The organism is Mesorhizobium sp. P2_B11, from assembly GCF_056404855.1.
In genome coordinates this window covers 909,776-966,590 of the sequence record NZ_JBFUDF010000001.1, presented here as the reverse complement: position 1 = coordinate 966,590, position 56,815 = coordinate 909,776, and the positions used below count along the sequence as shown (strand labels likewise).

Annotated in this window: 53 protein-coding genes (1 of these 53 only partly in view); 19 read left to right on the top strand and 34 right to left on the bottom strand. The window is 63.5% G+C overall.

Translation table 11 applies throughout. From position 1 onward, the window contains the following. The 6 genes from AC1DYJ_RS04395 to AC1DYJ_RS04370 form a co-directional block, all read left to right on the top strand. A partial coding sequence (locus tag AC1DYJ_RS04395) for a beta strand repeat-containing protein (RefSeq protein ID WP_477425961.1) occupies window positions 1–2,150 on the top strand: 2,150 nt, incomplete at its 5' end. A gap of 72 nt (window positions 2,151–2,222) precedes the next feature. Continuing rightward, on the top strand, window positions 2,223–2,591 hold the full coding sequence (locus tag AC1DYJ_RS04390) for a hypothetical protein (RefSeq protein ID WP_477280181.1): 369 nt from the start codon (window positions 2,223–2,225) through the stop codon (window positions 2,589–2,591). Window positions 2,592–2,643: 52 nt separating this feature from the next. After that, complete coding sequence (locus tag AC1DYJ_RS04385; RefSeq protein WP_477280180.1) at window positions 2,644–3,381, top strand: lytic transglycosylase domain-containing protein; 738 nt, start codon at window positions 2,644–2,646, stop codon at window positions 3,379–3,381. A gap of 98 nt (window positions 3,382–3,479) precedes the next feature. Then, window positions 3,480–4,667, top strand: a complete 1,188-nt coding sequence (locus AC1DYJ_RS04380; RefSeq protein ID WP_477280179.1) for an ABC transporter substrate-binding protein — start codon at window positions 3,480–3,482, stop codon at window positions 4,665–4,667. 183 nt (window positions 4,668–4,850) lie between these two features. Then, entirely contained in the window at window positions 4,851–5,528 is a 678-nt protein-coding gene (locus AC1DYJ_RS04375) for a thermonuclease family protein (protein WP_477280214.1), read from the top strand. 269 nt (window positions 5,529–5,797) lie between these two features. After that, a complete protein-coding gene (locus tag AC1DYJ_RS04370) occupies window positions 5,798–6,550 on the top strand; it encodes a GGDEF domain-containing protein (protein ID WP_477280178.1) in 753 nt (250 codons plus the stop codon). A gap of 252 nt (window positions 6,551–6,802) precedes the next feature. Here the strand turns inward: AC1DYJ_RS04370 and AC1DYJ_RS04365 are convergent, their stop codons facing one another. The 3 genes from AC1DYJ_RS04365 to AC1DYJ_RS04355 form a co-directional block, all read right to left on the bottom strand. After that, a complete protein-coding gene (locus tag AC1DYJ_RS04365; RefSeq protein WP_477280177.1) occupies window positions 6,803–6,946 on the bottom strand; it encodes a hypothetical protein in 144 nt (47 codons plus the stop codon). 110 nt (window positions 6,947–7,056) lie between these two features. Then, the gene (locus AC1DYJ_RS04360) at window positions 7,057–8,379 is read right to left on the bottom strand and encodes an epoxide hydrolase family protein (protein WP_477280176.1); all 1,323 of its coding nucleotides are present in this window, start codon (window positions 8,377–8,379) and stop codon (window positions 7,057–7,059) included. Window positions 8,380–8,539: 160 nt separating this feature from the next. Then, window positions 8,540–9,865, bottom strand: coding sequence for an acetamidase/formamidase family protein (locus AC1DYJ_RS04355; protein ID WP_477280175.1), 1,326 nt, complete (start codon window positions 9,863–9,865; stop codon window positions 8,540–8,542). Between the two features lie 402 nt (window positions 9,866–10,267). Here AC1DYJ_RS04355 and AC1DYJ_RS04350 point away from each other — a divergent pair, with 402 nt between their 5' ends. Continuing rightward, a complete protein-coding gene (locus tag AC1DYJ_RS04350; RefSeq protein ID WP_477280174.1) occupies window positions 10,268–11,854 on the top strand; it encodes an FAD-binding protein in 1,587 nt (528 codons plus the stop codon). A 146-nt stretch (window positions 11,855–12,000) separates the two neighbouring features. Here the strand turns inward: AC1DYJ_RS04350 and AC1DYJ_RS04345 are convergent, their stop codons facing one another. From AC1DYJ_RS04345 to AC1DYJ_RS04310, 8 genes are all read right to left on the bottom strand, one after another. Further along, on the bottom strand, window positions 12,001–12,729 hold the full coding sequence (locus tag AC1DYJ_RS04345) for an ABC transporter permease (RefSeq protein ID WP_477280173.1): 729 nt from the start codon (window positions 12,727–12,729) through the stop codon (window positions 12,001–12,003). 4 nt (window positions 12,730–12,733) lie between these two features. After that, the gene (locus AC1DYJ_RS04340; protein WP_477280172.1) at window positions 12,734–13,441 is read right to left on the bottom strand and encodes an ABC transporter permease; all 708 of its coding nucleotides are present in this window, start codon (window positions 13,439–13,441) and stop codon (window positions 12,734–12,736) included. A gap of 82 nt (window positions 13,442–13,523) precedes the next feature. After that, a complete protein-coding gene (locus tag AC1DYJ_RS04335; protein ID WP_477280171.1) occupies window positions 13,524–14,321 on the bottom strand; it encodes a transporter substrate-binding domain-containing protein in 798 nt (265 codons plus the stop codon). A 69-nt stretch (window positions 14,322–14,390) separates the two neighbouring features. Then, complete coding sequence (locus AC1DYJ_RS04330) at window positions 14,391–16,307, bottom strand: DUF2817 domain-containing protein (protein ID WP_477280213.1); 1,917 nt, start codon at window positions 16,305–16,307, stop codon at window positions 14,391–14,393. Between the two features lie 115 nt (window positions 16,308–16,422). Further along, window positions 16,423–17,919, bottom strand: coding sequence for an FAD-binding oxidoreductase (locus AC1DYJ_RS04325; RefSeq protein ID WP_477280170.1), 1,497 nt, complete (start codon window positions 17,917–17,919; stop codon window positions 16,423–16,425). Beyond that, on the bottom strand, window positions 17,916–19,124 hold the full coding sequence (hisC, locus tag AC1DYJ_RS04320) for a histidinol-phosphate transaminase (protein ID WP_477425960.1): 1,209 nt from the start codon (window positions 19,122–19,124) through the stop codon (window positions 17,916–17,918). The genes AC1DYJ_RS04325 and hisC overlap by 4 nt, the downstream gene beginning before the upstream one ends. Next, window positions 19,082–20,203 carry a 2Fe-2S iron-sulfur cluster-binding protein gene (locus AC1DYJ_RS04315; RefSeq protein ID WP_477280168.1) on the bottom strand — a complete coding sequence of 374 codons (1,122 nt, stop codon included), beginning with the start codon at window positions 20,201–20,203 and terminating at the stop codon, window positions 19,082–19,084. The genes hisC and AC1DYJ_RS04315 overlap by 43 nt, the downstream gene beginning before the upstream one ends. Continuing rightward, window positions 20,200–21,240 (bottom strand): aromatic ring-hydroxylating dioxygenase subunit alpha, encoded by a 1,041-nt coding sequence (locus AC1DYJ_RS04310; protein WP_477280167.1) that lies wholly within the window; start codon window positions 21,238–21,240, stop codon window positions 20,200–20,202. The genes AC1DYJ_RS04315 and AC1DYJ_RS04310 overlap by 4 nt, the downstream gene beginning before the upstream one ends. A 121-nt stretch (window positions 21,241–21,361) precedes the next feature. Here AC1DYJ_RS04310 and AC1DYJ_RS04305 point away from each other — a divergent pair, with 121 nt between their 5' ends. After that, window positions 21,362–22,270: a LysR substrate-binding domain-containing protein gene (locus AC1DYJ_RS04305; protein WP_477280166.1), complete on the top strand. Its 909-nt coding sequence runs from the start codon at window positions 21,362–21,364 to the stop codon at window positions 22,268–22,270. Between the two features lie 169 nt (window positions 22,271–22,439). On the opposite strand, the gene AC1DYJ_RS04300 is transcribed toward AC1DYJ_RS04305, so the two are convergent. From AC1DYJ_RS04300 to AC1DYJ_RS04275, 6 genes are read right to left on the bottom strand one after another with little or no spacing between them, the layout of a single operon-like run. Continuing rightward, the gene (locus AC1DYJ_RS04300) at window positions 22,440–23,699 is read right to left on the bottom strand and encodes an ABC transporter substrate-binding protein (RefSeq protein ID WP_477280165.1); all 1,260 of its coding nucleotides are present in this window, start codon (window positions 23,697–23,699) and stop codon (window positions 22,440–22,442) included. Between the two features lie 42 nt (window positions 23,700–23,741). Next, window positions 23,742–24,170 carry a hypothetical protein gene (locus tag AC1DYJ_RS04295; RefSeq protein WP_477280164.1) on the bottom strand — a complete coding sequence of 143 codons (429 nt, stop codon included), beginning with the start codon at window positions 24,168–24,170 and terminating at the stop codon, window positions 23,742–23,744. Then, on the bottom strand, window positions 24,167–25,222 hold the full coding sequence (locus AC1DYJ_RS04290; RefSeq protein ID WP_477280163.1) for an aldo/keto reductase: 1,056 nt from the start codon (window positions 25,220–25,222) through the stop codon (window positions 24,167–24,169). Before AC1DYJ_RS04290 ends, AC1DYJ_RS04295 begins: the two co-directional genes overlap by 4 nt. Beyond that, entirely contained in the window at window positions 25,219–25,572 is a 354-nt protein-coding gene (locus AC1DYJ_RS04285; protein ID WP_477280162.1) for a TIGR04076 family protein, read from the bottom strand. The genes AC1DYJ_RS04290 and AC1DYJ_RS04285 overlap by 4 nt, the downstream gene beginning before the upstream one ends. A 1-nt stretch (window position 25,573) precedes the next feature. Beyond that, window positions 25,574–26,062 carry a DUF3830 family protein gene (locus tag AC1DYJ_RS04280; RefSeq protein ID WP_477280161.1) on the bottom strand — a complete coding sequence of 163 codons (489 nt, stop codon included), beginning with the start codon at window positions 26,060–26,062 and terminating at the stop codon, window positions 25,574–25,576. 1 nt (window position 26,063) lies between these two features. Next, window positions 26,064–26,786, bottom strand: coding sequence for a GntR family transcriptional regulator (locus AC1DYJ_RS04275; protein WP_477280160.1), 723 nt, complete (start codon window positions 26,784–26,786; stop codon window positions 26,064–26,066). A 139-nt stretch (window positions 26,787–26,925) separates the two neighbouring features. On the opposite strand from AC1DYJ_RS04275, the gene AC1DYJ_RS04270 reads away from it, so the two are divergent. The 6 genes from AC1DYJ_RS04270 to AC1DYJ_RS04245 all read left to right on the top strand — a co-directional run bounded on the left by AC1DYJ_RS04270 (window position 26,926) and on the right by AC1DYJ_RS04245 (window position 34,002). Next, window positions 26,926–27,723, top strand: a complete 798-nt coding sequence (locus AC1DYJ_RS04270) for an ABC transporter ATP-binding protein (protein WP_477280159.1) — start codon at window positions 26,926–26,928, stop codon at window positions 27,721–27,723. Beyond that, complete coding sequence (locus AC1DYJ_RS04265) at window positions 27,720–28,469, top strand: ABC transporter ATP-binding protein (RefSeq protein ID WP_477280158.1); 750 nt, start codon at window positions 27,720–27,722, stop codon at window positions 28,467–28,469. The genes AC1DYJ_RS04270 and AC1DYJ_RS04265 overlap by 4 nt, the downstream gene beginning before the upstream one ends. Continuing rightward, a complete protein-coding gene (locus AC1DYJ_RS04260) occupies window positions 28,466–29,374 on the top strand; it encodes a branched-chain amino acid ABC transporter permease (protein ID WP_477280157.1) in 909 nt (302 codons plus the stop codon). The genes AC1DYJ_RS04265 and AC1DYJ_RS04260 overlap by 4 nt, the downstream gene beginning before the upstream one ends. After that, window positions 29,371–30,354 carry a branched-chain amino acid ABC transporter permease gene (locus AC1DYJ_RS04255; protein ID WP_477280212.1) on the top strand — a complete coding sequence of 328 codons (984 nt, stop codon included), beginning with the start codon at window positions 29,371–29,373 and terminating at the stop codon, window positions 30,352–30,354. The genes AC1DYJ_RS04260 and AC1DYJ_RS04255 overlap by 4 nt, the downstream gene beginning before the upstream one ends. Next, window positions 30,351–31,655 (top strand): NAD(P)/FAD-dependent oxidoreductase, encoded by a 1,305-nt coding sequence (locus AC1DYJ_RS04250; protein ID WP_477280156.1) that lies wholly within the window; start codon window positions 30,351–30,353, stop codon window positions 31,653–31,655. Before AC1DYJ_RS04255 ends, AC1DYJ_RS04250 begins: the two co-directional genes overlap by 4 nt. A gap of 385 nt (window positions 31,656–32,040) precedes the next feature. Further along, on the top strand, window positions 32,041–34,002 hold the full coding sequence (locus AC1DYJ_RS04245) for a 3-hydroxyacyl-CoA dehydrogenase NAD-binding domain-containing protein (protein WP_477280155.1): 1,962 nt from the start codon (window positions 32,041–32,043) through the stop codon (window positions 34,000–34,002). A gap of 66 nt (window positions 34,003–34,068) precedes the next feature. On the opposite strand, the gene AC1DYJ_RS04240 is transcribed toward AC1DYJ_RS04245, so the two are convergent. The 5 genes from AC1DYJ_RS04240 to AC1DYJ_RS04220 form a co-directional block, all read right to left on the bottom strand. Next, window positions 34,069–35,343 carry a cysteine desulfurase-like protein gene (locus AC1DYJ_RS04240; RefSeq protein ID WP_477280154.1) on the bottom strand — a complete coding sequence of 425 codons (1,275 nt, stop codon included), beginning with the start codon at window positions 35,341–35,343 and terminating at the stop codon, window positions 34,069–34,071. Between the two features lie 42 nt (window positions 35,344–35,385). Further along, complete coding sequence (locus tag AC1DYJ_RS04235) at window positions 35,386–36,060, bottom strand: amino acid ABC transporter permease (RefSeq protein WP_477280153.1); 675 nt, start codon at window positions 36,058–36,060, stop codon at window positions 35,386–35,388. A gap of 162 nt (window positions 36,061–36,222) precedes the next feature. Next, window positions 36,223–37,020 carry an ABC transporter substrate-binding protein gene (locus AC1DYJ_RS04230; protein ID WP_477280152.1) on the bottom strand — a complete coding sequence of 266 codons (798 nt, stop codon included), beginning with the start codon at window positions 37,018–37,020 and terminating at the stop codon, window positions 36,223–36,225. 91 nt (window positions 37,021–37,111) lie between these two features. Next, entirely contained in the window at window positions 37,112–38,311 is a 1,200-nt protein-coding gene (locus AC1DYJ_RS04225) for a pyridoxal phosphate-dependent aminotransferase (protein ID WP_477280151.1), read from the bottom strand. Between the two features lie 183 nt (window positions 38,312–38,494). Beyond that, window positions 38,495–39,256, bottom strand: a complete 762-nt coding sequence (locus tag AC1DYJ_RS04220; RefSeq protein ID WP_477280150.1) for an HpcH/HpaI aldolase family protein — start codon at window positions 39,254–39,256, stop codon at window positions 38,495–38,497. Window positions 39,257–39,379: 123 nt separating this feature from the next. Here AC1DYJ_RS04220 and AC1DYJ_RS04215 point away from each other — a divergent pair, with 123 nt between their 5' ends. Continuing rightward, window positions 39,380–40,471: an LLM class flavin-dependent oxidoreductase gene (locus tag AC1DYJ_RS04215; protein WP_477425958.1), complete on the top strand. Its 1,092-nt coding sequence runs from the start codon at window positions 39,380–39,382 to the stop codon at window positions 40,469–40,471. An 8-nt stretch (window positions 40,472–40,479) separates the two neighbouring features. Here the strand turns inward: AC1DYJ_RS04215 and AC1DYJ_RS04210 are convergent, their stop codons facing one another. The 12 genes from AC1DYJ_RS04210 to AC1DYJ_RS04155 form a co-directional block, all read right to left on the bottom strand. Next, on the bottom strand, window positions 40,480–40,875 hold the full coding sequence (locus AC1DYJ_RS04210; RefSeq protein ID WP_477280148.1) for a RidA family protein: 396 nt from the start codon (window positions 40,873–40,875) through the stop codon (window positions 40,480–40,482). Window positions 40,876–40,932: 57 nt separating this feature from the next. After that, entirely contained in the window at window positions 40,933–42,081 is a 1,149-nt protein-coding gene (locus tag AC1DYJ_RS04205) for an acyl-CoA dehydrogenase family protein (protein WP_477280147.1), read from the bottom strand. Beyond that, entirely contained in the window at window positions 42,081–42,893 is an 813-nt protein-coding gene (locus AC1DYJ_RS04200) for an enoyl-CoA hydratase family protein (RefSeq protein WP_477280146.1), read from the bottom strand. The genes AC1DYJ_RS04205 and AC1DYJ_RS04200 overlap by 1 nt, the downstream gene beginning before the upstream one ends. Next, on the bottom strand, window positions 42,890–43,360 hold the full coding sequence (locus AC1DYJ_RS04195) for a MarR family winged helix-turn-helix transcriptional regulator (protein WP_477280145.1): 471 nt from the start codon (window positions 43,358–43,360) through the stop codon (window positions 42,890–42,892). The genes AC1DYJ_RS04200 and AC1DYJ_RS04195 overlap by 4 nt, the downstream gene beginning before the upstream one ends. Then, entirely contained in the window at window positions 43,354–44,127 is a 774-nt protein-coding gene (locus tag AC1DYJ_RS04190) for an SDR family NAD(P)-dependent oxidoreductase (protein WP_477280144.1), read from the bottom strand. The genes AC1DYJ_RS04195 and AC1DYJ_RS04190 overlap by 7 nt, the downstream gene beginning before the upstream one ends. Further along, complete coding sequence (locus tag AC1DYJ_RS04185; RefSeq protein WP_477280143.1) at window positions 44,124–46,418, bottom strand: bifunctional salicylyl-CoA 5-hydroxylase/oxidoreductase; 2,295 nt, start codon at window positions 46,416–46,418, stop codon at window positions 44,124–44,126. Before AC1DYJ_RS04185 ends, AC1DYJ_RS04190 begins: the two co-directional genes overlap by 4 nt. Before the next feature lie 135 nt (window positions 46,419–46,553). After that, window positions 46,554–47,384 carry an ATP-binding cassette domain-containing protein gene (locus AC1DYJ_RS04180; RefSeq protein WP_477425956.1) on the bottom strand — a complete coding sequence of 277 codons (831 nt, stop codon included), beginning with the start codon at window positions 47,382–47,384 and terminating at the stop codon, window positions 46,554–46,556. Beyond that, window positions 47,377–48,255: an ABC transporter ATP-binding protein gene (locus AC1DYJ_RS04175; RefSeq protein ID WP_477280141.1), complete on the bottom strand. Its 879-nt coding sequence runs from the start codon at window positions 48,253–48,255 to the stop codon at window positions 47,377–47,379. Before AC1DYJ_RS04175 ends, AC1DYJ_RS04180 begins: the two co-directional genes overlap by 8 nt. Beyond that, the gene (locus tag AC1DYJ_RS04170) at window positions 48,252–49,100 is read right to left on the bottom strand and encodes an ABC transporter permease (RefSeq protein ID WP_477280140.1); all 849 of its coding nucleotides are present in this window, start codon (window positions 49,098–49,100) and stop codon (window positions 48,252–48,254) included. The genes AC1DYJ_RS04175 and AC1DYJ_RS04170 overlap by 4 nt, the downstream gene beginning before the upstream one ends. Next, entirely contained in the window at window positions 49,093–50,100 is a 1,008-nt protein-coding gene (locus AC1DYJ_RS04165) for an ABC transporter permease (protein ID WP_477280139.1), read from the bottom strand. Before AC1DYJ_RS04165 ends, AC1DYJ_RS04170 begins: the two co-directional genes overlap by 8 nt. Before the next feature lie 71 nt (window positions 50,101–50,171). After that, a complete protein-coding gene (locus AC1DYJ_RS04160) occupies window positions 50,172–51,701 on the bottom strand; it encodes an ABC transporter substrate-binding protein (protein ID WP_477280138.1) in 1,530 nt (509 codons plus the stop codon). A gap of 110 nt (window positions 51,702–51,811) precedes the next feature. Then, the gene (locus AC1DYJ_RS04155; protein WP_477280137.1) at window positions 51,812–53,386 is read right to left on the bottom strand and encodes a phytoene desaturase family protein; all 1,575 of its coding nucleotides are present in this window, start codon (window positions 53,384–53,386) and stop codon (window positions 51,812–51,814) included. 118 nt (window positions 53,387–53,504) lie between these two features. Between AC1DYJ_RS04155 and AC1DYJ_RS04150 the strand changes: the two genes are divergently transcribed. The 4 genes in view from AC1DYJ_RS04150 to AC1DYJ_RS04135 are tightly spaced (at most 44 nt apart) and all read left to right on the top strand, a layout consistent with a single transcriptional unit that may run on beyond the window. Then, window positions 53,505–54,296, top strand: coding sequence for a cyclase family protein (locus tag AC1DYJ_RS04150; RefSeq protein ID WP_477280136.1), 792 nt, complete (start codon window positions 53,505–53,507; stop codon window positions 54,294–54,296). A gap of 16 nt (window positions 54,297–54,312) precedes the next feature. Continuing rightward, on the top strand, window positions 54,313–55,884 hold the full coding sequence (locus AC1DYJ_RS04145; protein WP_477280135.1) for a phytoene desaturase family protein: 1,572 nt from the start codon (window positions 54,313–54,315) through the stop codon (window positions 55,882–55,884). Then, on the top strand, window positions 55,884–56,366 hold the full coding sequence (locus AC1DYJ_RS04140; RefSeq protein ID WP_477280134.1) for a MarR family winged helix-turn-helix transcriptional regulator: 483 nt from the start codon (window positions 55,884–55,886) through the stop codon (window positions 56,364–56,366). Before AC1DYJ_RS04145 ends, AC1DYJ_RS04140 begins: the two co-directional genes overlap by 1 nt. A 44-nt stretch (window positions 56,367–56,410) precedes the next feature. Continuing rightward, window positions 56,411–56,815: the start of a thiamine pyrophosphate-dependent enzyme gene (locus tag AC1DYJ_RS04135; RefSeq protein WP_477280133.1), read on the top strand. The gene runs 1,749 nt beyond the window's last position; 405 of the gene's 2,154 nt are visible here — the first part of the coding sequence; its start codon is at window positions 56,411–56,413; its stop codon lies beyond the right edge, outside the window.

Genomic DNA, 56,815 nt, shown 5'->3' with positions numbered 1-56,815 from the left:
CCTCGAAGGAAAGCACCACCCAGGGCGGCACCTTCACCATCTCCTCGCCCGACGGCATCGCCTCGCTGACCATCGACGGCCACGCCTTCATCACCAACGGCGTGTTCGCCGCCAGCGCCTTCACCACCGCGCTCGGCAACACACTCAACGTGACGGCCTATGATGCCGCGACCGGCATCGTCAGCTACACTTACACGCTGCTCGACAACGAGACGCACGCAACGGGCCTCGGCACCAACAGCCTGTTCGAGAACCTTGCCGTCTCGCTCACCGACCAGGACGGCCAGAACGCCACAGGCACCCTGTCCGTCAACATCGTCGATGACGTGCCGACATTGGGAACCGTGCAAAGCCAGCAGGCAAGCACCGATACGTCGCAGACGCCGGCAGTTGGAACACTGCACTTTGTCGCCGGCGCCGACGGCGTCGGGTCCATGACGATCACGGCCAACACAACAGGCATCACCTCGGCCGGCCACAACCTCATCACGGAACAGTCGGGCAATGTGTTGACCGCCTACGCCGACAACAACAACAACGGAAGCCGCGATGCGGGTGACACGGGGGTCTTCACCATCACCGTAAATCCGAGCGCCGGCACATCGGGGCAGTACACGTTCGACCTTTTGGCGCCACTGGACGGCACTGTCACCAATGTTTCCATTGCCTCGAGCGGCGCCTACGGTTCCGGCCCCAGCAATTCCATCGTGGTGACGGCAGGTGGCCAGAATGTCGTGATGGTGACCGGATGGGCGCCGACGGGCAGCTTCAATGAAGCAGCTTGGCTTGCCGGCGGCAATCCGGCGCTGACGCAGACGTCCAATGTCAACGGCTCGAGCGCCGGTTGGGGGCTTGGCAACAACAACTTTGACGCGGGCGAGTTCATGCGTTTCGATTTCGGAACGCCTAACGACTACGATGGCGCCGGACCCTACACGCCGCCGGCCATCACCATAGCCAGCGTTAGCTACGCCAAGTTTTCGTTCGATGCGGTTACCGCCGGCGACAAGATAGAGTTCGTCGCCCACTATACCAACGGAACCACGGCTTCCTTCACTCCAGCGGTCGGTTCGACACTGCTGACGATCACATCGCCTGCAGGAACACAGATCGCATGGGTCGACGCCTATGAATCGACGGGCAAGACCAAGCTAAACCTCACCGATCTCGGGGTTAGCAGCACCACCGTCGACCATACAATTCCAGTGACACTGCAACTCACGGATGGCGATGGCGACACAACAGGGACGGCGAATTTCACTGTCCACGTGGCCGCCGGTCTGACACCCTTTGCCGTTGCCGCGCCGGTCGTGCTTGACCTCAACCACGATGGAATCCACACCACCGATCTGACGCACTCTACCGTTTCGTTCGACTATAATGGCGATGGCGTCGCTTCGAAGACCGCCTGGGTCGACACGCATGACGGTATCCTGGCGATCGATCTCAATGGCGACGGCAAGGTGAACAACGGTTCCGAGATCGTCTTCACCCAGCATGCCGCCGGCGCCGCGACCGACCTTGCAGCGCTCGAGCAGCTCTATGACACGAACCATGACGGCAAGCTGACTGCCGCCGATCACGACTTTGCCCAGTTTGGCGTCTGGCAGGATGCCAACGGCAACGGCGTGTCGGATGCAGGCGAGTTCAAGTCGCTGGCCGCCCTGGGCATCGTCGAGATCGGCCTCGATAGCAACGACCAGCACTCGGTTTCGGCGGACGGCTCGGTCTTGACCTATGGCGAAGCCACCTTCACGACCGCCGACGGTCAGACAGGCGCTGTCGGCGACATCGGCTTCGGCAATTACGATAGCGCTGGCTCCGGAAGCACGGCCACTATGGCCGGCACTTCAGGAGCCGACACGTTCAAGATCGACAATCTGGACATCAAGGATCTGATCGCCGACTACCATGGCGGTGAAGGGGACAAGATCGACTTGAGCGCGCTGTTCGACAAGGCGCCGGCCGGCGACATCGCCGACTATGTGCATTACGACAGCGCGACCAGCACCGTGAGCGTCGACACCAGCGGCTCGGGCAACGCTGCCAACTTCGTGGATGTCGCCGTTCTGCAGAATGCGCCTGCCGCCGGCACGATCAACATCCTCTACGACGACACGCAACATCAACAGCACACGGCCACGATTTAGCACTTATGCGTGGCCGTGCTCTCATGCTATATATTAGCGAAACATAAAACCAGGGTTTGGAGAGGGACTTACATGAAGCGTTGTGCAAGATTGCTGGCTTCGGCTACGGCGCTGCTGCTGGCTGGATCGACGGGCTTCGCCGCCGACATCATCGAAGGGCCGGTGGCCGATTATTGCCGCACGGTCGGCACCTCGAACCTGGTGCTGAACGACAACATCGTCGATCTCAAGGCCGAGGTGGTAAAGCTGATGGACGAGTCGGTGGCCGTCGCCAACAGCTCGGAATGGATCAATTCTTCGCGCCCTGCCTTCGTCTGGGCATCGGAAGCCAAGGTCGCGTGCGGCATGGCCTATGGCTATCTCAAGACGAACTACAAAGACGAAGACACCCTCAACAAATGCGAATGCTTCCACGATCGCATGGTCGAGTACATGAACTGACCGGCAGGAACCGAGCCGCGCCGTTTGGCTGACCGCGATGGTCGGCGGACGATTGACCAAGGCGATCGCTGCGGCGATCGCATTCAGCGGTTTTGGCCAGCTTGTCACGCAAGCCCACGCCAACTGGCTGGAACGACCTAGCCTGGAGAGAGCAGCCCCGTTCGGCTTACCGCGGCCGGCCCGCTGCGACGCTGCCCCGGAATGGACGCGCGAGACATTCAAGGCGTTCGCGACATGCCAGGCATCGCTCTACGGCCTGGAGCCGGTGCTGGCGCACGCGGTGATGGAGATCGAAAGCGGTTTCGATCCCGATGTGCACGGCGCCGATGGTGAAGTCGGCTTGATGCAGGTGATGCCGGGAACGGCGCGAATGCTCGGCTTTCGCGGTTCGCTCGACGAGCTTGGCGCGCCGGCGACCAACATCGCGCTCGGCGTCAGATATCTGGCGCAGGCGAACAGCCTTGCCGCAGGCGACCTCTGCACCACCGTCATGAAGTATCGCGCCGGGCATGGTGAAACCCGGTTCTCCGAACTTTCGGTCCGCTACTGCCGGCGTGCGCGTGCGATCCTGGCGCGAGAAGGTTTTGCGGTGACCGGGCCGCTACCGCTGGCGACGTTCGGCTTTTCCGCATTCCCATCCGCAGACGACAGCGCCCCTGCCCAGGGCAAGCGGATTTGCGTGCGCCGGCTGTTCGTGCCGGGGCCGCGATACATGAAATGCGCCGACTATCGAAGCGTCGGGCAAGCCAAGGTGATCAAGGCGCTCCGGGCAAGACTCTTCGACGGCTAGACCACGATCCAGCAATTACAAAGACGGCGAGGCAAGTCTGCCGTAAGATGAATGGGATGAGACCGGGACGAACACTCGGCGGGATATGGGGAGGCATCATGAAATCTGGCCGGCAGGGCCACTATTCGTGGACGTGGGCGATCGCGTTTGCAGTTATGGTGTCAGGCTGCCAGTCGAAAGGCAGCGTCTCGGACGCGCTCGATCCGGCTGCGATCGCCGCACCTGGAGCGCCGGCCACCGCTGCCGTTGCCAGCCCGGCCACGCAATCGCTCGGCACCGGGCCGACGAAGGTCGCGATGCTGCTGCCTTTGTCGGCCCCTGGTGCCGCCGGCGAAAACGGCAGGAAGATGCTCGACGCAGCCAAGCTGGCGATGAGCGATCTTGGCAATGCCTTGCTCACTGTCACAGTCGAGGACACCAAGGGTGACAGCGCACACGCCAGCGAATTGGCGGTGAAGGCGATCACGAGCGGAACCAAGATCGTCATCGGCCCGGTCGAGCTTCCGGCCGCTCAGCACATAGCCAAGCTGTCGGGATCGCAGCGGCCGCCGGTGCTGGCGCTGGCCGACAATTTCGCCGGTGGCCCGGGCGTCTATGCGGTACGCCTTAACGAGGCCGACAGCGCGGCCGCGGGCGCAGCCGGCCTGGCATCCAAAGGCAGCAAGAAGTTCGTGCTGCTCGTCGCGGCCGGCGCGAATGCCGGCGCGATTGAAAAGCGGGTCGCCAACAGCCTCAGCATCTATGGCGCGACACTCGCCGTCACCATTCCGTATTCGGCCGGTGACGGCGGCACAAAAGCAGTCAACGACATGGGCTCACTGGTCGATGCTCCCGATGCCATCGTCATCGCCAGCGGCGACGATAGTCCGTCTCAGATCCTTGCGGCGCTCAAATCGAAAGGCATTCCGGGAAAAGCCGTTGCCGTCGTTGGAACCAACCGCTGGCTGGAACGTCCGATCGAACCGCTGTTCGAAGGATCCTACATCGCCACCCTCGACCCAAACGAAACCGGGCCGATCGCCGACCGCTTCAAGACGACCTACAATTATCCGGCCGACGCCAATGTCGCCTACGCCTATGATATGGTCGCCCTGACAGCGGGGATTGCCAGTGCGGTCGGGCCTGACGGTTTCAACAAGCAGGTGCTCGAAAATCGCAGCGGATTTCGCGGATCGACCGGCTTGTTCCGGTTTCGGGCGGATGGCTCCAGCGAGCGATCCATGCCCTTTTATCAGGTTCAAAAAGGTGCGCTCAAACTGGTCGCCAAATCGACGTCGGGGTACTAGAGCGTTTCACCGTTTCACAGAAACGGCGAACCGCTCTATCTCTTTGTTTTTGCGCAATTCCCAAGGGAAAGCGGTACCCGCTTTTCCCGGGAAAATCGATCACACTTTTCCTGGAATTGCTCTAAGGGCAAGACGCCCTGGGGTCTGCTTGAGCTGATGGGCTGGCTGAGGCGCAATCGCTTGGTGGTGTTGCTCGGAAGCCTGCTGCTTCTGACCGGGATCTTGTCGATCATCCGGGCCGCCGATTTTCTTGCCATCGATCGACCGGTACCCGCGCCACGTCAATCGGTCGACGATAGCCAGCCATCGCGACCGCCAGCGACCGTCGCCGATACGCCATGGCGAGGGCGGGCACGCAAGATTGCTCAGGACCTTATCGCGCCGCCGCAGCTTGATCCTGCGCAAATCGAACGGGCAGAGCCGCGCCCGCCGCTCAGCGACCTTGGCCTGGCAGCACCCGCAGGGATGCGGATGCCAAAGGATTGGTCAGCGGTGCTGCTGTACCAACCGGTTGCCACCTCGTCGGCGACCTTCGAATCCATGGGACGCACGGTAGCCATCAGCGGGGTCCAGGGCATCGACCCGGACACGACCTGTTTGTTTCGCGGCGTCGCCTGGCCTTGCGGCCAGCGTGCACGCGCAACGTTCAATTCGTGGCTGCGCGGTCGGGCGCTCAAATGCTTCGTGCCGCCGTATGTCGATCGTTTTGCCATTGCCGCACCGTGCAATTTGGGCAAACAGGACGTCGGTGCCTGGCTTGTTTCCAACGGCTGGGCGACGGCCCTGGCGAGTGGCATCTACGGCAAGGCGGAGGCGGTGGCCAAGGATGCTGAGATGGGCATATTCGGCCCGCCACAATAGATCATGACGATATCTGGTTGAAATCTCATCATGATCTAACTCTTTGTTGGAGCACGATCTTTTCCAAAAACCGGTACCCACTTTTTTGGATCATGCTCTAGCCGACAATTCGGTGTCGCTACCGTTGCCCGCATAGCCTTGCTTTGAAGGCCAGGTTCAGGCCGATGGTAGGCGATTGCGCCATTACTCAAATTGTATGATTCCTCGAAACTGAATGTGCAACACCTTGGCCTTATGACCAATCGATTCGATCCGCGGGAGTTTGGCTAATGACGACCCCAATGGCGAACAGCTCGCCCCAGCAATGGAAAGACGTCGCATGGCTGACCGCCCTGGGAACTGCGGGTATCTTGCTGCTCTCAGTTGGCCTCAACTACCTGCTTCTGTTTTCGGAAGCATTGACGCCGTTCGCCCGCAGCATGGTCACAGCGGTCCTGTTGCCAGTCATCATAGGTGGCCCGCTTCTCCTGTTCATTGGCCTGCAGCGGATGGAGCTCGGCCATTATCGAAGAGAGCTCAACAAGTCGGCGACCTTTGACAGCCTGACTGGCTGTCTCAACCGGACAGTCTTCACGTCGATGGTCGACAGGAGAACACCCAGGCAGGAGTCGTCCGGTCCACGATCCGGCGCCTTCCTGGTCATTCATCCCGAACATATCAGGTCCATCAATCTGCGCTTCGGGCTGGGCTGGGGTGACGAGGCCTTGCGGCTCATAGCCTCGACCATCCAGTCATCGGTGCGCAAGGAGGATCTGGTGGGCCGCATCGGAACCTCCATGTTCGGGGTCTTTCTGCCCGGTGCGACGGAGGACGACGCCAAGGAGATCGGCGAGCGTATCCGGGCGCGCGTGGCGCAAGCCTATTTCGCGCCGAAAGGAACAGAGGATGTCCTGACCATCAGCGTCGGCGGCGTGGTGTTTGAAAACGAGCTGGCGTTTGAAGACATGTTCCGGTCGGCGGAATCGCTGTTGTCCGGCGTCGAATACAAGCCTGGATTTCAATTGTCGCACCTGCCCAACTAACTCTGAAAGCGGGCCACGCCGCAGCGCGGCTCTGTGGCGCGACCCGTCGAGCCGAGCTGCCAGCTGGCAAGTCGACGGCTTCAGTTGATGATGCCTGACGGCAAAGCGCGATGGGCGTGCCGAAAGCCTGCCGGCACGCGGCTGGCGTCAGGTTCTCAAGGTCCTGGCGCGTGAGGCGGGTGCGTGACGCTTGACGGGTTCGATCCCAGAAGATTGAGCTTGCCAAGCCGATGCCTGCAGCCGGTGCCGAATTTATTCCGAGAGCAACGGAGCTACCGAGGCGGAGGCCGCTGCGACAAGGCCGACCAAGGGCGATGGCTCCTGCGATTTCGGGTCGTAAACACAGGGCGCCGCCAGGATTGCCAGTCCAAGGATGTAGATCGTCAGGAATTTCATGAGCTGCTCCGGGGACGAGGACATGCCTCGTGATATGATGATTGAGAATTCGAGATCGCATCCACCGGCAGCGGCCAGTGGATGCGATTGGCGTCAGTCGCAACAGACGATCAGCGCAGCGACCGGAATGCGAGACGAAGATCCTTGGTCAGGGCTTCGGGCTGCTCCCAGGCGGCGAAGTGTCCGCCCTTTTCCAGCCGGTTGTAGTAGAGCAGATTCGGGAAGGCTTTCTCGACCCAGCTTTTTGGAGCCTGATAGAGTTCATCCGGGAACGCGCTGACCGCAACCGGGATGGTGATCCCCTTTGGCGCGAAAAAGGCGAGCTTGTTTTCCCAGTAAAGACGGGCCGACGACACCGCCGTATTGGTCAGCCAGTAGAGCGTGATGTTGTCCAGCACATCATCGCGCGTCAGTCCTTCGGCCTTGCCATCGAACACACGAGTGATCAGCTCGTAGCTGCGCGCGTCGTGATCGAGCATCCAGGCGGCAAGACCGACCGGCGAATCCTCGATGCCGTACAGGGTTTGCGGACGAGCCGACATCTCCTGGGCATAGGCGAGGCCGTGCGTGTAGAAGAAGTCGAGTTGGCCATAGGCACGCTGCTCGTCGGCCGACAGGCCCGCGGGAGCAGGCTTGTGCACTTCAAGCGCCTTCTCGATCTCGTCAGGAACGGCGCCCGGCATGTTGGTGTGGATGCCGGCGAGTTCCGGCGGTGCCTGAACGGCCATCTGCTCGGTCACGGCGTCACCCCAATCGCCGCCCTGGGCGACAAACCTGGTGTAGCCGAGCCGCTTCATGAGAACGGTCCAGGCACGTGCGATGCGCGCGGGGTCCCAGCCAAGTTCGGTCGGCTTTCCGGAAAAGCCGTAGCCGGGAAGCGAGGGGATCACGACATCGAAGGCGTCCGCCTCGGTGCCGCCATGCGCGGTCGGGTTGGTCAGCGGATCGATGAGCTTCAGCTGCTCGATGACGGAGCCCGGCCAACCGTGGGTGATGATGATCGGCATGGCGTTCTTATGCTTGGAGCGGACATGGATGAAATGAATGTCTACGCCGTCGATGGTCGTCACAAATTGCGGCAAGGCATTCAGCTTGGTTTCGAACTTACGCCAGTCATAGTCGGTCGCCCAATATTGAGCGAGCTTCTGCATGGTTGCCAGTTGCACCCCTTGCGTGATGTCGTTCACCAGCTCCCGGCTCGGCCATTTGGTCGCCGAAATGCGGCTTTTGAGGTCGGCCAGCTCGCTATCGGTCGCGTGAAACTGGAACGGGCGAATTGAGGTGTCGGCAGGACGCGCCGCCTCGCTCGTCGCGGCAGCATCCGCTTGCGCGACAATGGCCGTCGGGGTCGAAGGGTTAGCGTAGGCGGAGATCGGCAGGCCAGCCGCCACGATCAGCGTGGAGGAGGCAAGCAAACGTTTTGTACGGGTCATATCCAGTCGTCCTTTTCTAGATGAAGCCGCTCTCGAACGGATTCGAAGTCGCAGCCGGGCCTCCCCGATGCGCGCGGCGACATCGGGAACAGTTTGGGTTCAACAGTTTGGGTACAGGGGCACGGCCGCCTGACGGCCGCGCAGGGAACACTGAGCGTTGCTAGAGGCCGTAAAGGCCGCGGGCAAAGTCACCCAGGCCCTTGGCATCCAGCGCCGCCAGCGGCGCACGCAGCGTGACGCGCACGACGCCGGGAGCCCGACCGATCTCGATCGCACCGGCGACGGTGGCGCGGTTCATGACCTCGGCGAGGCTGAGGCCAAGCACGTCGGCGGCGCGTTGCAGGCCGTTGTCGGTTGCCTGGTTCAGATTGGCGCCGCTGCCGATGAAGGTCACCGGCGCGTCCTCTTCAACCGCGGCAATTCCATGCCGGGCGGCGAGTGCCGCGACAGCGTGCCTCTCGGCAGCCGTCAAGGGACGCGCGAGGTAGGGCAGATCCTCGCCGCGCGGGAAGAGGATCGGGCCGTCGAGTTTCAACCCCTTGATGACATGCACTTCCAGCGTGGCCGTGCCGGACACGTCAGCGGTGTGCCCGGCAATTTCACCGTCGCCCTGGAAGGCATGCATGTCGCCGAGGTAGATGCCGCCGCCCGGAACCTTGACCGGGCAGATCAGCACCGCCCCTTCGCGAACCGTGTTGACGTCGAGATGGCCGTCGGTCTTGTGGGTGGCAAGCTCTTCCCTGGTCAGCGAGTAGACGTGCGGCGCGTCCAGCAGGAACGAGCCAAAATCGCCGGCATTGTGAGAATCCGGCATCGCCTTCGAGGGCGTGGTGCCGAGCTGCCCGAGGAAGGGGCGCAGCCGCGTGGCGACTGCCACAAGATCAGCCGGAGCAAAGGTCAGGATCGGATGCTGGATGGACGCATCCGGCAGGGCCATCAGCTTCGCCGCGTCCTTCGCCATCCTTTCCGCTTCACGCCGATCGACGGTGAGACCGACATGGCGCTCGTCATCGAAAGCGATCGTATAGCCATTGGCAAAGGTAAAGGGCGTGGCGTCGGCTCCGCACTCCTGACAGCGGATGGCGGTCGGGCCGATGCCTTCGATGCGGGTCGTCGGCCATTCGGTTCCGCAGCCGGGGCAAACCGCGGCACAGAAGGGATCGCCGTTGAAACGGCCAGCCATGACCTTGTCGTGACCGGATGCAGTCGCCGCCGACGTGACCACCAGCGAGCGGATGCGGATGGCGATGGCGTCTCCGATCTCGGCGCCTTCGACGGCCACCGGCCTGGTGACTTCATGTCCGCCCCGGATCGCGGGCGTGATCATCGGCCCCCAACATCCGGGCGCCGTATTGGCGATGATGACGCCGCCATCGGCGACCGGCCCAAGCATGGCGACCTCCGGGTCAAGAACACCGTTGGTCAGCTCATTGACGAAAACGGTGCGCTGCGCCGACCTTGAGTGGGTGGATGATTTTTCAAGCACGCTCGTTCCTCCTTGACCAAGATTGCATCCGAAGCTGGCCGCGATTTGGTCTTTGCGGAGTATCGCCAATGTGTCCGGAAACGGCAGTTTTGTAACGCAGTGTAGCAAGCTGGCAGGGTGCCGCTCACCACGCTGATGCATGCCTGCAAGACCGCAGTGGCGCGATGACCGAACCTGCGAAGTATTCGCCGCCGACGATCCATTGACATTGGTCGGCGACAGGCGCCTAGTTCTCTAATTGAGAAGTATATTCAGTTGCTATGTTATTTTAAGACTTACTTATGTTTCGACGGATCGACGCTGGGGAGAGACGTTCGCCCTTGCGCGAAGCGGCCGGTGTGGGTCTGCAAAGCAGGCACCAAGCAACAGGCATTCGAAGAGAGAAGAGAGAGGAGTTCGCACATGCCAACCCCGCCCATGCCCTATCGCCGCCCGCCACTCGTATCGGACCGGCAGGGTTTCGACCGGCGCTGGTTCGCGCCCAACCTCGAAATGGTGTTCACCCCTACCAGCGCGGACGATGTGCGGGACATGATGAACCAGGCGATCTGGAAGTACAGCTACAAGCCTGGCGAGATCCAGATCACGTGCGGCCGCCACTGCTACGAGGGCTTCGTCTACAATTCGACGACGAAGTGCATCATCGACGTCACCGGGGTCAACAGTTACGGCTTCGACGTCGACAAGGGCTACTACATCGATGTCGGCAACGGCAACTGGGACATGTACCGGACGTTTTTCAATGTCTATGGCCGCACCTTGCCCGCCGGCTCCTGCTATTCCGTCGGGCTCGGCGGCCACATCACCGGCGGCGGATACGGTATACTATCCCGGCTGCTCGGCCTGGCGATCGACTATCTGACCGGCGCCGACGTCGTGGTCACGCCGGAAGACGGCAGAACACCGCAACTGGTCTACTGCAGCGCCAGCCAGCATTCCGGCCTCTACTGGGCGATACGGGGCGGCGGCGGCGGAAACTTCGGCATCATCACCCGCTACTATTTCCAGGACCCGCCGGTGGCGCCGCAATATCTCTATGTCAACACGCTGACCATTCCGTGGAGCAACTTCACCAGTTCCAGCGTGCTGCAGACCTATCTCGACACCTTCTTCCAGTACGAGTGCTACACCGCGCCGTGGGACGAGTTCTCGATCTTCCACGCCAACCACCAGCAGGCCGGTTCGATGACGGTGTCGACCTTCTATCTGTACAACCAGCCGCTCGAAGCCGACGTCGCAATCTACGAAACCGACCTCACCCGGCGCGTCAACGAGCGGCGGCAGCGCTACGCGGCGCTCGGGCCGCTCTCCGACAGGCCGGGTCAGCATATCGGCCATCCAGGCTGGCTGGCCGACAACGGTCCGCTGATGCCGACCGACAGCAACGTCTTCCGCCGCTACACCTTCCTCGAAGGCGTCCAGCAGGTGAACGGCTCGGGGCCTAACCGCTTCGGCAAATACAAGTCCGCCTATATGAACAAGGCTTTTCCACCGGCGCAGGTTTCCGCATTGTGGACATGGCTGCAGAAGGTACCAGCCGGGGTGCCGGCTTCGGACATGGCGGCCAGCCTGTGCCAGATCGATTCCTATGGCGGCAAGATCAACACTGTTGGGTCCAGCGCCACGGCGATCCCCCAGCGCAGCTCGTACATGAAGCTGCAATACCAGACCTACTGGGACAACAGCGCGCCCGTCGGCCTGGACGACCCGGTGCAGGCCAAGCCGCATGTCGACTGGATCAATGGCATGTATTCGGACGTTTACTCCGCCTATGGCGGCTTCCCCGACCCGCGCCGAGATCCCACTGGAACCGTCGACGGCTGCTACTTCAACTACTGCGACACCGCACTCGGCGTGAACGGGACGCCAGGAATCAGCAACGCCATGTACCTCTATTTCAAGGACAACTTCACGCCGCTGCAGAGCACCAAGCACAAATACAACCCGCTCGACTGGTTCCGGAGCGCGCAGAGCATCCCGCTGTCGTGAGAGCAATTTTTCTACAGTGAAATCAAGACTTATGGCGGACCCGAAGGATGTACTATAGTCGTTGATTTTATTGGCTTTTTCGCGAGCAAAAACCAGAAATCTTCCGGTATTGTTCCGTATGGTCCCGACGCGCCTACGGCCGTTGTCTAAACCGCTGCCGATGCATCCAGACGCGGTGTGGATACGCCTTGGCGGGCCTGTGCTTCGTGCCTCATGAGATAGCGCTCTATCGAGCGTACGATCGCGATCAGCAGCAGATTGACGACCAGATACAGGATTCCGGCAATCGCGAAGATTTCGAAGATCGCGAAGGTCTGGCTCATCAGCCGCTTGGCGTAGCCGGTGATTTCCAGCACGGTGATCGTCGAGGCCAGGCTCGTCCCCTTGACCACGAGAATGAGCTCGTTGCCATAGGCCGGGAGCGCCTGGCGGATGGCAAGCGGGAACTCGATGCGGCGAAAGCGCAGAAGCCGTGACATGCCGCAAGCCTGTGCCGCCTCGACCAGGCCGGCCGGAACCGACATCAGCCCACCGCGCAGGATCTCGGATGTATAGGCTGCGGTGTTGAGCGCCAACGCCAGCACCGCGCAGCGGGAACCGTCGCTGATCACCCACCACAGGACGGCGTTGTCCCGGACCAGGCTGACCTCTCCAAGCCCGTAGTAGAAAATGAAGATCTGGACCAGCAGCGGCGTGCCGCGAAAGACGTTGCTGTAATATTTGGCAAAGCCGGCGGCGAAGCGATTGGTCGACAGCCGCATCAGGGCCAATCCCAGGCCGAGATTGAAGCCTATCAGCACCGAGACCAGTGTCAGCGCAGCCGTGACCCACAGGCCTTTGAGCAGAACGGGAACTGCAAGCGGGATGAGTTCCATGGTCCTACCTCCGCACCCGCAGCCGAAGCAGGCGTTCGATGCCGTCGAAGCCGGCCTGGCTGACAAGCGTGATGACCAGATAGACGACAGCCGCGATCAGATAGAAGATGAACGGATGGCGGGTGGAGTTGGCGCCGATATAGGAAATACGCATCAGCTCCTGCAGCCCGACCACCGAAACCAGCGCCGTATCCTTGATCGTGGTCTGCCAGACATTGTTGATGCCCGGAACCGCGATGCGCAACATCTGCGGAGCTATGATGCGGCGGAAGATACGGCTGCCTGGCAGGCCGAGGGCACGCGCTGCCTCGATGTGTCCGCTGGGGATGGAGGCCAGGGCGCCCCGTATCACCTCGGTCGAGTAGGCGCCGGAGATCGCGGCGATGGCGATCACCGCGATGACGAAGGCATAACCGCTTTCCGCCAGCCCGGCATAGCCGAACGCCGTAATGACCTTGGTGACGAACTCGACCGAACTGAAAAACAGCAGGTAGATGACGAGGAGTTCGGGAACGCCCCGAACCACGGACGTGTACCCGTCCACCAGTAATGACAGCGGAAAGATCCTGGCCCATTTGATCAGGCCGCAGACAATGCCGATCAGCAGCCCTGCAACCATGCTGGACAGGCCCACTGCAATGGTTACGGCAGCGCCGCGCAGAATGGCGCCCACCCAACCAGCATCCCAAACCTGCCAGAGACCGAATTCCATGAGGATTGCCCTCTTCAAGGAGTGCGAACGAGCCGGTCGCATGCACCTGCCGGCGCATGCGACCGCGTGCGTTACAACGACGTCAGTTGCACGGCCTAGAGATGTCCGTCTTGAACCATTTCTGGCTGGCCTTGCCGATCGAACCGTCGGCGATCAGTTCGCACAGCGCCTTGTCGATCTTGCCCTTGAGTTCGGTGTTTTCCTGCGCGATGCCGACACCGATTCCTTCACCGAGCGTTGCGTCGAATTTGCTTTGGATCTTGACATCGACCAGCTGAAAATTCTTGCCGTCCGGCTTGTCCAGGAAGTCCTGCAGTGCGGATTGATCCGCGAAAGCCGTGTCGATGCGGCCGCTCGCAAGGTCGATCTGCATCTGGTCAAGCGTGTCGTAGGTCTTCAGGTCGGCATCTGGCGCACGCTTCTCGATGAAATGGGCATGGGTCGTGCCAGCCTGCACGCCGACCTTCTTGCCCGTGAGGGCTTTCAGCAGCGTGTCGACGTCGGTGATCCCGGCGAGATCCGAGCCCTTCGGGGCGACGAACATATTGGCGAGTTCGGCATAGCCGACGCTGAAGTTGATCTCCTTCTTGCGGTCGGCGGTGATCGACATCCCCGAGATGATGACATCGAAGCGCTTGGCCTTCAGCGCCGGGATCAGGCCATCGAAGGCCTGCACGACGAAGTGACACTTCAGCTCGAGCTTGGTGCAGAGCAAGGCGCCGACATCGGCGTCGAAGCCGGTGACGTTGCCATTGGCATCGGACATGCTCCACGGAGGATAGGCGCCCTCCGTGCCGATGGACAATTCACCGTCCGCGGCAAGCGCACTTCCGGTGCCCGCGGCCAGGAATGCGAGCAGCGACAAGACTTTCAGTTTCATGGTCAGTTCCCCTTTTTTGATGTTCATTGCTATCGACCTCTCCGGCGCCAACGGGAGCCTTCGAGGGTGTCACAGCGTCCGGGCCAGGAACTGGCGCAGACGCTCCGAGCGCGGGCTGCCAAACAGCTCCGCCGGCGCGCCCTCCTCCTCCACCTTTCCTTGGTGGAGAAACAGAATCTTGTGAGAGACCTCGCGCGCGAACTGCATCTCGTGCGTCACGAGGATCATCGTGTTGCCTTCCTCGGCGAGCTGGCGGATCACCCGCAGCACCTCGCCGACCAGCTCGGGATCGAGCGCCGATGTCGGCTCGTCGAAGAGGATGACCTTGGGGCGCATGGCAAGCGTGCGGGCGATGGCGGCGCGCTGCTGCTGGCCTCCCGACAACTGGCCTGGATAATGCGCGTGCTTGTCGGAAAGCCCGACCTTCTTCAGCAAAGCATGGGCGTGGTCGACGGCTTTGTCGCGCGGCTCCTTCAGGACATGCCGAGGGGCCTCGGTGATGTTTTCCAGCACCGTCATGTGCGGCCACAGATTGAAGCTCTGGAACACCATGCCGACGCGGGCACGAATTCGCTCGACCTGGGCCATGTCGGCCGGCCCGGCACGGCCGTTCGACGTCTGCTTCATCTTGATGACTTCGCCGTCGATAGCGACCTTGCCACCATCCGGCTGTTCCAAGAGGTTGATGCAGCGCAGAAACGTGCTCTTGCCAGAACCGGATGAGCCGATCATCGAAATGACCTCGCCGGCGTGCGCGGTAAGGTTGACACCTTTCAACACCAGAAGGGGGCCGAAGCTCTTGTGCAAATCCTCGATCTGCACCGCCGGGGTCGTAGCCTTCACCGTGGCCGCGTGATCCGCCGCAATCCGGGCCGGTGGCGGCGCCTGCCCACTCTGGCTGAGCCCGCTTGCCGCGACTTCGACGGCCTGCAATTCCATCAGCGCGCGATCGAAATAGCGCAGGCTGGTGGACAGGCAGGTCCGCTGCCAATCCAGATCGTCGGGAATGAAAGCACCGCGCAGCGTTGCCTTGATCCGTTTGCCGATGATGGAATCGACCCTGCCGAAAAGATGCAGCCAGTTGTCGGCCTGGACCGCATCCATGACAGCGGCTCCATCCAGCGTGCCGCATTCCACGACGAGCGGCAGCACCCGCGCGTTCGGCATCGCCCTGACGACGGCCTCGGAGACATAGCCTGTGGCCGTCGCGGCAATGCCGGTGCCGGTCGTCGCATCCGGCCCGGTGATGACGGTGGCGAGCGCCGGCCCGAAAACGGACTTGCCCCAAGCCATGCCGGAATGCTCGGACGTCGCGACCGAAAGCAGGGCCGGATAGGCGTAGGGGCCGGCACCGGTATGCAGGTCGAAGACGACGGCATGACGCGCGCCGGCGGCAAAGGTCGACAGGATGTCGGTCAACGTCCGGTTCGACCAGACGGCGGCTGAACCGCCATAAAACAGTCCGTCGGGAAATTCGTATTGACCGGCCTCGACAATGGCCGCCAGCCCCGCCTGCCCGAGCATTTTTTTGGTGGCGAGCAGCTTTTCATCGGCAGCGACGCGCTCCGGTCCTTCCCATTCCCTACACGTCAATATGCCGTGCAGTCCGGCATAGGCGTTGTTTTCCGGTGGTGTGCCCGCGGACCAGTCGATGAAATTGCGGTTGAGGTCGACATTGTCCTCGTTGACGCGTCGGGACCACGCCGTACCCCAGGGGTTGATCAGGTGGATCGCCAGCACGGCCGTTTCCGCGTCCAGCTTCCACGGGCTCTTCTGACTGAGCCAGGCGGCCTGGCAGGCCGAGCCGAATGCCCCTTCCACGCCATGGGTGCCGGAAATGAGCACAATGAGTTTTTGCGCATCGCGCCGCCCCAACAGCGCGACATCGGTCGCCAGAACCTCACCGTCCGGCCCATGCAGCGGATGGAGATATTCGGTCAGTTCTGCGCCCGCGCGTTGCGCCGCCTTGCGAAACCTGTCGCGCATCGCCGAGAAGCTGACCGCGAATGGCGCTGGCGCATGGTCAGGACGCGTCGTGGTTTCTTCTGCACGGACGGCAGCGTCGGCCGATTTTTCCGGTCCATGCAATTTCGCGATGGGGCTATTCATCGGCGTTCTCATCTTGGCGTTGTGATCGGTGCTCATCGGACGCAGGCGGCGAGGGCGAACGGACGACCCAGCCACGACCGGGCAGCACCTTGTCGGGGTTCATCAGCGACTGGCCGTCCAGCGCCTTCTTGACCCGTTCCATCGTGGCGAGCTTGGTCTCATCGGCCGTTGCCAGCAGCGAATGGATGCGCTTGGAGCCGATGCCGTGCTCGGCGGAAAAGGAACCGCCAAGCGCGCGCAGGCCATCATAGAGAACACGCTCGACCGCGGCCGCCAGTTGTTGGGGAAGCGGCCCGCGACGGTTCAGGATGATGTGCAGATTGCCATCGGCGAGATGCCCGAAAACATACGGGGCGAGATCGGGTTCGATCGCAGCGAGGCCAGTGATGGCCCGATCGAGATAGGCCGGAATCTCCGACAGCGGCACCGATACATCGAACGACGGCGCGTTCGGATGGGCGCGGTAGACGACGCTGCTGTCTTCGCGCAGCCGCCACAGATCGTCTTCCTGCCTGCGCGAACTGGCGATGATGCCTGTCGCCTCCGGGAAACGCTCGACGGTTTCGCAATAGAGCCGCTCGAAATCCTCATGAAGCGCCTCTTCACGGCCGCCGCCAAGCGACAGCAGCAGGAAGATCGGCTGATCGGGCGCAACGCCCGGTTCAGACCAACCGTGCGCCTTGGCGGCGAGGCTGAAATAGGAATTCCACATCGCCTCAGCGGCGCGCAAATGCCCGGCGCTCGATTCGAAAGCCAGGCGGATGGTTTCCAGAGCCGCCTCGACGGAAGGCAGCCCGAAAAGCGCGGTAGCGGTTGCCTTGGGCGACGGGTCGAGCTTGACGACCACGCGCGTGACGATGCCAAGCGTTCCCTCGGCGCCGATGAAAAGATGCTTGAGGTCATAGCCGGCGGAGTTCTTCACCACCCGGGTGAGATCGCCATAGACGGAGCCATCCGCCATCACCGCCTCGAGACCGAGGACCCGATGGCGCATGACCCCGTTGCGAAAAGCCATCATCCCGCCGGCGTTGGTGGACACCATGCCGCCGATCGTCGCCGTGCCGCGCGCGGCAAGATCGATGCCCGGCTCCAGACCATGGAGCCTGGCTGCGGTCTGCAAGTCTTCCAGGGTGACGCCGGCGCCGACGGTTGCGGTGCGCTCGACCGGGTCGAGCCGCTCGATCCGGTTCATGCGTGCCAGGGACAGGACGATCTCACCGGCGTGCGAAATGCTTCCGCCGACAAGGCCCGTCCCGCCGCCGAGCGGCACCACCGGGATTTCGTATTGACCGCATATGCGCACAACAGCGGCGACCTCTTGCGTGGACGCCGGCAGAACAAGGATGGCCGCGTCCCGGTCGGCCGTCCCGGCGATGTCGGCAATGCGGACATTCGCTTCGCCGACGATGGCGCGAAGGCTTTCAACGACCGGCAGCGGCACCGGATTGCCGATGCGTTTGTCCTCACGTGCAACAGCGGTGGCTTTCATTGGCCTGCGTGCCCCCGAAGCGCCGCGACAAAACGATCATTGTCGGCGGGCGAGCCGATCGTCACCCGCAGGTAGCGTTCATAGCCGCTCTCGCGCCACGCCTTGACGATGATCCCTTGCCCGAGCAGCGAGGCCGCCAGGCGCGCGCTGTCATCGTTGCAATCAAAGAAAAGGAAATTCGTCTGCGATCGCGCAACCCGCAAGCCAAGCCCGGCGAGTGCCGCCGCGACACGCTCCCGCTCTGCTCGCACACGATTGGCCGAGGCTTTCATCCAGCCGTCGTCCGCCAGCGCGGCGATGGCCGCGATCTGTGCAGCCCCGTTGACGTTGAACGGTGTTTTCGCAGCGGCGATGACGCCGGCGAGTTCGAGGCTGGAGCACAAGGCGTAGCCGACGCGCAGCCCGGCCAAGCCATAGGCTTTCGAAAATGTCCGTAACACGACATGGTGGATGCCGCTGTCTCGCAGCGTCGTAATGCCGTCGGGCGCGCCCGGATCGGCGAATTCGAAATAGGCCTCGTCGAGAACAAGAAGCGTGCCCGGGCGAATGGCTGCGATGAGGCGTTGCAAGGCGCCGCGGTCGAGCCCCGGCCCCACTGGATTCCAGGGCGAGGAGAGGAAGACGATCCGCGGCTCGGTCGCAATTGCGGCTTCCAGTGCGCCGAGATCAAATCCCATATCCGTCGTCATGGGAACCTTGATGACTTTGGCGCCGGCCGCCAGAGGCTCAATTTCGTGCAGGCCGAAGCTCGGCACCGTCGTGACAACGCAAGCCCCAGGCACAAGGACGGCACGCGAGATGGCGGCGATCATCTCCTCCGATCCGTTGCCGACGACGATCCGACCAGGGTCGATTGCCACCTTCTCGCCAAGTGCTGCACGCAATGCCGTGCAGGCCGGGTCGGCATAGCGCCATGGTTCGAACGATGGCGATGCCAGCGCCTGCATGACCTTTGGCGAACAGCCATCGGGATTCTCATTGCTGGCCAGTCGGGCGATGTCCTGACGCCCGCTGAGCGTGCGCGCCACCGCAATGTTCATGCCTGCATTGTAGGGCGGCAATGAAGCGATATGCGGATTGAAGGAAAGCGCTGACTTTGACGTGCTCGAATTGTCCAATCCAGAGGTCCTTCCCGATACGCTTTCTTGGCGGATGCGATCCATCAGATATCCACGACGACAGAGCCGCGCGGCCTTGAGCAGCACAGCAGCACTTCGCCCGGCTCAAGGTCATCGAGCGGCTCTTCGAAATACCTGACCTCGCCGTCGACCAGCCGCGACTTGCATGTCGAGCAGACGCCGGCACGGCAGCTGAATTCCGGCTCCAGGCCTTGCTTTTCAGCGAATTCTAGCAGCGATGAGACGCCGTCCCATGCAACCTTGATGCCCGACTTCCGGAACTCGACCACAATGGCTTTGCTGTCGACCACGGTCTCCACTTTTGGTGAGACGGTGACGGCAGGCGGGGCGACATCGAGCACCGTGGCCGGGCCGAAAAACTCGTAGGCGACACGCGCTTTCGGCACGCCAAGCCCCCGCACGGTGGCATAAACAGCCTGCATGAAGGGCGGCGGGCCGCACAGGTAGAAGTCGTAATCGTCGAGCGGCAAAAGACGCTGGAGCATTTCGCGTGAGACCACGCCCTCGCTGTGGAATTTTCGGTCCGATCTGTCGCGCTCGGTCGGGAAGCGATAGCAGAAGTGAACGGTCATCCCGGATCGCGTGGCGGCCAGGGCCGACACCTCCTCGCGAAAGGCATGGACCTCCCCGTTCTCACAGGCGTGGATGAAGACGACGCGGCGATCGGGTGCCGATGCCAACGCATGCAGCATCGAAACCATCGGCGTCAGGCCGACGCCACCGCTGAGCAGGACAACGGGCCGATTGCTGCTGGTGTCGAGAACGAAATCGCCACGCGGCCCCTCGGCCGACAGGACATCGCCGACCTCGACCTCGTCATGCAGGAAGCAGGAGCTCACCCCGGCCGGAAGCCCTTGTGTTGGTGCCGCCTCCCGCTTGACGCTGATGCGATAGGAGCCGGCAACGCCCGGCGCGCCGGAAACGCTATAGTTGCGCAGCACATGGTCCTTTGCGCCCGCCGTTTCCTTCGCGACCGGAATACGAAACACCAGGAACTGCCCCGGTTGGTAGGCACGCCAGTCCTGCGCCTGCACCGGCTCGAGCAGAAACGATGTGATGATCGCGCTCTCCTTCACCTTCGCGACCACTTTCAGGTCACGAAACCCGCTCCGTCCCAAACTTGCGCGGGCGGACAGTGAGCTCATTCGGCCGCCGCCAGTTGCTGGCTTTCAGCGGCAATGAGTTTCGAGAGATTGCGGCGGAAGCGCATCGGGCCGACATCGATCTTGAGATCGAGATTGGGTGTCCGCTTGTTGGCCATGCCTTTGTGCACGGCATTCAGGACAGCGCGGTCTTCATCGAATGCCCCGCGCACCGACGTCGCGAACTGGCGCGAGACCTCCTGGTCGTCGGGCGCGAAATTGCGCATCTGGAACCAGTAATATTTGGTCTGGTTCTCATCGACCGGTGTCATGAAGTTGTAGCTGTCCATGAGGAACACATCCTCATGCAGCGGCTTACCCTCGCCGCCAGTGCGGGCCGGCACGAAGATGGCCTTGATGATGGCGTTGGAGGGGTAACGCACCTCGTAGTGCTGCTTGCGGTCGCAATTGCCGGAGAATTTGAGGAAAGGCGCATAGAATGGCGCCGGTGCGGCATCGACCACCCAGCGCCACACGGTCACGCCGTCCACGCCCACGGTGGTTTCGAGCGGCGCATCCTCCATCGCCTGAACGCCGCCGAAGGAGGACTGATGGACCCAGGAGACATGCGAGGGGTCGAGCAGATTGTCGGTCATGTAGAGATAGTTGCAGTCGAGCGTCATGGACTCGCCGCGATTGACGCCCCATGCCGGATCACCCCAGTGGTCGACCGCGAAGATCAGCGCGGGATCGGCCTTTGTCGCCTCGCCCATCCAGACCCAGAGCAGCCCGTAACGCTCTGCGATCGGATAGGAACGGACGCAGGCGACGTGCGGTATCTTTTCAGCACCGGGAACACGCGTACAGGTTCCGGTGCTGTCGAAAGTCAGCCCGTGATAGCCGCACTCTACCGTGTCGCCCTTGATGCGGCCCATCGACAGCGGCAGCTTGCGATGCGGGCAGGCGTCTTCAAGTGCGGCCACGACGCCGTCGGTCTTGCGGTAGAGGACAATGTCTTCGCCGAGGATGCGCACGGGCTTGAGCCCCTCACCGACTTCGGCGTCCCATGCCGCTACGTACCAACAATTTCGAAGAAACATGGCGTCCTCCCGAGCTTGCGACTGCCAAATCGATAGCTGTCGGGCCGGGCACGACAAAGGGCTTGCATCTGCGTTCTATTTTAGAAATGCTAAAACAAAGCGACCCCAGGATTGTTCCCAGGTGAAGAACGCGCTCCCTCTCCGTGCCATACAGGCGTTCGAGGCTTTCGGCCGATGCGGCAGCGTTACCGCCGCCGCTGAAGAGCTTGGGGTTTCCGTCGGCGCGGTCAGCCAGCAGATCCGCAAGGCGGAAGACGCGCTCGGCCTCAGTTTACTCGAACGCCGTGGCAGGAGTGTCGCGCTGACGTCCTGGGGGAGAACCTACCATGCGGCCGTTTCCTCAGGCTTCGAACAGCTTCGCGACGCGCAGCACATTGTCGAGCGGGCGCGTTCGGAAAGCGCGCTCACCATCTCTTGCCTGCCCTCGCTTGCCAGCAAATGGCTGGCGCCACAGCTTCTGGATTGGCAGATCGCCCACGCCGGGGCGACGGTGCGTTTGATCGGCGCCGAGCAGGAGCCGCGTTTCGACGACGACCAGGTGGATTTCCGAATCTCATACGGCACGAAGGTTCACGAGTTCGACCACTATACCGAGTTGTTCACGGACTGGGTGGTCCCCGCCTGCGCGCCTGGATTGCTGGCTGGCCGCCCCGTCAAGCGGCCGTCAGATATCCTTGATTTTCCCTTGCTTGGCATAGAGTGGGCACGAGACCATCAGTCGCCGCCGAGCTGGGCGGAGTGGGCCAGGACTATCGGCGCGTCGCACCGAAGGACGTCCGGTGAAGTGGCGTTCTCCTTGTCCAGCGCCGCGATAGACGCCGCGATCAATGGAAGGGGGTTTGTCCTTGCCCAACTGTCCATGGCCGCAGAAGACATCGCATCCGGCCGGCTGATCGTACCCTTCAACGAGCGCGTACAATTGCCCGCTGCCTATTTTCTTGCCTGGGACCGCGCCGCGCTGGATAAGCCATTCGGACCACAACTGCGTGCCTGGATCGTTTCGATCTCCAAGCGGCTGGATGCTTCCTAATCTGACCCACCGGCGAAATATCCGATGGATGGAGCCGGATAGAAGACCGCAGGCGATGTGGCGGGCGTGACGAAGGGCCCGCAGAATTTGCGCTTTCGGCTCTCTCGCCGCCGCGCGTTGTCCGGCGCTGATCCCGAGGATCGAATGCGCCGGACAAGGTGCCTGTGCCTTACTGCAGCTTCGCCTGCAATGCATTGACGTCGTCGGTAGTCATCTCGCCGTCGGTCGTCACTTTGCCGTCGACGATCTTCCACAGACGGAACGGACCAGTGATGTCGCCATACTTGTCGAAGGCGACCGGGCCGATGACACCTTCGTAACGGATCGGCTTGCCGTCCTTGATCAGGCCGAGCGCCTTGGCGAATTCGTCCTTGCCGGCATAGATCGGTGCACCGGCCGGATCGACCGCCTTGTACATGGCGTCCTTGATCTTGGCCGGATCCTCGGAGCCGGCAATGGCGATGGCGAGGCCGACAATGGCGCCGGCATCGTAGGAACGGTCAGCCGCCGGGTTCGACGGTTCAATGCCGGAAAACGCCTTGTAGTTCTTGGTGAAATACTCCGTCGAAGCCGTCGGGCTGGTGCCCGAAGAGGTGCCATAGGCATCCTTGAGATAATCGGCGCCGACGGATTCGATGAAGTCCGGGCTGTTCATGCCGTCATTGAGCAGGAATTTCTGCACGCCACCCTGCGAGATCCAGGTGCGGGCGACCGTTGCGCCGTCGACCGGCGTGCTGACGAGATAGAGCCCGTCCGGTTCGCCGCCCATTGCCGCCGTGACTTCCGAGGCATAGCTCGACTGCTTCTCGTTATAGGGCGTGTCGGAGACGATGGTGCCGCCGAGCGCTTTGTAGGCGCGCGAAAACTCCGCCACCATGTTGACGCCGAAGTCGTTGTTGACATGGATGATCGACAGTTTCTTGAAGCCCTTGTCGACGGCGTATTTAGCGGCCGCCACGCCCTGCAGCGCATCCGACGTGATGGTGCGGAAGAAGATGCCGTTGGTCTTGCCGTCGCGACCAAGCGTGGTCAGCGTCGGCGAGGACGACGCCGGCGAGACCTGGACGATTTTGGCCGGCCCGGTGACCGAGGTCAGGATCGGGATCGACACCGAGGAGATGATGCCGCCGATGATCACCGGCACCTTCTTGACCTGCACCAGCTGGGTTGCGGCGTCGACGGCGATATTGCCCTGGCTCTGGCTGTCGCGCGTGTCGGTCACCAGATCGCAGCCGCGCACTCCGCCAGCTTCGTTGATGTCGCGGAAGGCCATTTCGACCGACTTGGCGCCGGCCTGGCCGTATTCGCCGGCCGGTCCGGTCAGTTCCATGACCAGGCCGACGGTGATCTTGCAGTCTGCTGCGTGTGCGGCGCCGGCCATCGTCACGAGAGCCAGTGCGGTGGTGAATTGAAGTATTGTCTTTTTCATTTTCATTGCTGTTCCCCTTTTCTCACTCAAAACTTTGCCTGTTCAGCCTTCCGGCGCCTGCAGCCAGGTTTCATGCAGATGCCGCCATTGGACGCCGTTGGGCGCCGATGAACTGGTGGTGAAGACGGCACTCGACTGGCGGCGGCTATGCTTGCCGCCACGCAGCTGGGCTTCGACGTAGAGGACGACGATGGTGTCGGCGGTCTGCCAGCCGGGCCGGATGTCGTCGATCTCGATAGCAAAGCCGTCGTCGCAAGTAGCGCGGCTGTCCCGGACATGACCGACGACAGCGTCGCGATCGAGGATATGACCGCTCGGCGCGACCATGGTGAGGCCCTCACCCATGACAGTTTCGAAGCGGCTGAAGTCCACTTTGTCGGCACGCGCCTCGACGAACCAGTCGACGAAGAAGCGATGGAGGTCGACGATTTCGGCGCTGGCGCGGGAAAACAGGGAAGACTGCGTGCTCATATCCGGCCTGCATTCAGATTGTAGTGCATGATCGAACCGTGGCGACCGTGCCGGTCGCGCTCCAGCGTGTAGACGTCGCCCAAGGGGCCACCGCTTTGTGCGATGACGGCCGCGATCCGCGCCCGGTCGTCGGCGTCGAGCGCGACGTCCATGATTTTCGCATTGGCCAGCGCATGCGCCTGGTTGCGGGCGCCGACGATGACGGCCGCCACTTGCGGCTGCTCGAGCACCCAGGCGCTGGCGATGGTGGCGATGTCGACGCCGTGGCGGTCGCCGACCGTCTTCAGCGCCCTGAGCAATTGCTGGAAGAGATCCCAGCCGCCGAAATCGTCGATGATCAGCTTGTATTTGACCAGCGAGCGGTTTTCGAGCGGCGTGGCGGGTTCGGCCGCGCCGAGCCATTTGTCGCTGAGGAAGCCGCCGGCCACCGAGCCGTAGCAGAGGAAGCTGACACCGTTCTTCGCGGCGAGGCCGGCCAGGCTGTTTGCCGGCCGCTGGTCGAGCACGGAATATTGCAGCTGCTGGCTGACCAGCGGAATGCCTGCGGCGAGGATTTCGGCCAGACGCGGCGTATCGAAATTGGTGGTGCCGAGATTGCGCACCTTGCCTTCCAGCCGAAGCTCGTCGAGCCAGCCCATCGCATCGACGTAGCGAGGCTGGTCATAATCCCACCAGTGAAACTGCACGAGATCGATCCGCTCGGTCTTCAGCCTGCGAAGCGACTGGTCGACGATGCCCCTGATGTAGTCGCGGCTGATGCTGGCGAGACGTTCGAGGTCGGGCACCAGCTTGGTGTGTACCTTCATCCTAGCCGCGACATCGAGACCGCGCTCGCTGGCAAGCCTAAGGCGCGCGGCGCCGATCAACTCCTCGACGCCGGTGTAGATATCGGCGCAGTCATAGGTCCAGATGCCGGCATCGAAAGTGGCGATCAGGTCGGTCACAGCCTGGCTGCGGTCGATGGCGCCATGGCCACCGGCGAGCTGCCAGCCGCCGCGGATGACGCGCGATATCGTGTAGCCCGGGCTGAGTTCGAAGGTTTTGACGCTCATCGCTTGTCAGTCTCCTTCGGCAGCGGCACCGCGGTGGTTTCTGCATGGCTGAACCGCCGTTTGCCGGTCCTGACGATCCTGAGCCGGCTGGCGCAATTGGGATCGGGACAGGCGATCTCGGCGTCCGAGGTCATCCAGTCATTGGCGTGCGTCGGGCGCTGCTTGGCCGCAAGCAGCGGCAACACGGCCGCGATCGAATAGATCGAAAAGCCCTGGCCCGCCGGCAGCGACAGCATCTCGCCCTTGAGCTCGAAATAATCGCCGTCCCTGGCGCCGCAATAGATCGGCTTGCCCTCGGGGATGACCGCCTCGACACGCAGATCGAAGAGTTCGAAACTGTCGTCGGCCATGTCAGGCCTCCACCAGGCTGAAGGTGACGTCGCAGGCGCCGTTGCGGCGGATGATTCCGCAAGCGGCCGCGAACTGGTCGCGCTCGTCCGGACGCACCTGGGCGACAACGCTGCCAGCGAGCCAGCCGATCGGAAACAACAGGCGCGCGCCCGGCCCGTAATACAGGCCGATGTCGAAGATCGCGTTCGGATTGCCGCCCCACGTGCGCGGCGGCACATAGGCGAGCACGATGTCACCGGGCTGCGGCGTCAGCGTTGCATTCTCTGCCGGCAAGGGCCTGGCATAGGCCTCCCCCTCGAGCTGTGCCGATGGAACCGGGCAGGAAATCTCCGGGCCGGTCCACATCGCATGGATACCCGGGACGATGCGTGGCTGCGCCAGATACGCCAGCAGGAAGGTGGCGTTTTCGGGAGCCTTCTCCGGCAACAGCAGCGCAGTCACCGAAAGCTTCGAGCGTGGTTCTGTGATCCTGATGGCGGGCTTGCTCATGTCAGTCCTTCGCCGATTGAAGCTTGTCGCGCAGAAAGGCAAAGGGCCGACTGATGTCAGCCACCAGCGCCTCGCGCGCCGCTTGCGCATCCTGCTTGGCAAGCGCTCCAACGATGCGGCGGTGATAGTGGGCAGTGTCGACCTCGCCGGCCTCGGAGAAGGCGTAGATGGCGACGCGAATGCAGGGTCCCGATTGCAGCCAAAGGCTTTCGATCATCGGGATCAAGACGGCCGACCCGCAGCAGCGGTAGATTTCGAAATGAAAACTCTGGTTGAGCGTCGCCTCGCGGTCGATATCCTTCTTGTGCTTCAGCGCCCGCATCTCGTCCCACTCACCGAGCATGGTTTCGATCCTGGCGATCTGGCGTGGGCCCATGCGCGTTGCGGCGAGCGCGATCGCTTCGCCTTCGATGAGGGAGCGGGCGCGCAGCAGATCGTCGATCCGCTCCAGCGTGATCGGCGGCACGCGCACGGAACGGTTGGGCAGCGCCTCCAGCGCCTGTTCGGTGATCAGCCGTCCAAGCGCCTCGCGCACCGGCATAGTCGAGGTGACCAGCGCATCGGCGAGCCCGCGTATGGTCAGCACCTGGCTTGGCTCGAACAGGCCGCCGATCAAGGCGCGACGCAATTCCGAATAGACGCGATCCTGCACGGTCTCGCGGCCGACCGGAGTCAGCTGGGCTGCGATCGCCTCATTGTTTCGCTCGATGGCAGCCTTTTGCATGACATTCCCGGTCTTGGCCCGCTTTGGCCCGTTTTCGGCTTGCGGAGAAAATTAAAGCCGATTAGCGTGATCAAAGCAAGTGTGATCACAAATCAAAAAAAATCAGAAAGCGGCAACGACCGCTCGGCCAGAGGGGTGCATGAGCGAGACAACGGCACGACAGGACGAGACCGGCGCACCGGTTCTGGCGGCGAAGAACGTTGTCAGGCGCTTTGGTGGCCTCGTTGCGGTCAACGATGTCTCGTTCGAGGTCCGGCCGGGCGAAATCCTTGGCCTCATCGGCCCGAATGGCGCCGGCAAGACGACGATGTTCGATCTGCTCGCCGGCAGCATCCTGCCTTCCAGCGGCGAGATCTTTCTCAACGGCACCCTGGTCTCGGGCGAAGCCGCGCACCGCCGTATCGGCCGCGGCCTCGGCCGCACCTTCCAGATTCCCCGGCCGTTGCCCAATCTGACGCTGGTCGAAAACGTCATGCTGGCTGCGCAGGGCCAGGCTGGCGAGAAGCTGCTCGCCAATTTCCTGACGCCGCGGCGGGTCGCCGCTGAAGAAAGGGCCGGCGAGAAAAAGGCCTTGGAGCTGCTCGAGCTGGTCGCACTTACCCATCTGGCGCATGAGCCGGCGCGCGTGCTGTCCGGCGGCCAGCGCAAGCTGCTCGAACTTGCCCGCGTCATGATGGCCGACCCCGCGATCATCCTGCTCGACGAACCGGCGGCCGGCGTCAACGCGACGCTGCTGGAAGTCATCATCGACCGCATCCGCGACATCAATGCGCGCGGCATCACCTTTCTGCTGATCGAGCACAACATCGACATGGTGACGCGGCTCTGCCATCGCGTCCTGGTCATGGCGAGCGGGCAGTTGCTCAGCGAAGGCACGGCGGACGAGGTCGCCCGCGACCCGCGCGTCATCGAGGCCTATCTCGGAGGCGCGACATGAGCGAGATCGTGCTTGACGTCCGCGACCTCGAGGCCGGCTACGAGCCCGGCGTGCCGATCGTGCGCGGCGCCTCGATCACCGTCAACAAGGGCGAGATCGTCGTCGTGCTCGGGCCGAACGGCGCCGGCAAATCGAGCCTGATCAAGGCCGTCGCCGGCCTGGTGCCGATCACCAGGGGCAGCGTGCTGCTCGACGGCAAGGACATTACCACAGCACCGGCGCACACCATGGTTCGCCTTGGCCTCGCCTTCGTGCCGCAGACCGAAAACGTCTTCACGCTGATGTCGGTGGAGGACAATCTGAAGGTCGCCTGCGGCATCCTCGAACGGCGCGAGGCCCCTGCCCGCATCGAGGAAATGTACGCGACCTTCCCCGACCTGGCGCGTCAGCGCCGCACGGCGGCCGGCTATCTCTCGGGCGGCCAGCGGCAGATGCTGGCGGTGGCGCGGGCATTGATCGTCCATCCCAAGGTGCTGGTGCTCGACGAGCCGTCGGCCGGCCTGTCGCCGAAATTCGTGTCGATGGTGTTCGAGATGCTGGCCACCATCCGCAAGTCCGGCGTCACCATCCTTCTGGTCGAGCAGAACGCCAAGGCAGCGCTCGCCATCGGCGACCGCGCCTATGTGCTGGTCGAAGGCAAGGACCGGCACGAGGGCGTCGCCTCGCAGCTGTGGAACGATCCGGTCGTTGCCGAACTCTATCTCGGCCAGCGCCGACAGGCCTCCGAAAAAGGGAGCGCGGCATGAACCTGCAATTTGTCATCGACGGACTTTTGACAGGTTCGATGATCGGCCTCGGCGCCATCGGCGTGACGTTGACCTATTCGATCCTGCGCTTTTCGAACTTCGCCCATGGCGACTTCATGGCCTGGGGCACCTATGCGACGCTGGCTGTCGTCAGCGCCATCGGCGCGACGGTCGGCAAGGTGGCGCCGATCGCTCCACTCTCCTTCGGCTGGCCGCTGATCGTCGCGCTCATCGTCGGCATGGCGCTGACCGGCCTGCTGGCGCTGCTGCTCGACTTTGTGCTGTTCGCGCGGCTGCGCGCCAAGGGCCAGGCGATCATCGTGGTGATGGCGAGCTTCGGCGCCTCGATGGCGCTCAGAAGCCTGCTCGAATTCACCTTCACCTCACGGCCGACCTATTTCAGCCGCGCCATCCAGATCGCCATGCCGGTCGGTTTCGGCATTCGCATCACTCCCGATCAAATCGCCCTGCTGCTGCTGACCGCCGTGCTGGTGCTTGGCGTGCATCTTTTGATGACACGCACGCAGACCGGCCGCTCGATGCAGGCGCTGAGCCAGAATGCGGCGCTGGCCCGCATTGTCGGCATCGACGTTGCCAGGGTGGTGCGCGTCACCTGGCTCATTGGCGGCGCGCTCGCCTGTGTCGCCGGCGTCATGATCGGCATTCTCATCCAGATCCGCCCTTTCATGGGTTTCGACATGCTACTGCCGATGTTTGCCGCCGCCATCCTCGGCGGCATCGGCAGCGTGCCGGGCGCTGTTCTCGGCGGCCTGATCATCGGCCTGGCTGAAGCCGGCGCAGTGCAGTTGATCGGCGCCGAATGGCGAGCGGCAGTCTCCTTCATCATCCTGATGGCGGTGCTGTTCGTGCGGCCGGTCGGTCTCTTTGGAGTGAGGGAACGCTGATGGATCTGCTCGGCTACGGCGCCTTCTTCCTGACCACCGCGCTGATTTTCTCGCTGGTCACGCTGGGGCTTAATCTGCAATGGGGGCTGACCGGGCTGTTCAATGTCGGCCTTGCCGGCTTCGTCGCCATCGGCGCCTATACCTCGGCGCTGCTGACCACGCCCGATGATGCCGCGCGGCTGGGCGGCTTGGGCCTGCCGATCCTGGTCGGTTGGCTCGGCGCCATGCTGGTTGGCGGCGTCGCCGCCGCCATCACCGGCATCGCCACGCTGCGCCTCAGATCGGATTATCTGGCCATCACCACCTTCGGCGTGGCTGTCGTCGTGCAACTGGTCGCGCTCAATGCGCAGAAGCTGACCGGCGGGCCGTTCGGCATCGGCTTCATCCCGCGCCCCTTCGGCAGCCTTGCCGAGACGCCGCTGCTGTTCAACCTGTCCAACCTCGCCGTCGTCTCAGCGGTGACGCTGATCGTCTACTTCGCGCTCGAGCACCTGTCGCGCAGCCCTTGGGGCCGGGTGCTGAAGGCGCTGCGCGAGGACGAGCGGGCGGCGATCTCACTCGGCAAGAGCGCGCGCTTCTACCGCGTCCAGGCCTTTGCCGTCGGCGGCGCCATCATGGCGCTGGCCGGCGCGCTGCAGGCGCATTTCACCGGTTTCATCGCGCCGGACAATTATCTGCCGATCCTAACCTTCCAGGTCTGGGTGATGCTGATCGTCGGCGGCTCGGGCAGCAATCTCGGCGCCGTCGTCGGCAGCATCCTGGTCTGGGCGATATGGGCGGGGTCAGGCACGCTGACCAGCGTGCTGTTCCCGCCAGAACAGCAGGCCCGTGCTGCTGCGCTGCAGATCGTCGCCATCGGCGTGATGCTGTGCGTCATCCTTTTGGTCCGGCCGAACGGCCTGTTCGGCGACAGGCCGCTGCGGCGGCGCTTCGACAAACAGGCGAAGGCGGTGGCGGGCGAGAGCGGCGCCGGATCATGAATGCCGTGGTCAGGCAACAGATGGACGGCGTCTCGCTCTGGCACGCCATCGGTCGCAATCGCCGCGAACGGCCGGCGCTGGAAACCGGGCTTGACGTCGACCTCGCCATTGTCGGCGGCGGCTTCACTGGTCTTTCGACCGCGCTACACGCCGCCGAGAAGGGCCTTTCGGTCGCCGTGCTCGAAGCCGAAACCATCGCCTGGGGTGCGACCGGCAGGAATGCCGGCCTCGTCGTGCCGAATTTCGCCAAGCGGGACCCCAACGACATCATCGCCGAGCTCGGACCGGAGCGCGGCGAGCGGCTGGTCGATTTCGCCGCCGGCAGCGCCGACCTCGTCTTCGGCCTCATCAAGCACCACGGCATCGAATGCGACGCGCTGCAGAACGGCTGGATCCAGCCGGCGCATACGCCTGCTGCTTTCGGAAAGACCAGGTCGCGCGCCGAGCAATGGGCGGCGCGCGGCAGGCCGACTGTCACACTCGACGCCAAGGCAGTTACGGCGCTCACCGGTATCGGCGGCTATGCCGGCGGCTGGATGGACAATTCGGGCGGCGTCCTCAATCCGGTCGAATATGCGCGTGGTCTGGCTGACGCCTCGGAGAGAGCCGGCACGCGTATCTTCGAGCAGACGCGCGTCACATCCATCGACCGCGCTCCGAATGGGTGGACCCTGACGACCGCCTCGGCGTCGGTGCGCGCCGCGAAGGTGCTGGTCGCCACCAATGCCTATGGCGGAGCGCTGCAGCCGATATTGCAGCGGACCTATGTCCCGCTGAAGGTTTTTCAGATCGCCACCGCGCCGCTGCCGCAAGGCATACGCGCACGCCTGCTGCCCGGCGGGCAAGGCATCGGCGATACCAGGCGAAACCTCTTCACCTGCCGCTTCGACGCCCAGAACAGGCTGATCAGCGGCGGCATGCACATTGTCGGTGCCGGCGCAGATGCGCGTGTGCCGCAAACGGTCTGGCGGCGGCTCGCCAAGCATCTCGACCTGCCCGACTTGCCAGCGCTTGCCTACAGTTGGACGGGCGTGGCGGCGGTCGAGCCGGATTTCCTGCCGCGCCTGGTCAACCTCGGGCCGGACCTCATCGCCGGTTTCGCCTGCAATGGCCGCGGCATCGCCATGACCACCGCGATGGGCAAGGTGCTGGCGGACTGGGCAAGCGGAACCCACGCCCGGGATTTGCCGCTTCCTTTCGCTCCGCCGTCGCCGATCCCGTTCCACGGCGTGGTCCGCTACGCGCCGAATATGCTGCTCCCCTGGAGCATGCTGCGCGACCGGCTGGACAAGGCTGGCTAGGCTGACGCCGCTATACGCCTGAGCCCGGGTACGGGGCTAGGAATTTCTGTCGTGCTTGTAGTCTCCGGGCGCCGCATTGACGGCTTAAGGTGAGCAAGTTGCCATCGAACCGGGTCAGATCGTGGAACAGAACAGAGTGCAGGAAGCGTGCTCATGAGAGATCGCACGCGGTCCATCATCCCGGTCAATCTCGGTCGTTTGTGGTTTTGCGGCAACGCCGTTCAAACCTAAGGATGCAGGCTTGCAGTTTTTTGAATTCCAATTATTTTAAGCTTGAAGTTTTTGAAGAATCCATCGCTGCGCGGCATTCGCTCGAACCGGCACATCGCGGCATTTGGCTGGAGAGCAGGAAGAGCGAGATGCCGCGGTTGCGGAATGAAACTCCATGAGCACTGAGCGATTTTCCGAGAGTGTCATTGGCAACATCGTCGATGGCGTTCTCATCGTCACCATCGAAAATCCGCCGGTCAATGCGCTCTCCTTCCATGTCAGGGGCGGACTGATGGCTGCGCTTGAACGCGCGAGGTCGGATGACGTTTCTGCCGTGGTGCTCACCGGCGCTGGGCGCACTTTTGTCGGTGGCGCCGATATCAAGGAATTCGGCAAGCCTGCTATCGAGCCCACACTGCCTGGGGTCGTCGAAGCGATCGAGAGTTTTGCCAAACCGGTCGTCGCGGCAGTCGGCGGCGCGGCGCTCGGTGGCGGCTGCGAGATTGCGCTGGCCTGCCATTACCGCGTCGCCGGCAAGGCGGCCAGCTTCGGCCTGCCCGAGGTCAAGCTCGGCATCGTGCCCGGGGCCGGCGGAACCCAACGCTTGCCCCGCCTCGTCGGCACGGTCGCCGCAATCGACCTGATCGGCACGGGTCGCGTCGCGAAGGCCGATGAGGCCCTCGCTCTCGGCCTGATCGATGCCATTGCCGACGATCTCTCCAAAGGCGCGCTCGAGGCCGCTCGCCGTCTTGTCGACCAGCCTCTGCGGCGCACGGGGGCGCTTTCCGTGCCGCGCTCGCAACCTGGGGCCGACACGGCCGCTGCAAAGAAGGTGCTTTCCCGCAGCCGTGGACAGATCGCGCCTGCGGAAGCCGTGAGACTGGTCCAGGCGGCGTCCACGGCCAGACTGAAGGACGGCCTCGCGGACGAACGCGCCACCTTCCTGCGCCTGCGGGATTCCCGCGAGGCGGCAGCGTTGCGCCACGTCTTCTTTGCCGAGCGGCAAGCCAGCAAAGTCGACAGGCTGGAGGGTGTTGCGCCTCGCACGGTCGAGACCGTCGGCATCGTCGGGACCGGCCTGATGGGTGCAGGCATCGCTGTCTCGGCCTTGAATGCGGGCTATCGCGTGATCGGTGTCGAGCAGACCGAAGAGGCCGCGGCCAAAGGATATGAGCGTATCGCCGGTCTTCTCGACAAGTCGGTCCAATCCGGTCGTCTCACCGATGATGCACGTAGGGATGCGCTAGGCCGGTTTGAAGCGGTCAGTGACGCCAGTAAGCTGGCTCAGGCCGATCTGGTCATCGAGGCCGTATTCGACGATCTCACCGTAAAAACCGAGCTCTTCCGCAAGCTCGACCGCATCGTGCGCCCCGACGCCATCTTGGCGACCAACACCAGCTACCTGAACCCCGACGAGATCGCCTCGGCAACCGCCCGGCCCGAGCGCATCCTCGGCCTGCATTTCTTCTCGCCGGCCAACGTCATGCGGCTCACCGAAGTGGTGGATTGCGCGGCGACCGCGCCCGACGTGCTCGCCTCGGCGATCGCCTTCGTCCGAAAGCTCGGCAAGCTGCCCGTCGTGAGCGGCGTGACCGAGGGTTTCATCGGCAACCGCATCTATTCGGCCTATCGCCGCGAAGCGGAGTTCATGGTCGAGGATGGCGCGACACCGGAAGAGGTGGATGCCGCGCTGGAGGCCTGGGGCTTCCCGATGGGGATCTTCGCCGTCAACGACATGGCTGGACTGGAGATAGCCTGGGCGCGGCGCAAGCGGCAGGCGGCCACGCGTGATCCCGGCGCGCGCTATGTCGAGATCGCCGATCGTCTATGCGAGGCCGGCCGCTTCGGCCGCAAGACCGGGCGCGGCTGGTACGACTATTCGAACGGCGAGCGCAGGAGCGACCCGCAGGTGACGGCGATGATCGAGGCCGCACGAGCGGCCAAGGGCATCGTGCCGCACCGCTTTTCGGCCGACGAGATCGTCACGCGCCTGCTGGCGGCAATGGCCGTCGAAGGCAAGGCGTTGCTCGCCGAAAGCATCGCCGCGCGTGCCTCCGACATCGATCTGGTGATGATCAACGGCTACGGCTTCCCGGCCCACAAGGGTGGGCCGATGTTCCACGCCGGAGATGTCTGAGCATTAGAGCATGGTCCCCAAAAGTGGGCACCGGTTTTAGGAGAAGATCATGCTCCAAACAGAAGACTAAGACAGCCTGGCGATGACGGCGCGCAGCGCCTCGCCGAAACGCCTGATTTCGTCGACCGTGTTGTAATGCACCAGCGAGGCGCGGATGGCGCCGCTGTCCATCGACAGGTTGAGGCGCTTCATCAGCCGCGGCGCGTACATGTGGCCGTCGCGGATGCCGATCTGCATCTCGGCCATTTCCTCGACGATCCGCTGCGGCGACAGCTTGCCGATGTTGAAGCAGAAGGTCGGCACGCGCTCATGGATGCGGGCCTCTTCGGCCACGCCGTATATGGTGGCGCCGCACACCTTCAGCACGGCCAGCATCTCGCGCGCCAGGAGCACTTCATAGTCACGAATGGCGCCCATGCCGGCAACGATGTTTTCGCGCCGCGAGCGGTTGTTGGACGGCGCCAGATTGCGGCCGATCAGTTCCAGATACTGCACGGCCGCATCCATGCCCGAGACGTTCTCGTAGATGAAGGTGCCGGCCTCGACCTTGTAGGGCGGCTCGTCGGGGATGAAATCCTCGCGGAAGGTCGGCAGCCGCTTCAGTGTTTCGAAGCGGCCCCACAGAAAGCCCATATGCGGCGAGAAATTCTTGTAGCCGGAGCAGACGAGATAGTCGCAGTCCCAGGCCTGCACGTCGATCAGCCCGTGCGGTCCGTAATGCACGCAATCGAGGAACACTTCGGCGCCGGCGGCATGCGCGATCCCGGCGACCGAGGCGACATCGACGATCGAGCCGATCGAATGCGCCGTCACCGTACAGGCGACAAGGCGAGTGCGATCGGATACCAGCGGCTTGAGGTCGTCGACATGCAGATTGCCGTCCTCGCGCATGCGCCACCATTTGAACTTGGCGCCGGCGGATTCCAGCGCCAGCCACGTCGCGATGTTGGCGTCATGGTCCATATCAGTGATGACGATCTCGTCGCGTTCCGAAAGCATCTGGCCGATGCCGAGACTGACCAGGCGGATGAATGAGGTGGCGTTCATGCCGAAGCAGATTTCGGACGGACTGTAGGCGTTGATCAGCAGCGCCACGCTTGTCCGGGCATCGGCGACCGATTGGTCGACCGTGACGGAGCGACCATAGCGGCCGCCGCGCTGCACATTGTGCGAAACCAGATGGTTGGTCACCGCGTCGAGCACGCTCTGCGGGATCTGCGCGCCGGCGGCGTTGTCCAGGAAGATGAAATCGCCGGCACGCTGCAAGGCAGGAAACATGGCGCGGATTTTTTCAACGGGGAACGCGGCGGCGTTCGTGGTGTCGGTCTGATGCTTGTTCAAGGGGGGTATGCTCCTACGGGGAGTTGGGGATCGGTTCGAAGCTCAGCGAGCCTTCTCGTCCTTGAAGCGGGCTTCAAGCAGACTGACGAGGCGGACCATCGGCCAGAGGAAGATGAGATAGACGAGCGCGGCGCCGATCAGCGGCGAGGGATTGGCGTATAGCGACTGCGCGTTGGTCGCTTCCTTCAACAGTTCCGGCAGCGCCACGGTGGACGCCAACGACGTGTCCTTGAACATCGAGACGCAATTGCTGGTCATCGGCGGGATGACCACACGGATCGCCTGCGGCAGCACCACCTTGCGCAAGGTCAAAAGGAACGGCAGGCCGAGCGCCTGCGATGCCTCGAACTGGCCGCGCGGGATGCTTTCTATGCCGGAGCGGAACACTTCGGCCGAATAGGCCGACATGATGATGGCGAACGCCGTAACCGCCGACGCCCAGGACGACAGGCGTATGCCGAGGAAGGGCAGCGCATAGTAGATCAGGATCAGCACCACCAGCACCGGCAGGGCGCGGAAGATGTCGGTGTAGCCGACCGCCAGCCAGCGCAGCGGCTTCGGCGCGTAGAGCCGCAACAGGCTTATCCCCAAGCCGATCGGAATGCCGATGCCGATGCTCAAAATACCAAGCAGCAGTGTGTTCAGGAAGCCGCGCAGCAGCGCCGGCAGGCTGGACATGATGACATCGGGATTGAAGAAAGTGTCGATCAGCGACATCAGAGCATTCCCGACCGTTGATGCGTCACGTGACGCTGGAGAAGGGCCCGGAAGCATCGAAGGCGCTTTGCCGCGCTGACCTGTGGCTCCCGGGAAGGATCATGAATGGAAACGAGACGTGCCGGCCTTCAAGCCGGCACGTGCTTGTTTGTCGGCGGCCGTTCAGCCCTTGGGCAGCGGCAATTCCTTGACCGTCGAGGAGTCGGCCGGCGCGTCGCTGCCGAACCACTTCTTGTGGATCGCGGCCAGCGTGCCGTCCTTCTTCATCGCGCTCAGCGCGTCGTTCAGCTTGCCGAGCAGCGGGTGATCCTTGCTCATCATCAGCCCGTACTGTTCGCCGGTCTTGATGCGCTCCTTGACCTTCAGGTCCTTCATTTTGGTGAAGGAGTATTCCATGCCGGGAATGTCGCTGACGGCTGCGTCGACGCGGCCGGCGCTGAGGTCGAGCAACAGGTTCTGCTGGGTGTCATAACCCTTCACGTCGCTGTAGCCGTCTGCTTCCTGATGCGCCTTGACCCAGGTCTCGCCGGTCGAGCCTGACAGCACGCCAACGATCTTGCCCTTGAGGTCTGCCTCGGTGTTGATCGCGCTGTCGGTTTTCGTCGCAATGCCCATATCGGAATCATAATAGGGCTGCGTGAACGACAGCGTCTTCAGCCGCTCCGGCGTGATGGTGATCGAGGAGATCGCGACATCGATGCGCTTGGAGCTGACAGCCGCAAACAGCGCCTGGAAGCCGAGATCGGCAATCTCGGTGGTCATGCCGACGCGCTTGGCCGCCTCGTTGACGATGTCGACCTCAAAGCCTTCGAAGGTACCGCTCTCGTTCTTGTATTCGAAGGGCGGATTGGTCGGGTAGGCGCCGACATTGAGCACGTCTGCGGCGTAAGCGGTTGCAGGTCCTGCAGCGATGCCGATGGCTGCGGCGAAAAGGATGAGATTGCGACGGTTAAGCTTCATAGGTGTTTCCCTCCGGGGTGTTCCCTCTGGTTGTTGATCGGGCGGGGATTTTCCCGCACGGTTTGTTGCCGTCCCACCTCCCAGCGGGGCGTCAATTCATGGCGGCGACCATGCGCTCGAGCGCGGTCGCGATCTGGTTGCGGTCCCGGCACACGCACATGCGCAGGAAGGCGGTTGCCGAATGTCCAAAGAGGTGGCCGGGCGCCAGCCCGACGCGCGCCGTCTCCAATATCCTGGCGCAGGCCTGCCGGGCGTCGCTTTCGCCGTCCATGGCAAAGAAGGCATACATGCCGCCGCGCGGTTTCGTCGGCAGGATGATGCCGGGAATCTGGCCCAGCCTGTCATAGGCGAGATCGAGGCCGGTCTTGATCCGCTGCCTGATCTCCTCGACCAGGGGCTCGCCCTGGCGGATGGCGGCGACAGCGCCGGCCTGGATCGGCGCGGCAGTGCCGCTGTTGATATACTGCGTCATGGCGCCAAGCTGGTCGGCCACACCCGAGGGATGCGTCAGCCAGCCGATGCGCCAGCCGGTCATCGCCCACGCTTTCGAAAAGCTGTTGACCGACAACACCCGGTCGCCATCCTCGGCAATCTGCAGGATGGAAGGGGCAACATCACCGTCGAAATAGAGCCGGCCATACACCTCGTCGGAAATGATCCAGATGCCGGTGCGCCGGCTGAAGTCGAGCAGCGCCTGCATCTCCTCGCGCGACGCGGTCCAGCCGGTCGGGTTGGACGGTGTCGACAGGAAGATCGCGCGGGTGCGCGCGTCGCAGGTTGCGAACAACCGGTCGAGATCGAGCTTCCAGTCTCCCTTGAAGTCGAGCGAAAACGGCCTCGGCTCGCCGCCGATCAGATGGATGGCGTTGTGGATGTTGGGCCATTGCGGCGCGACATAGACGACGTTGGTGCCGGTATCGACCAGCAGCTCCAGCGCCAGGTACAAAGCCTGCATGCCGCCCGGCGTGACGGTGGTGCGCGCGATCGGGATCGAGCGGCCATGAATGCGCGTCTGGTAGTCCGACAGCGCTTCGTTCAATGGCCCATGACCGCGCATGTTCGGGACGTAGAACGTCTGGCCCTCGTCGAAGGCGGCCTTCGCCGCGTCGCGGATGAAAGCCGGCGTCACCATGTCGCCTTCGCCGTACCAGAGCGCGATGACATCGCCCAGTTCGCGGGCGCGCACGGCAAGGTTGGCGATGTTTTCGGTGTGGAGGTCACGGATCTGTGCGCGCACGCCGTCGAAAGCGTAGCGCGCGCTGGACGATGACTGGGGCAGTATGAACGACAAGGACTGAACCCCTCCCACCCGGAGCACTATGACTGCCCGGCAAGCCCCTCCGGCACGGCAGTCTCTATCGACTTTGGATGCTATCCAAAGTGCGGCGCTTTTCAAGGAAAAAGTTTTAAGCTTAAAAAGTTTGGCCCGGCTGTTGCTCCGCCGATACGCCCTTTTTTCCTGACTGCGTCCGTCTCATGCCAATTCGTCGCGCGCTGCGGCAAAGTTGGCCGCCGCACCTGCACCAAGAAACATCGTGTCGCTGGCCAGCATGAAGAAACTCGCGCCGATGGCTGCCCATCGGCCGACAGCCTGCGGGCTGGCGCAAAATATGCCGGAGGCCTTGTCGTGTGCGATCGTCACGCGAATGATTGTCTCGATCGCCGCGTTGAGCTTGTCCGCGCCTTTCGCCCCGATCGCATCGATCGACACGGAGAGATCGCCGGGGCCGACGAAGATAACATCGACCCCGTCGACGGCAGCGATCGCCTCGATGTTGGCGAGCCCTTCCGATGTCTCGACCTGGACCGCGACGACGATCCTGTCATTGGCGGCGGCCAAATATTCGGGAATGCGGTAGCCGTAGCCGGCCGCGCGGCCAGGCCCGACACCGCGCTCGCCCAGCGGTGGATAGCGCGAGAACTTGACCGCCATCGCTGCCTGCGCGGCGGTCGAGACGCGCGGCACCAAAACGCCTTGCGCGCCGCTGTCGAGCGCCGCCTGGATGGCTTCCGGCGCGTGGCCGGGAACGCGCACCATCGCCGGCACGCGGTGCACGTCGGCCGCGCGCACCATGGCCTCGATCGTGTCGCGCGCGATCTGGGCATGTTCCCAGTCGATGCAGAGGAAGTCGAGGCCGGCGAGCGCCATCACCTCGACCGCGACGGGATGCGGAATGGCGGCGAAAGAACCGACGAGACTGGTCTTGCCGATGCACTTCTGACGGAACTCGCTCATCTCCATCCCCTTTCGATGATCTGCAAATCCATATCCGCAAACCACGGCCGAGCGAAGCTCTTTCAGGCTTGAAATATTTTCACGTGGGCCTAGCGTGTGGGTCTCCCGCCACGAGTTCCCATCATGATCAAAACCCATCCGCTGCACGGCCCGAACAAACTGAAGCTCGGCGTCTTCTCGACCAATGCCGATGGCGGTCTGGCCATCACCGATGTGCCGGAACGCTGGACGGCAAGCTGGCCGGACAATCTGACGGCGGCGCAGATCGCCGACCGTGCCGGGCTGGAGTTCATCCTGCCGATCGCGCGCTGGCGTGGCTTTGGCGGCCGCAACAAGGTGCGCGAGTGGTCGTTCGAGACCTTCACCTGGGCGGCAGCTCTCGCCGCCGCAACCGACCAGATCGGCCTGTTCATGACGGTGCATGTGCCGCTGGTGCATCCGCTTTACGCCGCCAAGGCGCTGGCAACGGTCGACCATATCAGCCAGGGCCGCGCCGGCCTGAACATCGTCTGCGGCTGGAACCCGAAGGAATTCGGCATGTTCGGCACACCGCTGGTCGAAAAGGGCTATGAGCAGGCTGCGGAATGGATCGAAGTTCTGGAGCGGCTTTACGCATCGAGCGAGCCACTCGATTACGAAGGCATCTATTATCGCCTGAAGGAAGCGGTCAGCCGGCCGGCGAGCCTGCAGGTGCCGCGCCCGGTGACCATGAACGCCGCTTTCGGTGGTCCGGGCCGCGATTTCGCCGCCGCCCGATGCGATTATCTGTTCACCACCTTTTCCGAGATGGGTGACGCCGGCAAGCATGTCGCCGACATCAGCGAGCGGGCCGACAAGGTTGGCCGCAATGTCGGCGTCTACACGGTGGCGCATGCCGTCTGCCGTCCAACGATGGAAGAGGCGCAGGCCTATTACAACAGATATGCCGTCGATCTGGCCGATCACGACGCCGTCGATGCCCATATGGCCGGCAAGAAGGAGTTCTCGCAGTCGCATGACCCGCATGCCTATGACCGCTACCGGCAGCGTTTCGCCGGCGGCGCCGGTACTTATCCGTTGATAGGCACTCCAGAAACGATTGCTGCCGATATGGCGGAAATAGCCGGGCATGGCTACCAGGGCATCGCGCTGTCCTTCGTCAACTACACGCAGGAACTGCCCTATTTCTGCGACCATGTGTTGCCGCTGCTGAAGCAGGCGGGACTTAGGATATAGCGGACCGTCTATTCCGGGATGACGGCGGTTGCCTGGATCTCGACCTTGGCGCGGTCCTCGACCAGCGCCACCACCTGCATGGCGGCCATCGCCGGAAAATGCCGGCCGATCACCTCGCGATAGGCCTCGCCGATCCCCTTGAGGTTGCCGAGATATTCGGCCTTGTCGGTGAAATACCAGGTCATCGCGGTGATGTGCCGAGGCTCGCCGCCGGCCTCTGCCAGCACGGCGACGATGTTTTGCAGCGTCTGCCGCACCTGGCCGGCGAAATCGTCGGTCTCGAACTGGCACTGCCCGTTCCAGCCGACCTGTCCGCCGACGAAGACGAGCCTGCCGCGCGCAGCAATGCCGTTGGCGTAGCCGACCGGTTTCGCCCAGCCTTCCGGCTGCAGGATCTCGTGCATCTCAAGTCTCCCCGGTATTCCTAAAAGCTAATTCTCAAAATCAAATATGTCTCGCCGTCAGGCCGCGCCCATCACCTGTCGTGCGATCACCACTTTCTGCACATCGGAAGCGCCCTCATAAATGCGCAGCGCGCGAATTTCGCGATAGAGGCTCTCGACGATATGACCCTTGCGAACGCCGTCGCCGCCATGCAGTTGCACGGCCTTGTCGATGACCTCTTGCGCCTTGTCGGTGGCAAACAGCTTGGCCATCGCCGCCTCGCGGGTGACGCGCGCGGCGCCCATGTCCTTGGTCCAGGCGGCGCGGTAAACCAGCAGCGCCGCGGCGTCCACATCGAGCGCCATGTCGGCGACATGGCCTTGCACCATCTGCAGCTCTGCCATCGGCGCGCCAAACAGTTTGCGCTCGGCCACTCGGCGGATGCTTTCATCGAGCGCACGCCGGGCAAAGCCGAGTGCCGCCGCGCCGACCGTCGAGCGGAACACGTCGAGCACCGACATGGCGATGCGGAAGCCGTCGCCGGGTCTTCCGATCAACGCCGAAGCCGGCACCCGGACCCGGTCGAAGGAAAGCCGCGCCAGCGGATGCGGCGCGATCACTTCAAGGCGCTCGGCGATGCCAATCCCCTTGGTGTCGGCAGGCACGAGAAAGGCGGAAAGCCCCTTGGCGCCCGGCGCCTCACCGGTGCGGGCAAAGACGACGTAGAGATCGGCGATGCCGCCATTGGAAATCCAGGTTTTTTCACCGTCGAGGGTATAGAAGTCGCCATCGCGGCTCGCCGTCATTTCGGTGTTGGCGACATCCGAGCCGGAGCGCGGTTCCGACAGTGCGAAGGCCGAGATCGCCTTGCCGGCCCTGGTCTTCGTCAGCCATTGCTGCTGGTCGGGCGTGCCGAACAGGCTGAGCGCGCCGGTGCCGAGGCCCTGCATGGCGAAGGCGAAGTCAGCCAAGCCGTCATGGCGCGCCAGCGTCTCACGCGTGATGCACAAAGTGCGCACATCGAGCGGTCCGGGATTGTCCGTATCGAGCGCCGTCGGCTTCAGCCAGCCGTCGCGGCCAAGCCCGGCCACCAGCTCGCGGCAAGCGGCATCGACGTCATGGTGATCGACGGGAAGGTTTTTCGCGCACCATGCTTCCAGCCTTTCGGCCCATTCGCGGTGGCGATCTTCGAAGAACGGCCAGTTGAGAAAACTCTTGTCAGCCATCAATTGCCCTCGAACACCGGTTTTTCCTTGGCCACGAAGGCCTTGTAGGCGCGCTCGAAGTCACGTGTCTGCATGCAGATCGCCTGCGCCTGCGCTTCCGCTTCGATCGCCTGGTCGAGGCCCATTGACCATTCCTGGTTGAGCTGCGTCTTGGTGATGCCATGCGCGAAGGTCGGGCCGGAGACGATGCGCGCCGCCATCTCGAGCGCGTCGGCTTCGAGCGCCGCCGCATCGACCAGCCTGTTGTAGAAACCCCAGCGCTCGCCTTCAGCCGCCGTCATCGTGCGGCCGGTGTAGAGCAGTTCGGCGGCGCGGCCCTGGCCGATGATGCGCGGCAGGATCGCGCAGGCGCCCATGTCGCAGCCTGCGAGGCCGACGCGGGTGAACAGGAAGGCGGTCTTGGCCTCCGGCGTGGCGATGCGGATATCGGCGCTCATGGCGATGATGGCGCCGGCGCCCACCGCGACACCGTCGACGGCCGCGATGATCGGCTTGCCGCAGTTGAGCATCGCCTTGACGAAATCGCCGGTCATGCGGGTGAAGGCGAGCAATTCCTTCATATCCATCTTGATCAACGGGCCGATAATGTCGTGGACATCGCCGCCCGAGCAGAAATTGCCGCCATTGGACAGGAACACAACGGCGTCGACGTCGTCGGCATAGACAAGATCGCGGAACGTATCGCGCAGTTCCGCATAGCTTTCGAAGGTCAGCGGATTCTTGCGCTCCGGCCGGTCGAGCCGCACCCTGGCGATCCTGCCTTCGACCTCCCAGAGGAAGTGTTTTGGCTTGAGGCCGGCCATCGCAGTCATTCGCGTCCCTCCCAGTTGCTGCGGAACGAGGTCAGCATGCCGGTCAACCGGCGCGCGTCCTCCTCGCTGACCTTGCCCAGCAATTCGCCGATCCAGCCCTCATGCGCCGCAGCCATTGCGGCAAAGGTTTTGGACCCCTCATCGGTCAACCGCACCATCGACGTGCGGCGATCGCCATTGCGGCGGGCGCGCGCCACCAAGCCTTCCGAAACCAGCCGGTCGACAATGCCGGTGACATTGCCGTTGGATACCAAAAGGAAGCGCGACAGATCGCTCATCAGCATGCCTTCCGGTGCACGGTAAAGGGCGGCCATGACGTCGAAACGCGGCAGCGTCGTATCGAATTCTTTCTTCAGCCGCTCGCGCAGCTCCGCCTCGATCGTGCGCGAGGCGCGGAGCAGCCTGATCCAGAGACGCAGGCGGTCCTTGCCGGGTCCCGACGGCGCGGGCAAGGGGCCGGCTACCATGTTTCGCCTCCTGAGATCGAGATTGCCTGTCCGGTGATCGACGCCGCCGCGTCACCGCACAGCCAGAGCACCGCCGCGGCGACTTCCTGCGGCTGGATGAAGCGGCCTTGCGGGTTGGTCGAGGCCAGGCTCGCCCGCGCCTCGTCAATCGAGCGGCCGGTCTTTTCGACAATGCGCTGGATAGATTCCTCCAACATGTCGGTCTCGACGAAACCCGGACACACGGCGTTGACGGTGACGCCGGATTTCGCCGTCTCGGCCGCAAGCGCTCGCATCAGCCCGACAACGCCATGCTTGGCCGCCACATAGGGCGCGACATAGGCGTAGCCTTTCAGGCCTGCGGTGGAGGCGATGAAGACGATCCGGCCCGCCTTGCGCGCGGCCATGCCGGCCAGCGCCGGCTTTACCGTCAGGAAGGCGCCGGTCAGATTGACGTCGAGCGTCCGCTTCCAGTCGGCAAGCGAAGTCCGGTGCGCCGGCGTGCTGCCGGCCATACCGGCATTGGCGACGACGATGTCGAACGGGCCGCGCGCGGCCTCCGCTTGTGCGTAGAGCGCCGTCATCGCCGCCTCGTCGGTGACATCGGCTGACATGGCGTGGATGCGGCCATTCTCGCCGGCCACCTTGGCAAGCTCGGCTTCGCGCCGTCCGCATATGGTCACCGCGATGCCGGCCTCGGCCAGCGCGAGCGCGATGGCCCGGCCGACGCCGGAACCGCCGCCGGTGACCAGCGCATGTTTGCCGGAAATCGCTGAAGCCGTCATCATACTTTCAGCCCCGCCGCTGCATCGCGCTCGGCCAGCCGGTAGATCTGGTCGCGTCCCGGCAGATAGGGATCCGGCCATTTGACGCCGCGGTCGCCAAGCGTGACCGCCGCATGCAGCGTCCAGTAGGGATCGGCGAGATGCGGCCGCGCCAGCGCCACCAGATCGGCGCGACCGGCCATCAGGATCGAATTGACATGGTCCGGCTCGTAGATGTTGCCGACCGCCATCGTCGCCATGCCGACCTCGTTGCGGATGCGGTCGGAGAACGGGGTCTGGAACATGCGGCCATAGACTGGCTTGGCGGCAATCGAGGTCTGGCCCGCCGAGACGTCGCATATGTCGACGCCGGCTTCATGCAGCATGCGCGCGATCTCCACCGCGTCGGCCGGCGTCACACCTTCGATGCCGACCCAGTCATTGGCCGAAATGCGCACCGAGATCGGCTTTTGCGCCGGCCAGGCGGCGCGCACCGCATGGAAGATTTCCAGGGGATAGCGCATGCGATTTGCGAGGGAACCGCCATACTCGTCCGTGCGCCGGTTAGTGACCGGCGTGATGAAGGACGACAGCAGATAGCCATGCGCGGCGTGGATCTCCAGCATGTCGAAGCCGCAGCGATCCGCCATCTCGGCGGAGGCCACGAACTGGTCGCGCACCAGATCCATGTCGGCGCGGTCCATCGCTTTCGGCACCTGGTTCTGCGGCGACCATGCGATCGCCGAGGCGGCCATGACCGGCCAGTTGCCTGAGGCGAGCGGCACGTCGGTGCCTTCCCAGCCGACACGGGTTGAGCCCTTGGCGCCGGAATGGCCGATCTGGGCGCAGATTTTCGCCTCGGTCTCGGTGTGGACGAAGTCGACAAGCCGCTTCCACGCGACTTCATGCTCCGGCGCATAGAAGCCGGGACAGCCGGGCGTGATGCGTCCTTCCGGACTGACGCAGGTCATCTCGATGTAGACAAGCCCGGCGCCGCCCTTGGCGCGCTCGGCATAGTGGGCGAAATGCCAGTCGGTCGGGCAGCCGTCGACGGCCTTGTACTGCGCCATCGGCGAAACCACGATGCGATTGGTGAGCTGCATGTCGCGCAGCTTGAACGGCGCAAACATCGGCGCCCGTCGCTGCCTGTTGCCGCCCGCCCCCGCCTGGCGCTGGAACCATTCCTCGGCACTTTCAAGCCATTCGGCATCGCGCATCCGCAAATTCTCGTGGCTGATGCGCTGCGAGCGGGTCAGCAGCGAATAGTTGAACTGCACCGGATCGAGGCCGAGATAGCGCTCGACCTCCTCGAACCACTCCAGCGAATTGCGCGCCGCCGACTGCAGCTTCAGCACCTCGGTGCGGCGGGCATCCTCATATTTGCGGAAAGCGGCGTCGAGGTCGGGTTCGGTTTTGACATAGTCGGCCAGCGCCACAGCACTTTCCAAAGCGAGCTTGGTGCCGGAGCCGATCGAGAAATGCGCCGAGGCCGCCGCGTCGCCCATCAGCGCCAGGTTCTTGTAGGACCAGCGTTCGCACAGCACGCGCGGGAAATTGATCCAGGCTGAACCACGGATATGGTTGGCATTGGTCATCAGCGCATGGCCGCCGAGATGCCTGGCGAAGATGCGCTCGCACACCGCGATCGATTCCTGCTGCGACATCGCGCCGAAGCCGAACGCGGCCCAGGTCTGTTCGCTGCACTCGACGATGAAGGTCGCGGTCTCGCTGTCGAACTGATAGGCGTGCGCCCACACCCAACCATGCTCGGTCTTCTCGAAGATGAAGGTGAAGGCGTCGTCGAATTTCTGGTTGGTGCCGAGCCAGACGAATTTGCATTTGCGGGTGTCGATGTCGGGCTTGAAGACATCGACGAAAGCGGTGCGCGCCCTTGAGTTCAGCCCGTCGGCGGCAACGACCAGGTCATGCGTCTCCATATAGGGCTGGGGGTCGGCGATATCGGTTTCGAACATCAGCTTGACGCCGAGTTCGCGCGCCCGGCGCTGCAGCAGGACCAGCAGTCGCTTGCGTCCGATGCCGCAGAAACCATGGCCCGACGAGACTGTGCGCACGCCATCATGGATGACGGCGATGTCGTCCCAATAGGCAAAATGCTTCTTGATCCAGACGGCGCTGACCGGGTCGTTCTTGGCAAGGTTGTCGAGTGTTTCGGCCGACAGAACGACGCCCCAGCCGAACGTGTCGTCGGCGCGGTTGCGCTCGAACACCGTGACCTCGTGCGCGGCGTCGCGCAGCTTCATCGAAATGGCAAAGTAGAGGCCGGCTGGTCCGCCGCCGAGAACCGCAACCTTCATCTGTGCGATCTCCCCTTCGCTTGCTGCATCCGAAGTATTGCGCCGGACGTGAAATATTTCAAGCTTAAAGTTTCATGCTGGAATGATTGCCGCATACGGTGGCGCCCAAGCAGCTGGCCTCGGACGTGCGGTGTCCTATGCCGGCGCCTTCGCCGCTGGCCGCAGCCAGTCCGGATCGATCTCGGGCAGCGGAATGGCGGCAAGTAGGTCGCGCGTATAGGCCTCGMTGGGATTGTCGAACAGCGCATCGGTGGCGCTCGCCTCGACGATCCTGCCCTCGCGCATGACGATCACTTGCTGGCAGAGCCGCCGGATGACCGACAGATCGTGGCTGATGAAGGCGACGGTCAGCCCCATCTCCGCCGCAAGCTTCTCCAGCAAGGTGAGTATCTGCGCCTGCGTCGACACGTCGAGGCCGGAGACGATCTCGTCGGCCAGCACGAATTTCGGCGACAGCGCCAGCGCGCGCGCAATGCCGACGCGCTGGCGCTGGCCGCCCGACAGCTGATGACGATAGCGGCTGGCGAAGCTTTGCGGCAGGCCGACGCGATGCAAGGCTTCGGCGACGCGTTCCTTAAGCCTGTCGCCAAGTCCATTCTGCCTGAGCGGCGCGTCAATGATGCTGGCGATGGTTCGGCGCGGGTTGAGCGACGACATCGGGTCCTGGAAAATCATCTGCAGGTCGCGGCGCAACGGCCGCAGCTCCGCCTCCGGCAGATGGCTGATATCGCGGCCCTCGAAGCTGATACTGCCGGCGCTCGGCTCCAGCAGCCTGACCAGCGTGCGGCCAAGCGTCGATTTTCCGGACCCGGATTCGCCGACGATGCCGGTCACTGACCCGCGCGGCAGATCGAAGTCCAGGCCTTTCAAAATCTCGGCCAGCGGCGCGCGGCCGATCAGCGGCTTGCGGGTCATGTCGGGCAGCGCAACCTTCAGCCCGCGCACGGAGATGAGCGGCTCAACCATGCGGCCGCCTCCACGCCTGGTCTGCCGCGGCGATCTCGGCGGCAAGCCCCGCCAGCACCGCCTCGTCCACCGGCTTCAGCGAGGCGAAGGGATCGGTGTAGCGCGGCGTGGCGGCCATCAATGCCCGCGTATAGGGATGCTCAGGCGCGGCGAAGAGTGCGGCCGTGTCAGCCTCTTCCACCACCTTGCCGGCATAGAGCACCGACACTTTCTGGCTGATCTTGGCAACGACACCGAGATCGTGCGTGACGAACAGGATCGCCGTGCCATGTTCGCGCTGCAACTCGGCGATCAGGCGCAGGATCTGCTTTTGCACGGTGACATCGAGCGCGGTGGTCGGCTCGTCGGCAACGATCAGCCGGGGCTCGGCGGCGAAGGCGGCGGCGATCAGCACGCGCTGGCGCATGCCGCCGGACAGTTCGTGCGGATAGCTCTTCAGCACCCGGTCAGGATCGCGTATCTGCACCTCGTCCAGCAATTGCCGGATGCGGATGTCGGCCTTCTCTCCGCTCCAGCCGAGGATGCGCACCAGCCGGTCGGTCATTTGCGGACCGATGCGCCGCGACGGGTTGAGCGCGGTCAGCGGATCCTGCGGGATCAGCGCCGTACGGGCGCCGATCAGCGTGCGCCTTGCCTTGGGCTGCAGTCTGCCGAGGTCTTCGCCTTCGAGCGCCATCGTGCCTTCGACGATGCGCACGCTCGACGGCAACACGCCGAGCACTGCCTTGCCGATCATCGTCTTGCCGGCGCCGCTCTCGCCGACGAGGGCACGAACCTCGCCAGGTTGCACGGACAGCGACACCGAGCGCAGCACGCGCAAGCCGTTCGGCAGCACGGCGCTCAGGTCGCTTATGTCGAGGCAGGCGCTCATCGCAGCACCGGATCGAAGCGTGTCTTCAGCGCTTCACCGAACTGGCTGAACGACAAGACGGTGAGGATCAGTGTGATCAGCGGAAACACCAGCACCCACCAGGCCTGGTGGATCGACAGCCGGCCCTCGGCGATGATGCCGCCCCAGGTCGGGTCGTCGGTCGAGATCGACAGATTGACGAAGGACAGGATCGCTTCGACGATGACGGCGATGCCCATTTCCAGCGACAGCAGCGCCACTATCGACGGCAGCACATTGGGCAGCACTTCGCGCAGCATGATGCCGATGCGACCATAGCCGGCGATGCGGGCGTTCTCGACATAGTCCATGCGCGACTGGCCCATCGCTTCGGCGCGGATCACCCGGCAAAAGCGCGTCCAGTCGATGATGGCGATGGCGAGAATGACCGAGCTCAGGCCGGTGCCAAGCACCGCGACCAGCAGGATGGCGAACAGCACCGGCGGAAACGCCATCCAGACATCGACGATGCGCGAAATGATGCGGTCGGCCCAACCACCGAAATAGCCTGCGATCAGCCCAAGTGTCGAGCCAACAAGGCAGGCGGCAATTGCCGCCGCAAAGGCGACGATGAAGGCGATGCGGCCGCCGAAGATCAGCCGGGACAGGAGATCGCGGCCGAGGCTGTCGGTGCCCAGCCAATAGCCGGGCTCGGCGCCGTCGAGCCAGAAGGGCGGCAGCCGCTCCAGCATCAGATCCTGCGCCAGCGGATCCTGCGGCGCCACCAGCGGCGCGAAGATCGCGGCCAGCAGCGCCAGCAGCAGCCAGCCGCCGGCCAGCCATAGTCTCGGGCTCAGTCCGCGTCGGGCGATGCGCGCCTCATCCATGGCGCAGCCTCGGATTGAGCAGCGCATACATCATGTCGACGCCAAGATTGATCAGCACGAACAACAAGGCGAACACCAGCACGATGCCCTGGATCAGCGGCAGGTCGCGGTTGATGACGGCGTCGATCGCCATGTTGCCGAGCCCCTCATAGGAAAACAGCCGCTCGACGATGACCGTGCCGCCGATCAGGAAGGTGAACTGCACGCCGACCAGGGTCAGCGTCGGCAGGGCGGCGTTCTTCAGCGCCTCGCGCAGGATGACTTGCGTCTCAGAAAAACCCTTCACCCGCGCCAGCACGACATAGTCGAGGTCGAGCACTTCCTTCAGCGACTGTTTCAGCAACTGCGAAATGATCGCAGCCAGCGGCAGCGCCAGCGCCACGGCCGGCATCAGCATGTGCTTGAGCAGGTCCCAGGTCAGGTCGAGGCGCAGCCGAAGCAGGCTCTCGAAGAAATAGAACTGGGTGACGAAGGGCAGGTCGAGCTGCGGTGACACCCGGCCAGAAATGTCGAAGATCGGCACCAGCACGCCGAACAAAAGGATCAGCACCAGGCCCCACAGGAAATCGGGAATGGAGAGTGCGGCGCCGCTGGCGATGTCGATGCCGGCCTCGACCGCCGTGCCGCGTTCGCGCGCACCGAGGATCGCGGTTACGCCGCCGAGCGCCACCGCCATGATGAGTGCAACGATGGCGAGTTCCAGCGTTGCCGGCAGCCGGTTGAAGACCAGCCCCAGCACATCTTGCCGAAGCGAGATCGAGGTGCCGAAATCGCCCCTGACGACACCGGACAGCCAGATGAAGAACTGCTGCACGATGGTCTTGTCCAGTCCGTAGAGCGCGCGCAGTCGGTCGATGTCCTCCTGGGTTGCACCTGGTGGCAGCATCATGGCGATCGGGTCGCCGGGCGCGACGCGAATGACGACGAAGACCACGACGGCGACGCCGAACAGCGTGATCGCCATCGTCAGAAGACGGATCAGAAATCTTTGCAGAAGCATGGTCGCCTGTATTTCCGGCGAAAAGGGGCGCGCCACCGGTTGCGGTGGCGCGCATGCAGTCTATGCCGATATCAGGCCGGGGTCATCAGCGCCGGCAGCAGCGCGCCGGACACATGCTGCACCACATTGACCCCCTTGGCATGCACGATCGGCTGCGCATACTGGATCAGCGGCAGCACATAAGCCTGCTCGGCGATGTATTTGTCGACCGCCTTCCAGCCGGCAATGCGCTTGGCTTCGTCCTTCTCGCCCCACAGCGGGTTGATCATGTCGATCAGGTCCTGGCTGTCCCACACCGAGTGCGGGCTCGGGCCATACATGGCAAAGCCGGTCGACGTGGTCGGATCGCCGATGGCATTGCCCCAATTGTAGAAGGCGGCCGGCGCCAGCTTGTCGGCGGCGCGCAGTTCGTAGTGCTTGGCGATCTCGTAGACCTCGATCGTCGCCTCGATGCCCACCTTGCGCCACATGCCGACGATCGCCTGGATCATCTCATAGTCCTTGGGCTTGAAGCCCTTGGTCGTCTGGATGGTGAACTTGACCGGCTTTTCCGGCGAATAGCCGGAAGCCGCGAGCAGCTCTTTGGCCTTTTCCGGATTGTGCTCGACCTTGATCGAAGCGTCGAAGGCCGTGTACTCCGGCGTCTCCAGCGTCGCGATCGGCTGGCCATAACCGCGCAGCAGCCGCTTGACCAGAAGCTCCTTGTCCACCGCCATGACGGCTGCCTGGCGGACGTTCTTGTCCAGCATCGCTTCGATGTCGTTGAAGAAGATCATGCCGATGTCGGAAACGTTCTTGCACGAGCCGGCGAGCCCGTCCTTGGCGATCAGCCGGTCATACTCCTCATAGGGGATTTCGAGCGTCACCTGCGAGGAACCGGATTCAATCTCAGCCACACGGCTCGCCGCATCGGTGACGAACTTGATCGTCACATTCTCGAAGGCCGGCTTGTCGCCCCAATAATTTGGGTTGGCCTTCAGCCGCAAGAAAGCGTTGCGCTCGAATTTTTCCACCATGTAGGGGCCGGTGCCGATCGGCGCTTTCTCGAAGCCCTCGGCGCCGACCTTCTCGTAGTAGGCCTTCGGCAGGATGTAGCCGGTCAGGAACGACATCCATTTGAAATAGACCGGGTCGAACTGAACGACGTCGCCGGTGATCTTGTTGCCGTCGATCTTGAAATTGTTGACGTTCTTCCAGACGAACTGGATCGGGTTGCCGGTCTTTTCGTCGCCCGCCCGCTGCAGCGACCAGACCACATCCTCGGGCGTGAAGGGCGAGCCGTCATGCCATTTGACACCTTCGCGCACCGTCATCGTCACCTTGGTGCGATCCTCGTTCCAGCCCCATTCGGTCAGCAGGCCGGGCGCGAAGGACAGGTCCGGTTTCTGCGGAATGAACTGGTCGAACACCGACTGGTAGAGACCCTGAATGGTCGGGTTGACCGCCGAGGGTCCGGTGGTCGGGTCCCAGGACGGCAGGTTGACGTTATAGGCGATGGTCAGTTCGCCGGCCGCCGCCTTGGCGATCTGCGGCAGGCCGACTGCCGCCACGCCGAGTGCCGCGGCACTGTATCCCAGCAATTCGCGTCTGTTGATTGTCATGGTCGTTCCCCTTGTTGTTCGTTGTCTTTGCGCGGCACTATCAGTTCATAGCTTCAGGCTTCGTGGGCAGCAGCGCCTTGCCTCTCGTCGCCTTCATGAAATCTTCCGAGCTACCTCCCGCCAAGCTGTTGCGCGAGCATGAAGCCCGAGGCCGCGCCGGTGCCGGCACCCGGCCATGTCGCGGCGCCTATGAGATGCAGATTGGCGACCGGCGTGTTCCAGCCGGCATAACCGCGCGCCGGGCGGAACAGAAAGTTCTGCGCCAGATGGTGGCTGCCGCAGACCTGGTCACCGCCGACGAGGTTGGGGTTCTCACGCTCGAGGTCGATGGGTGAAAACACTGCACGGCCGAGGATTTTTGCACGCAGGCCGGGCGCATAGGTTTCGATGATGTCGAGCACGCGCTCGGCATAGGTATCCTTGACCTGATCCCAGTGCGCGGGCGCGATCTTGCCGGCCGCATCGCCAGCGATTTCAGCGGGCAACATGCGCACCTGCACCCACAGCACATGCTTGCCCTGCGGCGCGCGCGACGGATCGATTGCCGTCGGCTGGCCGACGACCAACACCGGCTCGTCCGGCAGCACGCCCGCCATCGCCTGCTGGTAGGTGCGCGACATCGCATCGAGCGATGGCGACAGATGCACATAGGCGAATTGGCGCAGTTCGGCACCGGCGCGCCAGCCCGGCAAATCGTCAAGCGCCAGATGGATCATCATCGTGCCCGGCGCGTGCCGGAATTTTTTCATCGCCGTATCGAAGCCTGCGTCGCCGGAACCGTTGGGCAGCAAGTTGCCGGTCAGCGCCTTGGGTGCCACACCGGCAATCACCACCCTGGTCGCTGTATGCGTCTCACCGGAGGCGAGCCGCACACCCGATGCCTTGCCGCCGGCAACGGTGATCTCGGCGACTTCTGCGCCGGTGACGATCTTGCCGCCGGCCGCGGTGACCATGCCGGCGAGCGCACGGATGATGGTGTCGGCGCCGCCCTTGCCCAGCACCATGCCAAAGCTCTGATTGGCCATCGATTCCAGATAGGGGAACACGGCGCCGCCGGCGATGTCAGGTGCGAAGTCGAGATGCATGCCCCAGGTGGCAAGCGTTGCCCGCACATGCGTTGACTCGAAGTTCTCCTCCAGCCAGGCGCGGGGCGATGACAGCAAAAGCCGTCCGGTGTCGAGCGCGCCGGACATGCCCTTCTTGCGCCACAGGTTCCAGGCGGTTCCGGCAAGTGCACGCGCGCTCATCGGCGAGCCCAGCAGCCGAAACAGATGCTCGGCCTTGCCGGGGAAGGCGGCGACCAGCTTGCGCCATGTCGCGGCGTCAGTAGCGGAGAACGCCGCCATGCGGCTGGCGGTTTTTTCCAGATCGTTGCTGACGCCGAACCAGCGTCCATCCGGGAAGGCGCTGGCGAAACAGTCGGCGACAGGCGCGAATTCGAGGCCCTGCGCTTTCAATTCATTTGCATATTTCCGGTGGAAGGCGGAGCCGGCAAACAGGCTCAGATTCATCGCGCCGAAATCGTGGCGGAAGCCTGGAAGGGTGAATTCGCGGGTCTGAACAGCGCCGCCGATTGCTGCACTGCGCTCGAATATCCCGGTTTTCCAGCCTTTGAGCGCCAGATGCGCGGCGCATGCCAGACTGTTGTGGCCCGCCCCGACAAAGATGGCGTCGAACTCGCTCACGCCCCGTTCCCATTTCCTTTATGCTTAAAGATAATTGCAGATGCATATGTTTTCGTCTAGTAGGATATTAAGGGCCGAGACGAGCCTTGATGATCATCAGAAAGAGGGAACAAAGACCATGGACACCCAAAAACTCCTCGGCGAAGTCGCCGGCCAGCTGCTTTCAGGCGCCATCAAGGTGGTCGACCTCTCGGCGCAACTCGGGCCGGACACGCCGCTGATCAAGTTGCCGCCGGAACTCGCCGTCGACACGCCGAAGGTCGAGATCCACTCGATCTCCCGCTACGACAAGAACGGTCCGTGGTGGGCGTGGAACTGGCTGAAGCTCGGCGAGCATTCGGGCACGCATTTCGACGCGCCGCAGCATTGGATCACCGGAAAGGATTATCCGGACGGCGCCACCGACACCATTCCGGCGCAGAATTTCGTCGGCCCGGTCAATGTCATCGACTGCTCGAAGGAAGCCGCCGCCGACCACGATTTCCTGCTCACCGTCGACCACATCAAGGCTTGGGAAGCCAAGCATGGCGCCATCAATGCCGGCGAGTGGGTGGTGATGCGCACCGACTGGTACAAGCGCAATGGCTCGGAAGCCGAGTTCCTCAACGCCAACGAGACCGGCCCGCATACGCCGGGCCCGACGGCCGAAGCCATCCAATATCTGATCAGCAAGGACATCAAGGGCTGGGGCTCGGAGACGATCGGCACCGATGCCGGCAAGGCCGGCGGCATGGAGCCGCCATTCCCGGCGCACACGCTGATGCACAAGGCCAACCGTTATGGCCTCGCCAGCCTCTGCAATCTCGACCAGTTGCCGCCGAAAGGCGCCATCCTGATCGCGGCGCCGCTGAAGATCGAGCACGGCACCGGCAGCCCGATCCGCGCGCTGGCGCTTGTGTCGAAAGGCTAACCGAAAGCACACTGAAGTGAGCCAGCCGGATCACATCATCGTCGGCAGCGGCATCAACGCGCTGGTCTGCGCGGCGATGCTGGGCGGAAAAGGCGCGCGCGTGCTCATCCTCGAACGCAACGACCGCATCGGCGGTTGCATGCGCACCGAGGAGATCACCGCGCCCGGCTTCATCCATGACGTGATGGCGACGACCTTCGTGCTGTTCATCACCTCGCCGGCCTTTGCGGCACTGGGCGGCGATCTCGCCCGGCATGGGCTGGAGTTCTGCCACACCGGCACGCCGACCGGCGTGCTCACCCCCGATGGCAGTCATGCCGTGCTCACCACCGACCGCGCCGCCAATGTCGCGGCAATCAATGCGATTGCCGCCGGCGATGGCGACCGGCATGCGGGCGATGTCGGCAGCATCGAGCGCAATGCCGGCCTGCTGTTCGGCCTGCTCGGCGGCAGCCTATGGTCTTATCCGACGGCGAAACTGCTGGCCGGCGATGCCTGGCGGCGCAGCCCGCGCGGCCTTGCCGCCTTTCTCGGCGATGCGCTGGTGCCGGCGCGCAACTGGCTGGAAAGCACCTATCAGTCGGAAACCATCCGTGCACTGTGGGCGCCCTGGGTGCTGCATGCCGGGCTTGGACCGGAAGACGCCTTCTCCGGCCAGATCGCCAAGGTGATCGCCTTCGCGCTGGAGGCGGCCGGCGCGCCGATCGTCAAGGGTGGCGCGAAGAATCTGCTCGCCGCCTTCGAGGCTTTGATCAGGGAACGCGGCGGCGAAATCCGCACCGGCGCCGATGTCGCTGCCATCGTCCAGACCAATGGCCGCGCCAACGGCGTGCGATTGGCCTCGGGCGAAACCATCACGGCCAACAAGAGCGTCATCTGCTCGGTCACACCGACGCAGCTTTACGGCCGTTTGCTTGGCAAGGACGCTCCGAAGGACGATGTCGAAGCGACGCAGAAATACCGCTACGGCAAAGGCAATTTCCAGATCCACTATGCCCTGAGCAAGCCGCCGGCATGGCGCGGCGAAGGTCTGGACAAGGTGGCACTGCTGCATCTCACACCGGGGCTCGACGGCGTGTCGAAGGCCTGCAACGAGGCGGTGCGCGGCATGCTGCCGGAAGTGCCGACCATCTGTGTTGGCCAGCCACACGCGCTCGATCCGTCGCGCTGTCCTGAGGGCAAGGCGATCCTTTGGCTGCAACTGCCCGAGGCGCCCCGCCACATCAAGGGCGACGCCGCCGGCAAACTGCAGGTTCCTGTTGACGGACGATGGACCGACACGTTGCGTGAAGCCTATGCCGATCGCGCCGAAGCCATTCTTGCCAGTCATACAGACGGCTTCAAGGACAGCGTGATTGCGCGGCGCGCCTATTCGCCGGCCGACCTCGAAGCGATGAACATCAATCTGGTCGGCGGCGACCCCTATGGCGGCTCCTCGACCATCGACCAGTCGTTCCTGTGGCGGCCGTTCAAGGCCAGCCGCAATCACGACACCGGGATCAAGGGCCTTTACCACATCGGCGCTTCGACCCATCCCGGCGCCGGCCTCGGCGGCGGCTCCGGCTTTCTGCTGGCAGGGAGGCTGTGATGGATCAGAAGCCCCCGGAAAAACGCCAGCGCATTTCGACGCTCGGCCAGATCGGCCTTCAGCAATTCGCGCCCTATCTGATGAACCGCATCATGGGCCGCTACAACGCCACCTTGCGTGATGATTTCCGCAAGCAGGGCCTGACCATTCCGCAGGTTCGCACGCTGGCCGTGCTGTCGGTCACCGACGGCGTCACCGTCAACGACCTCTCGGTCTACACCGTCATCGAGCAGTCGACCTTGAGCCGCACGCTCGACACGCTGGAAGGGCAAGGCTTCGTGCGGCGCGAGCAGGGCGTCACCGACAGCCGCATCCGCCATGTCTTCCTGACCGACGAGGGCCGTGCCGAATTCACCCGCGCCTGGCCAGCCATGCATGACGCGTTCGAGGCGATGTTCGATAACATCGACGACGCGGAATATGCGGCGTTGATCGCGACGCTTTTGAAGATGCTCAAGAACATTCGCAAGCACGACATCTAGACGTACGCGCTGCCAAATTTCGGCGGCAACGGAAGGTTGGAAAAATGGCCGAACGGTCTTTTGCCAAGGAAGTCGAAAAACTGAGGCTCGGCGCCGGCGAGGAATTTGCCGGCGAAGGCATCCTCGCTATCACCAAGGCGCTGTTGCAATGCGGCGTCGGCTATGTCGGCGGCTACCAGGGCGCGCCGATCAGCCATCTGATGGATGTGCTGGCCGACGCGCAGGACATTCTGGGCGAACTCGGCGTGCATTTCGAGGCGAGCGCTTCGGAAGCCACCGCCACCGCCATGCTGGCCGCCTCGGTGCACTACCCCATTCGCGGTGCCGCCACCTTCAAGTCGACCGTCGGCACCAATGTCGCCTCCGATGCGTTGGCCAATCTTGCTTCCGGCGGCGTCACCGGCGGCGCGCTGATCATCGTCGGCGAGGACTATGGCGAGGGCTCCTCG

Coding starts and splice junctions, on each gene's coding strand:
- AC1DYJ_RS04260 (WP_477280157.1), top strand. CDS start 28,466: ATGAACCTGCAATTTGTCATCGACGGACTTTTGACAGGTTCGATGATC.
- AC1DYJ_RS04350 (WP_477280174.1), top strand. CDS start 10,268: ATGCCAACCCCGCCCATGCCCTATCGCCGCCCGCCACTCGTATCGGAC.
- AC1DYJ_RS04205 (WP_477280147.1), bottom strand. CDS start 42,081: ATGGCTGACAAGAGTTTTCTCAACTGGCCGTTCTTCGAAGATCGCCAC.
- AC1DYJ_RS04230 (WP_477280152.1), bottom strand. CDS start 37,020: ATGAAGCTTAACCGTCGCAATCTCATCCTTTTCGCCGCAGCCATCGGC.
- AC1DYJ_RS04190 (WP_477280144.1), bottom strand. CDS start 44,127: ATGATGACGGCTTCAGCGATTTCCGGCAAACATGCGCTGGTCACCGGC.
- AC1DYJ_RS04360 (WP_477280176.1), bottom strand. CDS start 8,379: ATGACCCGTACAAAACGTTTGCTTGCCTCCTCCACGCTGATCGTGGCG.
- AC1DYJ_RS04290 (WP_477280163.1), bottom strand. CDS start 25,222: ATGAGCGTCAAAACCTTCGAACTCAGCCCGGGCTACACGATATCGCGC.
- AC1DYJ_RS04170 (WP_477280140.1), bottom strand. CDS start 49,100: ATGGATGAGGCGCGCATCGCCCGACGCGGACTGAGCCCGAGACTATGG.
- AC1DYJ_RS04280 (WP_477280161.1), bottom strand. CDS start 26,062: ATGAGCAAGCCCGCCATCAGGATCACAGAACCACGCTCGAAGCTTTCG.
- AC1DYJ_RS04365 (WP_477280177.1), bottom strand. CDS start 6,946: ATGAAATTCCTGACGATCTACATCCTTGGACTGGCAATCCTGGCGGCG.
- AC1DYJ_RS04390 (WP_477280181.1), top strand. CDS start 2,223: ATGAAGCGTTGTGCAAGATTGCTGGCTTCGGCTACGGCGCTGCTGCTG.
- AC1DYJ_RS04250 (WP_477280156.1), top strand. CDS start 30,351: ATGAATGCCGTGGTCAGGCAACAGATGGACGGCGTCTCGCTCTGGCAC.
- AC1DYJ_RS04325 (WP_477280170.1), bottom strand. CDS start 17,919: ATGAAAGCCACCGCTGTTGCACGTGAGGACAAACGCATCGGCAATCCG.
- AC1DYJ_RS04380 (WP_477280179.1), top strand. CDS start 3,480: ATGAAATCTGGCCGGCAGGGCCACTATTCGTGGACGTGGGCGATCGCG.
- AC1DYJ_RS04150 (WP_477280136.1), top strand. CDS start 53,505: ATGGACACCCAAAAACTCCTCGGCGAAGTCGCCGGCCAGCTGCTTTCA.
- AC1DYJ_RS04345 (WP_477280173.1), bottom strand. CDS start 12,729: ATGGAACTCATCCCGCTTGCAGTTCCCGTTCTGCTCAAAGGCCTGTGG.
- AC1DYJ_RS04200 (WP_477280146.1), bottom strand. CDS start 42,893: ATGACTGCGATGGCCGGCCTCAAGCCAAAACACTTCCTCTGGGAGGTC.
- AC1DYJ_RS04220 (WP_477280150.1), bottom strand. CDS start 39,256: ATGAGCGAGTTCCGTCAGAAGTGCATCGGCAAGACCAGTCTCGTCGGT.
- AC1DYJ_RS04270 (WP_477280159.1), top strand. CDS start 26,926: ATGAGCGAGACAACGGCACGACAGGACGAGACCGGCGCACCGGTTCTG.
- AC1DYJ_RS04265 (WP_477280158.1), top strand. CDS start 27,720: ATGAGCGAGATCGTGCTTGACGTCCGCGACCTCGAGGCCGGCTACGAG.
- AC1DYJ_RS04370 (WP_477280178.1), top strand. CDS start 5,798: ATGACGACCCCAATGGCGAACAGCTCGCCCCAGCAATGGAAAGACGTC.
- AC1DYJ_RS04215 (WP_477425958.1), top strand. CDS start 39,380: ATGATCAAAACCCATCCGCTGCACGGCCCGAACAAACTGAAGCTCGGC.
- AC1DYJ_RS04335 (WP_477280171.1), bottom strand. CDS start 14,321: ATGAAACTGAAAGTCTTGTCGCTGCTCGCATTCCTGGCCGCGGGCACC.
- AC1DYJ_RS04235 (WP_477280153.1), bottom strand. CDS start 36,060: ATGTCGCTGATCGACACTTTCTTCAATCCCGATGTCATCATGTCCAGC.
- AC1DYJ_RS04165 (WP_477280139.1), bottom strand. CDS start 50,100: ATGCTTCTGCAAAGATTTCTGATCCGTCTTCTGACGATGGCGATCACG.
- AC1DYJ_RS04300 (WP_477280165.1), bottom strand. CDS start 23,699: ATGAAAAAGACAATACTTCAATTCACCACCGCACTGGCTCTCGTGACG.
- AC1DYJ_RS04310 (WP_477280167.1), bottom strand. CDS start 21,240: ATGTTTCTTCGAAATTGTTGGTACGTAGCGGCATGGGACGCCGAAGTC.
- AC1DYJ_RS04275 (WP_477280160.1), bottom strand. CDS start 26,786: ATGCAAAAGGCTGCCATCGAGCGAAACAATGAGGCGATCGCAGCCCAG.
- AC1DYJ_RS04245 (WP_477280155.1), top strand. CDS start 32,041: ATGAGCACTGAGCGATTTTCCGAGAGTGTCATTGGCAACATCGTCGAT.
- AC1DYJ_RS04140 (WP_477280134.1), top strand. CDS start 55,884: ATGGATCAGAAGCCCCCGGAAAAACGCCAGCGCATTTCGACGCTCGGC.
- AC1DYJ_RS04285 (WP_477280162.1), bottom strand. CDS start 25,572: ATGGCCGACGACAGTTTCGAACTCTTCGATCTGCGTGTCGAGGCGGTC.
- AC1DYJ_RS04185 (WP_477280143.1), bottom strand. CDS start 46,418: ATGAAGGTTGCGGTTCTCGGCGGCGGACCAGCCGGCCTCTACTTTGCC.
- AC1DYJ_RS04210 (WP_477280148.1), bottom strand. CDS start 40,875: ATGCACGAGATCCTGCAGCCGGAAGGCTGGGCGAAACCGGTCGGCTAC.
- AC1DYJ_RS04330 (WP_477280213.1), bottom strand. CDS start 16,307: ATGCGCGACAGGTTTCGCAAGGCGGCGCAACGCGCGGGCGCAGAACTG.
- AC1DYJ_RS04340 (WP_477280172.1), bottom strand. CDS start 13,441: ATGGAATTCGGTCTCTGGCAGGTTTGGGATGCTGGTTGGGTGGGCGCC.
- AC1DYJ_RS04195 (WP_477280145.1), bottom strand. CDS start 43,360: ATGGTAGCCGGCCCCTTGCCCGCGCCGTCGGGACCCGGCAAGGACCGC.
- AC1DYJ_RS04175 (WP_477280141.1), bottom strand. CDS start 48,255: ATGAGCGCCTGCCTCGACATAAGCGACCTGAGCGCCGTGCTGCCGAAC.
- AC1DYJ_RS04295 (WP_477280164.1), bottom strand. CDS start 24,170: ATGAGCACGCAGTCTTCCCTGTTTTCCCGCGCCAGCGCCGAAATCGTC.
- AC1DYJ_RS04160 (WP_477280138.1), bottom strand. CDS start 51,701: ATGACAATCAACAGACGCGAATTGCTGGGATACAGTGCCGCGGCACTC.
- AC1DYJ_RS04315 (WP_477280168.1), bottom strand. CDS start 20,203: ATGAGCTCACTGTCCGCCCGCGCAAGTTTGGGACGGAGCGGGTTTCGT.